Here is a 57671-nt window from a genome sequence, read left to right on the forward strand (position 1 = left end):
ACGGTGAAGGCACCGGCAAAGCTCTGCGTGTCGGTGGTCGAGCCGGCGGGCCCGGTGCCCGAGCCGGCAACGCCGTTGGTCGCCGCCGTCAGGTAACTCTCGTCCACGTTCAGCGTCGGCGCCGCCGTCCCGCTCAGCGTGATCGAGGGAACATCGTCCTGGATATTGATTGAGATGGTCGACGTGGATGTATTGCCAAGACCATCGGTCACCGTGAACGTGAACACGTCCTGCCCGGGTTGCACGTTGGCGCCGTCGTTGCCCGCCGGAACATTCGCCTCCGGCGACGTCAACGTATAGGTGTAGGTGCCATCCGCGTTGACGTGCAGGATGCCGTATGTCCCAGTGATGTTCGTGCCGACATTGCCGCTCACGTCGCTGCCGATATTGCCTGATGCAACGCCGGTCACCGTCGCCCCGTCGGGATCCGAGAATGTCAACGTGCCAGTCTTGGTCTCCGAGCCGTCGCCTGCATGCGAGCCGTCAACCGTCCCGGGACCCAGGTCGCCGGCCGGCGGCGTCGTGTCGAGGCCAGCCTCGTTCACCGTCGCAATCTCTGCCACCACACGCGGCTGGCTGCCGGTCACTTCGATCGTCAGCGTCGCCGGCGAGGTGTCGCCGTCGCCGTCCGTGATCGTGTAATTGAAGACGTCATTGCCAGTCGGCGTATTCGGGGTGGCCTGATAGCTGTAGTCGCCATTGGCGAAGACCGTCAGCACGCCGTGCGCGCCCGCTACCGTCGTCACACCGTTGTTCGTTACCGAACCCGTCCATGCGATCGATGCGATGCCGTCCGCACCCGCAGTGTCAGCCGCGCCGGTCCCGTGAGTGCTTGTGCCGGTCTCGACATTGCCCGTTACCTTCTCACCGGACTGCGCGGCGTCCGTGTCGTTATGCGCCGTCGGCACGTCGTCCTTGATCGAGATCGTGATCGTCGAGGTGCTGGTGTTCCCAAAACTATCTTTCAGCGTATAGGTGAACACGTCCTGTCCGGGCTGCACGTTGGTGCCGTCGTTGCCCGCCGGAACATTCGCTTCCGGATTGGTCAGGGTATAGGTGTAGGTGCCATCCGCATTGACGTGCAGGACGCCGTACGTGCCATTGACGTTCGTGCCGACATTGCCGCTCACGTCGCTGCCGCCACTGCCTGATGCAACGCCGGTCACCGTCGCGCCGTCAGGGTCCGAGAAGGTCAGTGTGCCCGTCGTCGTCTCCGAGCCGTCGCCTGCATGCGAGCCGTCTACCGTCCCTAGGCCCAGGTCGCCGGCCGGCGGCGTCGTGTCGAGGCCCGCCTCGTCGACTGTAGCGGCCGCGGGCGATACCTGCGGCTGGCCGTTGGCCACCGTGATCGTCAGCGTCGCCGGCGAGGTGTCGCCGTCGCCGTCAGTGATCGTGTAATTGAAGACGTCATTGCCCGTCGTCGTATTCGGGTTGGCGTGATAGCTGTAATCGCCGTCGGCGAAGACCGTCAGCACGCCGTGCGCGCCCGTTACCGTCGTCACGCCGTTGCTGGTAACCGAACCCGTCCAGGCGATCGACGCGATCCCATCGGCTCCCGCCGTGTCCGCCGCGCCGGTGCCGTGGGTGCTCGTGCCGGTCTCGACATTGCCCGTCACCGTCTCGCCGGACTGCGCGGCGTCCGTATCGGCTTTCGCCGTCGGCACGTCGTCGATGACATTGATCACCAGGTTCCCGGAGGCGGGCTGGTTGTCCAGGTCGGTCACAACGACCGCGAAGCTGGGTGCCGCTTCCGTATTGGCTCCGTCGCCAGCCGTGGCGCTGTGGTAGTCTGCTGTCAGCGTGTAGCTGTAGTGGATCGTGCCCGTGCCGTTCGCGCTGGTGTACTCGTACCAGGCGCTCACTGTGCCGCCCGTGGTGGCGTCCGTAAACGTCGTCGGATTGCCCGAATCGCTCGACAGCGCGTGGCCGCCCAGCGACACCGAGTTCACCCCATCCTGCGAGGTGAAGCCGATCGTGCCGCTCACCGCGTTCGAGCCGTCATGCTGCGAGCCGCTCGCCAGTCCCGCCTCGTACACGATCGCACCGGCAGCACCCGCGGCCGGGATGCCGCCCAGCGTCGGCGGCTCGTTGCCGATATTGATCGTCAGCGTGGTGTTCGACTGGTCGCCGTCACCATCCGTCAGCGTGTAATGGAACACATCGTTCACGCCGCCCGGCGTGTTCGTCGCACGGTCATAGGTGTAGTGGCCGTCCGAATACAGCGTCAGCGTACCGTACTGCCCCACGATCGTCGTTCCGGTGACTGCGGACGTCACGTCCTGCGCCGCGCCCGTTCCATAGGCCGAGGTCACGCTCGCGCCGTCCGCACCCTTCACGTCCGCGCTGGCGGACGGGTCGGTCTCGCCGACGCCCGTGATCACGTTGCCCGAGATCTGCGTATGGCTGCCCGCTCCGACGTTGTTGGCGTCCGCGTTCGCCGTCGGTACGTCGTCCACAATCTGGACCGACAACGTGCCCGGAAGGGAGACGTCGCCATCGGTGTCGGTGACGGTGACGGTGATGTTGTCGAATATGGAATCGACCCCCGGGCCGGGGTGAGCAGCATTATGGACGAGCGTGTAGCTGTAGCTCACCTGGCCGGTGCTGGCGTCGTAACCACTGATGGTCAGCACGTTGCCGAGCGGCGTGGTGATCTCGATCGGCGTCGATGCGCTGTTGGCAAGCGCGGCACCTGAAATTATCTGGCCGGCGATGGTCAGCGAGCCGACACCGTCGGGCGAGCTGATGGTAAAGGTGCCGGTGTTGGTCTCGGACTGGTCGCTGTTGGGGGCGGGATTCTGCGCCTCGCCGGAGCCTTCCGAGCCGGAGCTTGCCGGCAGGCCTTTTTCATTGACGATGGTGTCACCGCCAGCGACGGAAGGCGTCAGGTCGATGATCGACGGTATGGAATTTGGCTTGAGAATAGACGGGAACAGTTCGCGACGTTCCGGCTGGCCGAATGCCAGATCCGTCGGCGGCAACAGCGCCGACAGGCCGAACCCGTTGCCGATACCGCCAGGGGGAACTGAGAAGTCTCCGCCCGCGCTCGAGGCTGAACCACCGGGGCCCGCCGATATCGACCCGTCGGCGCCGAAGGCGACATCGACATGGCTTGCCTCCAACGCCGCGATCAAGGCCACGCGCGGCACTTCGACGTCGCCGATGACGAAGGTAGGCACGTTGAGGGCGCCGTCCTTGATGACGATTACCGAACCGTCCGCCTGCTCGAGGACGAGGTTGTGGCCGTCGACCTTGATGTTGTCGATCGAGACATTGGCGGGAAGTTTCACCACATTGCTGGCGTCGGCCACATATTCGTGCGGCGCGGCCGCCGCCGGGGCCTTGGCCTCCGCGGGCGCTTCCGGTTTGACGGGCGTGCCGCTGCCGACATCGACGGGAACCGGCTCGGCGGCCGGGGCGGCCTTTGGCGCCGGGCTGGCTTCCGCGACCTGGATCTGCGCCTGCGACGGCAGGCCGTTATGTTCAGAGTGCTCGTCCCAGGAATGAGAGACGGTGTCCAATTCGTTACTGGTGGTCATAGCCAAACCCCTCCGGCATTTACTGGGAACAGACAGTGACCACTTCTACTTTGCAACTATGCCGCAATCCGTTTCATATATTCCGATATGCTGGCTTCGGCATTTTTTATGCGTGGTAAACTCGAAACATATAACCCGATATACATTGGCTGGTATGATGAGGGTTGGCGTCCGCCGCTTGGTAAAGAGAAGTATAAACTTGTATAAAATTTTACACAAAATAGAGGGCATCAAGTACAGGAAACTTATCCACCTTCCTTTTCAATAATTTGAGACGAGATTGGTAGCGTCCACAGTCAAAGGTGGGCGTTATGACAAAAGAAAAATCTGCCCTAGCGGCAACCAGGCTCAAAGCGCTGCTGCTGGCAATCGGCATTATGAGCCTGCCGCAGCCATCGTCCGCGAGCGCTTTGCCGGCACGGATCGATTCGGCCGGCTCGCTGTTGGCGGAGGTCGAAGCGCCTCCCACTCTCGGCGGCATTTCGCTGCTGCGGCCGCAGCCTTGGCAGCCCGCCTCGACCTACCGAATCGGCATGGTTCTGGGCAGCTACGGTCCTGCCTCCATCGATCAGCAAACCGGCTCTTCGACGGCACTGGGCAATGCCGGGATCGATCCCATCCAGACGGCGGCGATCATTCCCGGCGTGTTCGGATCGGTTGCTCTGTCCATGCATAATTTTCCGGTTTCCGCGCGTTGGGCACCGGTCTACAAGGCAATCGTCGACTGTTCCGCTGGCAGTGGGTGTGATGGCAAGAACAGCATCTTCACCGCGATCGTCGATGCTGCCAAGGACAAGCGGTTTATCGACAAGCTGTCCTTCATCAACTCAAGCATAAACCACGCCCTCGCCTACAAGAAGGACAGCGTGGTTTACGGCAAGCTCGACTACTGGGCCAAGCCTTCGGAAATTCTCGAGCATCGGGCGGGCGACTGCGAGGATTTTGCCATTCTCAAGATGGCGGCGCTGCTGCGTGCCGGCATTCCGGCGCAGAGCATGTCGCTCGTTGTTCTGCAGGACCGCAAGCGCGGTTTCTTTCATGCCGTGCTGTCCGTCAGCACCGGCAGCGGGGTCTTCATCTTGGACAGCCTGAGCAACGTCGTCTCGCACGACAGCGATCTTCCCGACTACGTGCCATTGTATTCGTTCAGCACCGACCGCGCGTGGATCCATGGCACCAGGCCCGGCGCGGCCCAGGTCGCCGATGTCAAGGGCGGTCTTGCGACGGTCGCACCCGGCGAGGGCCTGCAGCCGTAGCATTCCCAGGACAAGGCGCCCGTTAAGGGACGCCTCCGTTCTTCGATATCGCCCCCTGAAGCGAGGTCACGTTCGGGCGATATGTGTTAACCGCCAAAAACAAAGGCCATCAGCAGCTCCGGCTCTAGCACCGGCGCCCGCGCAGCATTCAATTGTCCCCGGTAGCGGCGGTCGCCTGCACCGATGACGAAACCGGTGGCGACCGGTGTTTCGCCATTGGCGTCGAGCCGCGCGAATATGTCAGCGACGTTGAGATCCAGGGCAAGCTTCAGGTCGTGGCGCGCATCTTCGCTTGGCGCGACCGGCAATTGACGCCTGACCAGTTGCTGGAATGGCGCGTTGAAAGTCAGGATCCTCTTCGACGACGAGAGCGCAAAAGCCGGTGACGGACAGGCGACCAGAATGGCGTTGATCGTCTTGATCGACGCAAGCCTTCGCAAGGTCTGGTTTTCATCGGCCAATCCGCGCATGCAGGCCACCCGGATTGCCGATGTCAGGTTTCCTGTGTGGGCATGGCTTTCGGCGATCTCGTCGATCAGCATGCCGATCGTGCATTTGCGGCTTTCGGCCATCTGCTTCAGCGCGGTCCAAAACGCCCGCTCCAGACGAATGCCGCGTCGCGTGCCGCCACGCGCCACGACCCGGAACTCCAGGCCGAAATCCTCTGTCGCCATGGGTGGGAGCAGCCGCTCGCGATCGGCAAGTGGGGAGGTCGCGCTATCGTTCACTCATTGCCTCCTCCCGTGCCTTGTTGATAGGCTTCAGCAGATAGGTGAGGATGGTTTTGTGTCCGGTCTTGATGTCGACCGAACAGATCATCCCGGGAATGATCGAATAGGTCTTGCCATCGCGCGTCAGCGTCGACCTCTCGGTTGCGACGCGCACCTGGTAGTAGGGCTCGCCCGTCTTCTGGTCGACCAGGCTGTCGGCGGTGATGTTGGAGACCTTGCCTTCGATACCGCCGAAGATCGAGAAATCATAGGCGGTTATCTTGATCAGCGCGTCCTGGTCCGGCCGGATGAAGGCAACATCGCGTGGTGAAACCCGCGCTTCGACCAGCAGTGTCTCGGAAGTCGGCACGATGCCGGCCACGACCGCGCCGGGCTGCACGAAAGCGCCGACCGTGTTGATATCAAGCGTGTTGACGATCCCGTCGACAGGCGAGCGGATGTCCGTGCGCGCCACCTTGTCGGTGGCGCCGCGGATGGTCTCATCGACCACCGAAAGATCGGCCAGCGCCTGCGTCAGGTCGCTCAGCGCCTCCTGCTGCAGCTGCAGGCCGAGCTCGTTGACTTGAAGCTTGGCTTCGGCGATGGCCGCCTTGGCTTTCTTGATGGTTTCACCGGCGAGGTTCAGCTGCCCATGCAGTTCGGTCTGCTCCCGCTCGACGCGGATCTGCTCGGTCTTGGCCATCAGCCCCTTCTTGACCATGGACTCGACCAGCGCCGTTTCCCGGTCACTGACTTCGAGATTTTTGGTGAGGCGATCAAGGTTGGCGGTGGCTTCGTCCAATTCGTTCTGGCGCTGATCGAGACGCGATTTGAGGACCGACAGCTTGACTTGGAAGTTGTCGCGACGTGCGATCAGCAGCTTCTGCTCGTTGTCGCAGATTTCCGGGGCGACCTTCTGGATTTCGGGCGGACAGGGAAATGGGCCTTCAATATTGCCGCTCTGTTCGAATTTGAGCCGCGCAATGCGCGTCTGAAGCGCCCGTGCCTTGGCTTGCTGCTCGCCAAGGCTGGACGTGTTCATCGTATTGTCGAGGCGGATGATGAGATCGTTCTTCTTGACGACCTGCCCGATCGTCACGGCAATTTCCTGAACGACGCCCGGCTCGCTGGATTGGATGATCTGGGTTTTGGAAGCCGGTATGACCTTGCCGTCGCCGCGCGCAATTTCGTCGACCTCGGCAAAGGACGCCCAGGCGACAGAGGACACAAAAAGTGCCCCTATGATGAACAGAGACGCCGACGCGAAAAGCGGCGGCCGGTCTTCCCTTCCAAGCATGTCCTACAACCCCAACGCATTGAATGCGTTCAATAAGTCTGTTTTTCAGGCGTTTGTTTTCTGCAGCGCCTGTATCACTTGATCCTTCGGTCCATCGGCAACGATCCTGCCTTGCTCGATGACGATAAGACGGTCGGCCAGTTCGAGCATGCTGAAGCGGTGCGTTGAAACGATCAGCGTCGTGTTCCGGTCGAAGGCCACTTTGAGCTGCTTGATCAACTGCCGCTCGGAAGCCAGGTCCATCGATCCCGACGGTTCATCCAGGAAGACGATTTTCGGTCTGGTCAGCAAAAGGCGGGCAATCGCCATCGTCTGCCTCTGGCCGCCCGAGAGATTGGTGCCGCGCTCGCCGACATTCATGTCGTAGCCACGCGGGTGACGGGAGACGAAATCGTCGACGCCAGCCGCCTTGGCCGCTTCGACGATCTGCTCATCGGTCGCCTCCGGACATGCCATCAGGAGGTTCTCCTTGATGGTGCCCGAAAACAAATCGTTGGCCTGCGCGACGATCCCGACCGCGGCGCGAACCTCCGAAGGGTGGTATTGGCGGATGTCGATGCCGTCCAGCAGCAGCTCGCCTGATGTCGGCAGGAAGAGCCTGCCGATCAGCCGGCCCATGGTTGTCTTTCCCGAGCCGATACGGCCGATGATGCCGATGCGCTCACCGGGCTTCACGGAGAAATTCAGACCGGTCAGAACCTCGTTCTCGGAGCCCGGATAGACAAAGCCGACATTCCTGAACATCATCGCGCCATTGCGAATGGGCCGGTTGACGAAACCCACCGTATCCGGGCGATCCTCCGGCTGCGCCATGATCGAGTTCACCATGCGCAAGGAAAGCATGGCCTGGCGAAGTCTGGACAGGGTGATGGCGATCTGGCCGAGTGGAGACACCGCCCGGCTGGCCAGCATGACGGTGCCGATGATGGCTCCGGTGGAGACGTGTCCTTCCGAGAAGGCATAGGCGCCGGCCACGATCAAGGCGACGGTCACCAGCTGCTGGATGGCCTGCGTTATGTTGCCGGCCGCCGCCGAGAGCTGCTTGATCTTCTCGGACGTGTTGGACGCGTTCTTGGAATGCTCCCCCCATTTTCGCAACAGATACGCCTCGGCCCGCAGCGATTTGATCGTCTCCAGCGTGGAGATGGATTCGACCAGCAGGGCCTGCCGTTGCGAGGCCTCGTTCATGGAGGCCGCGACACGCTTGCCGATACGCCGCTGCGTGATCAGTCCGACGATCACGGACGCGACGAAGGCCAGCGCGGGGATGATCACCAGCCAGCCGCCTATCGCATAGATGACCAGGAGAAAAATGAAGACGAAGGCCGTGTCGATGAACACGCTGATGGTGTTCGAGGTGAAGAATTCGCGAACGAATTCATACTGCGTCACCCGATTTGCGTATTCGCCCGTCGAGCCGGGCCGTGCCGACAGGGACGAATTCAGCACTTTCTCGAACAGCAAGTAGGAAATACGCAGATCCGCCTTGCGCCCGGCGTAGTCGATGAGGGACGCCCTGGCGGTCTTCAGCAGCAGGTCGAACAGGATGACCGCGCCGATGCCGATCGACAGCACCCAGAGCGTCGATATCGCCTTGTTCGGCAGGATCCTGTCGTAGACGTTCATGGTGAAGATCGGCGAGGCTATGGCCAGCATGTTGATGAATATTGCCGCCAGGATGACCTTCGAATAGGTGCGCCAGAACGGGCCCATCGTTCCCGTCAGCCAATGTCGCCGCTCGATCTTCGGCGCCGAACCGACGTTCATCCCCTCGGCGGCGTTGGCATAGGTTATCGAGAAGGAGACGCCGCCACTGATGTAGCTGGCGGCCAGCTCGGATCTCGGGATGGTTATACGACCGTCTTCCTGGGGAGCGGTGGTGAATGCGCCGTCCTCGGTTTCGGCCAGAAGGGCAACCGGCAATTGGCTGACGCGAAACACAATAGCGGGGAGGTCGATGCGCCCCCGAAGAAAGTCACGATGGCTGAACTCGGTGATTTCAAGGCCGATGCGCTCGGCAATATGCCGGATGGCATCGATGTCGATACGGGTGTCCGACAGCGGCACGCCGGCGAACAGAACCGTTTGCGCGCTCGGCCTGCCGAGATATCCGGCAATGGCCGAGAAGCAGGCCTTGAACGCCTCCTTGGGGGAGAGGATGTTGGGTTGCTGGTTCACGATCCGCCCACAGGGACTTTCGATCGACCCTTACATCCGCTTACTTTTTCCTGACCGGTGCCAGGATATCGAACGGCAGGTCATTTTTCTGTTCCGAAGGCGTCCGCGCATAAGTTTCGGTGTCGGCCGTTTCCGGTGCCGCGAACTCGGTTCGCGCGTAGGCCGCGGCCTGCTTTGGCGGATGGATATCCATGGTTTTCAGCAATTGCCCGGTCGCCGCCAGAAGCCGATATTGGGCAAAGAGAGAGGCGTAGGATGCGGTGTCCGCCAGGGTCGCCGTGTTGAACCGCGTATTCTGCGCATCCAGCACATCGAGCAGTGAGCGCTGACCGACCTTGAATTGCTCGCGATAGGACGCGACCAGCTTCTCGTTGGAAGCGGCTTGCAGCTTCAGGGTCTTTGCCAGGTCGGCTTGCCGGAAACGGCGATCCCACGATGTGCGAACGGCCTCTTCGATTTCCCGCAGCACCTGATGCATCGCAAGCCGCTGCTCACTCGTGCGACGGATCTGCTCCTGTTCATTGGCCTTGTCGATGCCGCCCCGGTACAGGTTCCACCGCAGCACCAGGCGTGCCTGCAGGTCGGACGTGTCTCCATTGTCGCCGTCGATGTCATACCCAGCCCGAGCGACGCCTTCGGCGACGATCGAGGGGCCGTATTTCGCCCGGGCCGCGTCCACCAGCGAGGCCGCCGCGGCGATATCGCTATCGGCCATATGAACACGCGGATTGCTCTCCCGCGCAAGGCCGATCGCATCGTCCAGCGACCTTGGCAGCGCGCCGGAAACATCGGCCGGCCTCGATGCATTGGTCAGCGGCTTCCCGACGGTCTTGAAGAACCGTATCCTCGAGGCCTCCAACTCCTCCGAGGCTTCCTGCATGCGGGCCTTGGCCGCAAACAGCCGCTCCTCGGCTTGCTGCCGGTCGGCTTCATTCAACCCGCCGCCGGCAATGCCTTCCTGGATGTCGTGGAGGATTGCTTGATGGAAGCCCAGGTTCTTCTTTGCCTCGGCCACGATCGAAGCCTGAAGCATGTATTCGAGGTAGTCCTGGACGACCGAGAGCCCGATGAATTCCGACCGCTCCAGCACACGAAAGGACGCGCCGTCGACGCGCGAGGCCTGGCGATTCAACTCGGCTCGCCTTGCGCCGCTGTCATAGACGGTCTGTGAGACTGTCAGATCGGTTTCTGCCGGATAAAGCGCGTCGTGCTCTATGGAGAGTGCGCGTCGAGACGAGTTGTCGAGACGGCGAGCGCCAGCGGACGCCTCCACGTCGACGCTGGGAAGATAAAGCCCCTTGGCCTGGCGCAGCTCGAACTCGATCGCCTCGCGATTTTCTATGGCCTGGCCGATTTCGGGATTGGATTCGACGGCAACCGTCATTGCTTCCTTGAGCGTAAGTGCACTCGCACTTGCGCAGCTCAGCATCGTAGCCGCCATCAAAAGACCCAGGCGCCTGCCCATGGCTGACATGCTTGTCGTATTCATCTAACCCGCCCCAACGTTTTCCGTGCGCCTTTTCCCACAGCGCTACAACCAAGCCTGAGCTTGCCGTCACACATTATCCGACAGTTTCACGAAATATGTGAGTGATTATTAAATTAGATGGTCCTGAGGGAGCATTTCCGATCATAAGGTTGAGAAATGTAGCAAAAATGGCACAACACCCGGTCCGTTGCGGTTGTATCCAGCCGCTGCCGGGGGCTGAAAAGACAAAGGGGCAATCGCTCCTGCAAGCAGCGTCCTGTGAAGTGCGGTGAACTGGCTGGCATACTGGCAGCGTCGAACGGATCGTCGCCGGAATTTGGCAATTGTTTTTCGACCACTATGGTGCCAGCGGGAGGAACGACGGCTGGACCGAGGCTGAATTGCCGGTCGCTGCCGCTAAATCCAGCGCCCAAGCAGCAGTAACGCTCCTCCGTTAAGCCTTGCGCAATCTCCGCAATCTATGCTGACGCCAGATTGTCGAGGGCAACATGAAGCGCAAGTCGATATTACTCTTCGCTTTTCCCGCATTCATCCTGACGACTATGGCAGGCGAGCGAGCAGCAACGTTCCTGCTCGGAACCTATCCCGCCAGCCCCGCAATGTGGTGGATCTGGCTTGAACTGCGTCCCTTGTCGGCGATGTTCTGGCAACAGGTCGACCTTTATCTGGGCGGTTCGATGGCTCTGGATGCCGTGATCCTGATTGCCGCGGGGATCGCCTGCTGGAGCGCTTGCAGTGTCAGAAGGTCAGCGGCCTTTTTCCTTTCCAATCACTTGGCCCTGCTTTTCGCCGGGTTGATGATCGCGGCCAGCAGCCATTCGGAAACGGCGAGCACGATTGCCGCGTTCACGGCACCCAGCGGGTTCTCGTTTTCGCTGATGGCCGATCTCACCTGGGAGAACAGCCTCGTGCTGGTTCTGGGCTTTGCGGCCTGCGCCTACTGTCACGTCGCGTTCCTTCGCGAAACCCGACAGCATGGCGAAGCATTGGCCGTGCGCCTGATCGCCTTACAGCGTGATTTCTAACTCTGCTGACTGAGCGTTTCGAGAGAGCGCCAGTATCGCCCGCCTTCACGCCAACTTTTTTCAATTGATCTTGCGATAGTAGACCTTGCCGTCCGGCGTTTCCGTTCGCTGGTATCCCGGATTGGGGGCCGGCGGTGCGGTGGCAACCCTTCTCTTGGGTGGCCGCGGCGTATCGGCAATTGCGGGTTCGGCCGCGACTTCGGTGGCAGGAGACGCTTCCGCCACGGTACTCGTCGCGACAACTGGTTCCGGCGCGCTCGAGACGTCGGCGTCGCCGGCCATTGGAAGGTTCTGTTCCAGGCGGGCTATGTTGCCGTTGACCTCGTTGAAACTGCCCTGCAATTGGCTGTCCAGCTTTTCAAATCGGCTTTGAAAGCCGTTGTTGACCGTGTCGAGCCGGGCAACGATCCGCTGCTCGAACGTGCCGAGTTCCTCGAGACGTCCCTCCACGGTGCGCAGGTCGTTGATGCCTCGATAGAGATAGATGGCGGCGGTCGCGTTCAGCACGGCAAATAGCGTCAACCCGACACCGACCACGACGGCCAGCCGCGACCGGCTCGCATCCCTGTCGAGCAGCTGCGGTTCAATGGGCTCGGCGGAGACCGTCGGCACATGCGGGTCGCTGATTGTCGTCATTGAACCACCACCTTGGTGCCAACTGGCACGCGCTTGAAAAGATCGATCACGTCCGTGTTGGTCAGGCGAAAACAGCCCGATGTGCCGTCGAATCCCACGCCCGAGGGATCGTTGGTGCCATGGATACGATAGAGCGTGTCGTGTCCGTCCTGAAGCAGATAAAGCGCCCGCGCGCCGAGCGGGTTGTACGGGCCCGAGGGCACCAGCTCCGGCAGTTCCGGCTGGCGGGCGCGCATTTCCCGGGGCGGACGCCACTGCGGCCATTCCGTCTTGGCTCCGACCTTGACGACCCCGGTCCAGCCAAATCCGTCACGCCCGACGCTGATCTGGTAGCGCAGCGCCTGGCCCTGGCGGGTCACCAGGTAGAGCGCCTTCTCGTTCTTGCGGATGACGATCGTTCCCGGCTGCTCGCTGGTTGTGAAGGCAACCGCCTTGCGCAGGCTTGGCCCCATCGCCGGCAGCGGCGGCCGGTCCGAAAGCCCTGACCGTGCCCGGGCGAAGTCCTGGACCGACAGCGCCAGCACCAGGCTGAGCACGCAGGCCCCGGCCAGCCTGGGGACGATTCCGTGTCTAGCGGGCAGCATCATCGAGCCGCTCTTTGAACATCCGCTTCAGATCCTTGTTGAAGCGCGCGCGCCCATCCACTTCGGAGGGCAGGATCGCCCGGTTCAAGGCATCGCTCAGAAGGGCATTGTCCAGCGCAACCGATTTGATGTGCGGCGCCTTGAATATCTTCTCGAGCTCACTGCGCGAAAAATGGTTCCCGAACCATTTGCGCTTGTGCTTGTTGGCGACGAGCGTGATGCTGACCGCATTGCCGCGCAGCTCGCGGATCTTCTTGTAGAGCCGCTTGCCTTGCCGCAGCGAGGCGACGTTGAGTTCGAAGACGATGAAGATCTCGTCGCTGGTCGAAAGCACCGAATTGTGCCAGGGCGTTTCGATATTGGGCAAATCGATGACGATGTCGTCGAAGCGGTAGGCGACGAGGTCCAGAAGCCGGAAGACGAAATCGCTGCCGTGCGGCTCGAAGGGCAGTTGCGGCCTTTCGAACGCATAGAGGGTTAGACCGGACGGGCGCGTAAGCTTGATGACGTCCATCAGCTCGACATCGAGCCTTTCCGGCTGGCTGATAATGCCCGAGAGATCGAACTGGTTGAACAGATTGAGATAGGCGCCGCAATTGGCGCTCTGGAAGTCGAGATCGACCAGGCAGGTCGAAGCCCCGCGCTCGGCCGATTTCGAGGCCAGGAATTCGGCCGCCGACAAAGCGAGCGTCGTGGCGCCGGCGCCACCGCTGGCGCTGATGAAGGTGATGATCCGGCTTTTCGTGCCCTGGTTGCCGGTATCGTGGAAGGTCACCGCGTTGAGCAACTCCTTGCCGTCGAGCGGCTTGTGCAGCCAGTCCGACGCGTTCATGCGCACCAGCACGCGTGTCTGTTCCGACGTCAGCTCGTTGGAAACCGCGATCAGCGGCACCGTCGCCCACAGCGCACGCGCCTCGACGATGCCGGATCTGCCGAGCAGTTCGCCATTGCCGACATCGAGGATGACGATACCCGGGCGCGTATCGACCGGTGGACCTTTCAGAAAATCATCCGTCTCTGAAATCCGGACGTCATAGATCGCCAGCGCATCGAGCCGCGTCGCCGCCTCGCGCTTGAAATTCGCGTCCGACGAGAACAGCGCCACTTGCTTTCGCTTGGTCGGTGTAACTTTGGTGTTGATGGCGTTCATGGAAAGGTGCTCTTCATATCTTCGCCCGTAGCCGTGCTCCGCATGGAGGGCATGGTGATGTTTCCGAACCCAAGCAGTCCGCCCAGAAAGAAGAATTGGAAGGGATGATTGGTGATACTGACCGTGATGGTCGGCACCGGGCCATTGGGACGCGTCCAGTAGCCGAGGCCGGACGCAGTGTATTGAACTCGAACCTCGGATTTCTTCAGGGTCGGCAGGAAGCTGTGCATGCCGGCGCGGCTACCACTGCCATTATAGATGGCATCGAAGGAAGTCTGGTTCGCGGTGAGATCGATGCAGCTGCCCGTTCCGCAAACACACGATACGGTTCCCGCGGTGTTGGCGGTACAGATGTAATCGTATGTGCCGGCCGGCACCGCATTGCCGACATCCAGAGAGTCGCTCGGTGTTCTTCCTTCAGAAGCCAGCCCGCTGGCGACCGGCGTGGAGATCTGCGCCAGCCTGGCGCCCGTCTGCACAGCCTTGTTGGCCGCATTCCACTGGTAGAAGGCATAGCCGAAATCGACAAAGCCGAGCAGAAGGGTCAGCAGCAGCGGCATCGCGATGGCCATTTCGACCATTGTCGAGCCGGCCTGGCTGATGCCGAACCGTCTGCCAGCCATCACCATCCGAGGACGCGCTCCTGATGGGATGCACCGATACTGAAGGTTCCCAAACCCAGATATCCCCACAGTCCGATGCCGGTATAAGGCAGCGAGGTGCTCACCTGGACGACGTCCACCGTCGCCGTGCTGCTCAGATAGAGTTCAGTGCCTGTGGTGGCATCCACAGCTAAAAGGGAAGTCGGCTTGGTGACCGTCACTTGGTCCGTGGTCCAGCCGGAAACCCTTGGGGTGCCGCCTGTAATCGTGCCGTTCACCGCGAGGTTCTTGCCATACGAAACGCAGTTGGCCCAGTTGCTGTCGTTGCAGCGCGCCAAATAGCGCGCCGCATCGTTGACGCCCGCTTCGAGCAGCAGGCGCGTGTTCAGGATGTTGGAGAATTCGAATATACCGGCAGAGAGCAGCAGGACGAAGGGAACGGCAAGCGCCACCTCAACAAAGGCCGCGCCATCGTTGTCGCGATGGAACCGCTGGATGATTTGGCTGAGCGCGATCAACATGGCTCTACCGGTACAATTGAGCTTCGTTGCGCTGAAGCTTCTTCAGCGTACCCTGGCCGACGGTCGTGCTGATGTCTTGCATCTCGGCATATATGTCGGCGTTGGGCGACCCGCCCGCTGGTTCCGTTACAAACACACTGGCAAAGGCCTGCACCGGCAATGCCTGGCTGCCGCCTTGGACAATGTTGGCCACGCAGTCGATGATCGCGACGTAGAGAAGCCGGCGGTCGGCGGTTTGCGTCGTTGTGTTGCACTGCGGCGGTGTCTTCTCCTGTCCGCTCTTCAAGGAAGGATTGTTGATCTCGTAGTTGTAGACGCAGTAGCGGCTGGGGTTTGCGCCGCAACCTGAGGGTGGGTTTGCCAGCACCCCGGCAGTGCTGGCATTGCCATGGTTGACCGTCCAGTACCCAGCAAAATCCCAGGCGCCGTCGCCGAGCACACCTGCCTGGGCGCAGCCACCCGAGTAAAAGCAATTGTCCCTGGGCAATGCCTTGTAATTGTTGGCCTGTCCGCTGTTGGGCACATCGTAGCTGCAGTTGCCGCCGTTGTTCTTTACCACCATGCCTTTTCGCACGTTCGGTGCAGGCGGAGCGCTTGAGGGGACTAGCTTGCCGCTACTGCCATTCGGATAGATGTCGAAACGTGTGTTGATTCCGTCGTTTACCGGAGGAATGTTGCCTGGGCGGGTCGTGACGCCATTCTGGCTAAAGCAGGCCGCGGGACTGGTCACGGCGAACATCTCTGTCAGTTTTTGCGTCGACTTGTCGCCCTCCGGAGTTGCCAGAAAACCATAGTTGCCCGGACCGTATTGCGCAGTGTTGCCGCCCTGCTGTTCCTTGAGCCAGATCATAGGCTTCTGCGTTCCTGACAGCGCAGTCTGCAATGCGCCCAGACTCGTATACGGGTTGCAGATGAACATCGGCGTGAACTGACACAACGCATTGGTGAATCCCGCCACCGCTTGTGGCCGCAGGTCCATGGTGTTGTTGGCGCCGACAAAACTCGCCGGAAAGATTGTCGCGAACGCACCCGCACCGGCTGTCAAGCCGGAGGCGTTCACGGTCACTTCCGCGAATTTTACGGCTTTGGGATCTGTGCTTGCCCAGTTTACACCATTGGCATCGACACCGGCAGGACTCAGCGCGACGCTGTCGCTGGCAGGTATACCTGTCAGGTACGTGACGGTCAGGTCGGCTGGGGCGAGTTGGTGATTGCCAGCTGTCGAAAACTTTGTGCCGTTGGCCAAGAGGTTGGCTACAGCCCGGTTGGCCCGCGTGATCGCATCGGTATTGCCGTCGAGTTCAGCGGCCGCCGCAAGCGCATACGCATCGACACCTTTCTGCAGATCGTTGTGAAGTCCGTCGGCCCGGCCCATATCGATGGCCAGCAATGCGAACCCGACAAGCACCGGCAGCATGATGGCAACGAGGATCATCGCTATACCGCGCTGATCGTTCCAGAACGCACGAATGGTCCCCAACATGACCTTACTCTCTGCCTTCTTGCGTCAGGGCTCCTCGCATGCCCGGCGCCCTCCGCATCCTTCCGTTCAGCTCACTGCTTTGTCACACCCGACCCGCCGACATTGACCGTGATCGCCGGCGGCGGCGGAGGCGGCGGCGGAAATTTGTAGCTTTGGGCAACGGCGGCGGCACGCGTGCCGTCGCCTTCGATATGCGTGTTCCTCGAAGCCGGATTGAGCGGGTCGACCGTCTGCAGCAACGAATTGTATTTCTGCGTGTCGCCGGCGGCCAAGGTCACCGTGTCGTAGTGGTTCAGATAGTCCGCGGCGCAGCCCGTCAGCGCACCGGCGCACAGAATGAGGATCAAGGCGCTATTTCTTGACATAGAGCATCTTGTCCTTCGATTTGAAGTCCAGCATGTGGCCATAGGGGCCGGTGACGCCGTCGCCTGTTTCATATTTGCGGATCATGTCCTTGTTCACTTCCAGCTGACCGAGGATGAAGAATTCCGGATCGTTGGCCGGCCGCGTCTTGTCGAACGGCGTCGCCAACTGCTCGCCTGGTTTCACCGGCCGCACGATATGCGGCGTGACGATGACGACCAGTTCGGTCTCTTCCTTCTGGTTGCTCGAATTGCGGAACAGCGATCCGATGACTGGAACCTGGCCGAGCCACGGCACCTGATTCTGCAGCTTGGTGGTCTTGCTCGACAGCAGCCCGCCGACAGCGAAGCTCTGGCCATCGCGCAGTTCAACCACGGTCGACAGTTTGCGATTGGTGAATATCGGGTCACCGGCGGTTGTGAAGCTGGTCAGGTCGCTCACTTCCGGCGCCAGCTTCATGTGGATTTTGTTGTCGTCCAGTACGACAGGCGTGAACAGAAGATTGACGCCGAATTGCTTGAACTCGATCTGGACCTGGCCATTGGCATCGACGCTGCGGATAGGGATCTCGCCGCCGGCGTTGAAGCTGGCCGGCTCGCCCGAAAGCGTGGTGAGGTTGGGTTCGGCGAGCGTACGAACCACGCCCTTTGCCTCGAGCGCCTCTATGATGAGGTCGACCTTGATGTTGCTGTCGATAACGCGGGTGATCAGTGCCGCGAAGGGGTTAGCCTTCGAAAGAATACCACTGACAAGGTCTCCCGCTCCGAGCACCGTTCCATCCGCGTCGACGGTGGCGTCGCCGGTTCCGACTTTGGTCGTGCCGCTCCGGTTGGTACTCTTGATAGACACGCCAAGATCCCGGCCTGCATTGCGCTTCGCCTCCAATATACGCACAGCCAAATTGACCTGCTGGCTGTCGTCGACGATGACAGAGTTGATGATGGCGTCGGGACCGTATTGTTGGGCAACTTCGAGGATCGATGCCAACGTCGCGCCGTCCTTGACATGGCCGCCAAGCCTGACCTTGCCGTTGACCGAGCCGATTTCGATGCGTGACTTTGGCGCCACCTGACGGATCGCCTGCGCCATGTCGCTGACGTCGACGCCGACCTCGATCTGGATGACGCCGAGCGAGCGCTTGTCCGGGGAGAACAGATTGACCGTGGTGGTGCCGGCCCCCTTGCCGATGACATAGAGCGTGCGGTCGGTCATCGGCTGGGCATCGGCGATCTTCTCGTCGCCAACGACGATATCACCAAGATTGGCGCTCACCTGGATCGTCACCGATTGCGACACCGGCAGGAAAATACGATGGACGCCGGGATTCGACACGTCGATGAAGCGGTCTGCCGCATCAACTGCAAGGCTCGATAGCAGCAGCGCCGCCATACAGGACAAAGCGGCCGCCACCCTTATCCAAAAACCCTGCATCCCCCGTCTCCCCAATTGCTGCCGATTGAGCCTCAACTCGCCGCACTTATTTTTGTCGCGGCACTTCGTAGGACTCGAGTTTCATGCCCCGAAACACCCCGATCGTCGCCATTGCGGGCGGCTCCGGCTGAACATATTTGACCACTTCCTTGACTATCTGCTGCGGTGCGGGTGCCGCCACCACGACCGGAGCCGGCTTCACCTTGCCCAATTCGTCGAGGCGGTTTCCCACTCTCTCCACGGCTTGGGTCAGCCCGGCGATCTTGTCGTCGGCACGTTTGCGCTCGGCTGCGGCCGCGGCATCAGCCGCTGCCTTCTTGTCGAGTTCGGCCTGCTTGGCGGCGATGTCGGCCGGTGTTTCGCCGGTGAGGTCTGAAAGCGTCACGCGTTCGGTCGTCTCGCCCTTGCTGGCCGCGGCCTGGCGAAGCGCCAGCGACAGCTGGCCGGCGCCTGCCGCCAGGGTCAGCTTCTGAGCATCCTTGGTGCTGGCTTCGAGCGTTACTGCCTTCACCACCGTTGGACTGTCCTTGGTTTCATCGGCGACCTGGTCGACGGCGAGCACCTTCATGCTCTGCAATAGCACATCGACATAACTCTTGTCCGCGCCGCTGTCGTCGCGCACCGTGCGCGTCAGCAGCACATCGACCCGATCGCCCGGGAAAACGAAGCCTGCGACGCCAAGCACGTCATTGACCCTGATGGAAACGGCCTTCATGCCTTCGCCAAGCACCGCCGAAAGCGTGGCGCGCTGGCCAGGGCCGGTGATCTTGGTGGCGAGAACGGGTTCGTTGACGCCGATTGTCTGGAGGGCCTGTCTTGCGCCTTCGCCAGCCAGTGCCTCTTTCGTCGTCTTGAAGGCGCCGGTTGGAACCGCGCCCGCCGGCCATGCGATTTCGCGCAGCTTGTCGGCTGAAAGCGCATCGCCGAATTTCAGCGGCACCGCCGCTACCACGACCGTGTCACGTTGGATCCCGTTCGCCTCCGCCATGGCGCTGCGTTGGCCGGCCAGCCAGATATTGACCAGAACCACGGCCAGGACACCGAACACGCCGGCGAGGACGATCATGATAACTGTATTTGCGCGCATCACCCCTAGCTCCAAGCCCAAGATGCGGAAATTCGGCCACAGCCGTTACTGAATTTCAGGCCCGGACCGGAAGGATCCGGGCCTGACATTGCCCAGCGATCAGGTGCTGGGAGTTCCGGGCACGCAGGTGCCGACGCCCGAGGCGTTTAGTGCGGTGCAAAGGCCGCCAAACCGAGCCGTGACCCAACCGCCGATCGCAATGATTGCGAGAATCGATGCAGCGGCAATGATGCCGATAAGAATTGAGTATTCGACCATGGCAGCGCCGTTTTCGTCATCGCGGAACCGCCGGGCCATCGCCATGATTTTCATGCCAATTTCTCCCTTAATCGAGGTGTTGGTGCGTTTGTACGCACCCTCAAGCCATCCAGAGGGTTCAGGCCCGGACCGGAAGGATCCAGGCCTGAACAAGATCCAGCGATCAGGTGCTCGGAGTTCCAGGCACGCAGGTGCCGACGCCAGAGCTGTTGAGTGCGGAGCAGAGGCCGGTAAACCGATGCGTGACCCAGCCGCCGATCGCGATGATTGCGAGAATGGATGCTGCCGCGATGATTCCGATAAGGATGGAATATTCGACCATGGCAGCGCCGTTTTCGTCGTCGCGGAACTGCCGGGTCATCGTCATGAGCTTCTTCATGTCAATTTCTCCCTTTGGAGGTTGAACCCGACGAGACAGAGCCAAGGATGTACCCCATACCCAAGCATCCCCCGTCATCTCGATCCTAGGTCCCGGGAAAATGCTGAGTCAAACGGGATTAACGGTTCCTTAACTTTCCAATACATGAACTTTCGAGTTCAGAGAGGGCCTAAATTCTAGCAAGAGCTTGATTCGGCTAATTTTTCAAGCGCTCTTAACCATTCGTTCACAATTATGTCGCTTACCTAATTAAGGGATGGCTACTTTAGAGGTATAGCATATTCCTTTATATCTAAGGGGTTATAGCCAATTATGGGGTGCATTCTCAGGGCGCAGGACGCAAGGGCACTCCCGGCCGCAAAGCTTAGTAAGTCACTCATGTTTGATGGCGCAGAGAGGAGAAATAAAAACGATTTTTTTTAGCGTCGCTCCTTAACTATGTTGAAAGTATTGGCCTCAGGTGGTGCGCCTCGCGCTTGTGCGTCGCTTGGTTAATGTTTAGTTTCCGCTAATGTGCGCTGGGCGGGAGTAGGGGCGGGAGTATAAGGGATCATGCTTGGGCGATTCATAAAGGGGGGCGAATCTCGGATCGAGCCGAGGGGGGAGTCGGCGGTCGCCGTCGCCCCGGAACTGCCGCCGGTTGCTGTCGTCGAATCGCATGGCGACGATTTCCTGACGCTCAAGGTCGAGCTGCACCGTCATCTCATCGACCGTTTCAATCTCACAGCCCTTGAGAACGCATCGAAGGGCGAAATCCTCGATGAGATCCGACCGATCGTGCGCGAGTTCGTTCGCAGCTTAAGCGTCCCGCTGAATGCTCGCGAACTCGATCAATTGACCAGCGACACGGCCGACGAGATGCTCGGCCTGGGACCGATAGAGCCGCTGCTCAAGGACGACTCCATCACCGATATCCTGATCAACACCCACAAGCGCGTCTTTATCGAACGGCGTGGCCTGGTTGAAGAGACGGCGATCCGTTTCCGGGATGAAGCGCATCTGCTGCGCGTCATCAACAAGATCGTCTCGGCGATTGGCAGGCGCGTCGATGAATCGTCGCCGATGGTCGATGCGCGATTGGAGGACGGATCGCGCGTCAACATCGCCGTGCGGCCGATCTCTGTGGACGGTCCGCTTGTGTCGATCCGCAAATTCTCCAAGAATCCCTATTCGCTCGAACGTCTGATGGTACTCAATTCGATCCGTCCGCCAATGGTCGAGTTGTTGCGGATCGCCGTGCAGGCGCGCAAGTCGATCCTGGTTTCCGGCGGCACCGGCAGCGGCAAGACCACCTTGCTCAATGCGCTGTCGAGCTACATCCCTTCGAGGGAGCGCCTGATCACCATCGAGGACGCGGCCGAGCTTCAACTGCAACAGCCGCATGTCGGGCGGCTCGAAACGCGCCCGCCCAATGTCGAGGGCAAGGGCGAGGTTCGCCAGCGCGAACTGGTCAAGAACGCGCTGCGCATGCGGCCCGATCGTATCATCGTCGGCGAGGTTCGGGGCGAGGAGGCGTTCGACATGCTGCAAGCCATGAACACCGGCCACGAAGGCTCAATGACCACCATCCATGCCAACACGCCGCGCGACGCGATATCGCGTCTGGAGCAGATGGTCGGCATGGCGGGCATGCCGATGACACACGAATCGATCAGGGCACAGATTGCCTCGGCCATCGACATCATCGTGCAGACGCAGCGCCTCTCTGACGGCGGCAGGCGTGTGGTCTCGATATCGGAAATCACCGGTATGGAAGGCAATATTGTCCAGATGCAGGAAATCTATCATTTCGTCCGGCGCGAGGTGACGAGCGATGGAATGATTGTCGGAGATTTTCGCGCTACCGGCGTTCGCCCGCGCTTCGCTCCCGAAGCCGTGACGCTCGGACTTCATTTCGCCAAGGATGCGTTCAATCCGCAGGTGGCCCTCTGATGCTGACAGGGCAGGCACAGCTTTATTTCATCTACATGCTGGCAGTGGCGTCGCTGATCCTTGCGGGAGAGGCCTTTTATCTTTCCTTCGCCAATCGCCGTTCTCGACGCATCCTGGTCAATCACCGGCTCAGGCGCCTGGCCGACGAGGTTCCGGCGGAACAGACTTTACGGGGTTTGTTGCGTGAACGCGGTCTTACCGAGACGGGGGACTTCATCTTCGGATTTGTCTGGCTGAACAGGCTGTATACCCAGTCCGGCATTACCGGAAACCCATTGACCTTCGTCGCGTCGTTCCTCCTCGCCGGGTTGGCGCTGGCCTTGTTGCTCTCGTTTGTTCTCGGCTTGTCCACGCCGGTAATTTTCATTGTGTTTCTCCTGATCGGGTTTGTGCTGCCGCTCCTCATTCTCAGACGAGCCCGCAACAAGAGAATTCTGAAATTTGCCAAGCAACTTCCAGATGCGCTCGACATGATTGTCCGTTCGTTGCGCGCCGGACATCCGGCTTCGATAGCAATTGGTCTCGTCGCTCGTGAAATGCCAGACCCGCTCGGCACCGAATTCGGCATCGTTTCCGACGAGATCACCTTTGGCCTCAGCATGGAGCAAGCCGTGCGGAAACTGTCTCAGCGCGTTGGCTTCGAGGGCCTTCATCTGCTTTCGGTGTCCCTCTCCATTCAAGCCAGGACCGGCGGCAATTTGACCGAAATCCTTGCCAATCTCTCATCCGTGCTGCGCGAACGACAGAAGCTTCGTATGAAGATCAAAGCGCTTTCCGCGGAGGGCCGTGTTTCGGCCTGGATCATCTCGCTGTTTCCGGTCGTGATGTTCTTGATTCTGCAGCTCATAGCGCCGTCTTACTATGGGACAGTCTGGGGTGATCCGGTGATTTTACCGGTATTCCTGATTTTCGGGGTTTGGGCACTGTTCGGCGATTTCATCATGTATCGAATGGTCACTTTCGATTTTTGACGGGAGGGAAGCTAAACTTGTTGTCGAACATCCAGAACCTCGGCTTTTTGGTTTCGGTCGCGGTGTTCGTGGCGGCGGCGTCGCTTTTCCTGTTCGGCGCTCTGGTGTTCCTGCCTGCGCTGCAGACAAGGAAGCTTGTGTCTCAGAGCCTGATGGGCGAAGGCATTGTCGACCGCAGGTCGATACTTGGTCAGGACCAACTCGCCAAGATTGCCGCGCAAAAACCCGTCGATGCCTACTTCAAGTCGATCGAGAAAGAACGCAACGAGCCGAATGCCCTGGAAGCAAAACTCTTTCGCGCCGGTTTTTATCAGTCAAGCGCCTCGCTGATTTACACGCTCTCCCGGCTCGCCGCCGTCTGTATAGGTTTTCTGGGCATGTATGCGCTGCTGTCATGGGCGCTGCCGCCAGAGCTGCCTGGCTTCATCACTCTTGCCGGCTCAGCCTTGTTCGGGCTGGCCTGCATTGTCATTCCAAGCGTCATGCTTGATCGTTTCGAGAATGGACAAAAGCAGATCTACCGTCGTTCCTTTCCCGATTTCATGGATATGATGATCACCTGCGCCGACGCCGGCATGAGCCTGGAGGCGGCAGTCGAACGCGTGAGCCAGGAATTGGCGGCCACGCACAAATGGCTCGGGATCCAACTCTCGATCATGAATCTGCAACTGCGCGCCGGCAAGCCGTTGCGCGAAGCCCTGCGCGAATTGGCCGATCGCATCGGCCTTGATGAGGCGCGGGCATTGGCTGTTCTGTTCCGCCAGTCGGAAGAACTCGGCACCAGCCTGACGGACGCCCTGCGCGTTTACAGCGCCGAGATGCGCAGCCAGCGAATTCTTCACGCCGAGGAACGCGCCAACTCTTTGCCGGTTAAAATGATGATCCCGCTCGGGCTGTGCATATTCCCGGTCGTGCTGATGGTCATCATGTTGCCGGTGATCATTCGAATGAGGGGCATTTTCTTCTAAATGGTTATATGCTTTGATTCTAACATGGAGTCGGGGGACTCTTGGGAGACAAGATGACAGGGCCAACGCGCCTCTTAGTCGCCGCCGCAGCCAGCCTGCTGATGATAGCGCTTGCCGGCTGTCAGACAAACGGCGCGGACACAACCGGCGGTGTCGTGCGCACCAATGAACCGTCGAAAGGTGATGTCACGTCCTTTGGCGACGCCTTCGACGGGTTGAAGACCGTCAGCGACGTCGAATATTACGCCTCGGACCAGGCCGTGGCCGAAGCCAAGAACCAGTTCCGCGCGGAAAATTACGGCAATGCCGGCGCGCTGTTCTTCAAGGCGACGCAACTGGCACCCAATGACGGCGGCGCCTGGATGGGGCTGGCCGCCTCATGCGACCGCATCCGCCGCTTCGACCTTGCCGACCGGGCCTACGCCCGCGCGTTCAAGCTGGTTGGCGCGTCGCCCGAATATTACAACAATGTCGGCTACTCCTACCTGCTGCGCGGCAAGCTGCAGGATGCACGCAGCAACTTCCTCAAAGCCTATGAACTGGCGCCCAACGATCCGACCGTCGCCAACAATCTGAAGCTGCTGTCATCCAGCGTGCAGAACATCGAGCGCTAGCATGTTGCTTGTCGAAGCGCTGTTGCTCAAGGCGCTCGCCATCCCCCTCCTCGGGTGGATTGCGTGGTTCGACTTCACCACCCAGAAGATAGCCAATCGTGATGTGCTGCTGCTGCTCTGCCTTGGGGCGGGATCGCTGTTGCTGCTGTTGCTCCGGTCCGGATCGTGGTGGGACATGGGGCTGAGCGCCATGGCCGGTCTTCTGTTGTTTGTCGCACTCTTCCCGTTCTGGGCGCTGCGCAAGGTTGGCGCCGGCGATGTCAAGCTGATGGCGGTCGTGCCTTTTCTGATCGGCGGCAGCGGCCTCTTCCTGTTTTCCATGCTGTTGCTGGTCTTTGCCGTCGTCACCGTGTTGGTGGTGAAAGCGCCATTCATGCTGCCTGAAGGTGCGTTCCGGCTCTATGTCCAGCACATGGACCGCAAGGGCGTTGTGCCGTTTGGGGTGCCGATCTCGCTGGCCGCGATCTGCACCATAGCCCTGCAGCTTTACGAAAGTGTGGTGCTGGCGAGCAGTTCTGGAATCCTGGATCAGCTTAACTGAACCTGGCAGTCCGCTTTGCTGAATTCGCCGCGCATCGATGGCTAAATGAACGATCCACAGGAGAAGGCACCATGGCACTTCACCTTTCGGCAGATACCCCGGCCTCTGTCGCGGCCGCGCCGCAAAAATATCTCTTCGGTCCGTTCATCGATTTTTTCATGCTTGGCGGAGGCGCCTGCGTGATCCTGCCGGCCCTGTATTTTCTGCCTCTCAAGTATGAAGGTCTCGTGGCGGCGATAATGCTCCTGCTCACCAATTTGATAAACCATCCGCATTTCGGTCATTCATACCAGATCTTCTACCGCAATTTCGCGCGCAAGGTGCGCGGCGACGGATATGGCCGGAACCTTCAAATCCGTTATATTTTCGCGGGTGTTGTCGTCCCGCTCGCGATGATTGCCTTCTTTGCCTATGGCTCGCTGACGGGCAACACCCGGCTGCTCGGCTATGCGGGCAACGCGATGGGCTTTTTCGTGGGCTGGCACTACGTCAAGCAAGGCTACGGCATGCTGATGGTGGATGCCGTGCTGAAGCGCAAATTCTTCAGCGATCAGGACAAGAAGGTGTTGCTGTTCAACGGCTATGCCGTGTGGCTGTTCGCCTGGCTTCAGACCAATGTGGTGATCACCCAAAGGCAGTTCTGGGGTTTGGACTATTACACCTTCGCGGTCCCGCCATGGCTCATCACCATCGCCATGTCGATCGCCGCCGCCTCCTCGGCGGCCACCGCCGTGATGTTCATCAATCGCTGGCGCAAGCATGGTGGGGCGCTGCCCTACAACGGTGTCGTCGCCTATGTCGTCTCTCTCTATGCCTGGATCCTGTTCGTGACGCTGAATCCGCTCTGGCTGCTCGTGGTGCCGGCGCTCCATTCCTTGCAGTACCTGGCCGTGGTGTGGCGCTACCAGACCAATGTCGAGCGCGACCGAACCGATGCCGTCGAGAAGCTGGAACCGAAGGTCCTGTCCACCCTTGGACCGGTATACAGGCTGCGCGTGCTGGCGTTCATCATTTTCGGCGCACTTCTCGGCGCGCTGGGTTTCTGGCTGGTGCCGATGGCGTTGACCGCCCTGGTTCCCTACAATCAGGCGGTGCTCGGCTCATCGCTTTTCCTCTTCATCGCCTGGATATTCATCAACGTGCACCACTACTTCCTGGACAATGTGATGTGGCGGCGCGGCAATCCGGAAGTTTCGAAATATCTGTTCCGCTGAAGCGATCGGTTGAACGCATTTCAGGCCGGGAAGGCCCATTTCCCGCCCGAACACGATTCGTTAACCAAGATGCTGTTCATCGACAGGACGAGTTTGTGCGACAGATGCCCGTCTGCCTGGTCAAGCCTGCTTGTCCGGTCGAGGCTCGAAAAGAAGGCTCCGCAGCCGGCGAAGACGTCAAATCGCCCGAAACAGAAACAATGTGCAAGGCATGAATGTGATCGAAAGCGAACAGAACGCGCCTGGCGCCTCACAGCGTTGGACATGGCTGCCGGCCATTGTCGTCGCGCTCTTTTGCCTGTGCGTCACCAGCGCGTCCGCCGAGACGCGCGCCTTGAAGATCCAGCACCTGCACACGGGCGAGAAGGCCGAGATCGTTTTCAAGCGCAACGGGCGCTACGATCAGGCGGGACTGAAAAAGATCAATTTCATGCTGCGCGACTGGCGCCGCAACGAGCCGACCAGGATGGATCCGCGCCTGCTCGACCTCGTCTGGCAGGCTTATCGCGCCAGCGGCTCGACGTCCTATATCCATGTGGTCAGCGCCTATCGCTCGCCGGCGACGAACGCCATGCTGCGCAGCCGCTCGAAGGGCGTGGCGCGGGAAAGCCAGCACATGGTTGGCCGTGCCATGGATTTCTTCCTGCCTGACGTGCCGCTGAAGAAGCTGCGCGACATCGGCCTCAGGATGCAGGGCGGCGGCGTCGGCTATTATCCGACCTCCGGTTCGCCTTTCATTCACATGGACGTCGGCAATGTGCGGCACTGGCCGGGCATCAGCCGCCAGGAACTGGCCAGGGTCTTCCCGAACGGCAACACGCTGCATGTGCCGAGCGATGGCCTGCCGCTGCCCGGTTATGACCAGGCGCTTGCCAAGGCAGCCGGCACGCCCAACATCGAGCTGGCAAGCGCCGACAGCGGCCAGCGCAAGTCGCGGGGTCTGCTGGCAACACTTTTGGGCCGCGGCGCGGACGAGGCGGATGATGTCGCGGAAGCGGCCCCGGCGCCGCGCAAACCGGCCAAGTCGGTTGAGACCAAGGCGCCAGGGCAGGGCATCGCCATCGTGCCGCCGGAGGCAACCCGGCGCGCGGACATCCAGATGGCTTCCGCCGGTGCAGCTGAAGAACCGCCAGTTGAGCAAAAGGTGAAGACGCCTGAAGCGATCGTCATGGCGATGGCGCCCAGCGCGGTGCCGTTGCCGGCCTTCGCCCCGCGCGCCGCCCCCGCGGCCAGCACCCCGACCCCGCAAGCCGCACCGTTCGCGATCGCCAGCGCGTCCACGGCGCAAGCCGAACTCTCCGCGACCAAGCCGGCGGTAGCCAATGCCGAAATGGGCAAGACAGACACCGCTGCCGCGAGCGTCGCGCTCGACATGGTGGCGCTGAACATCCCCTTGCCGACGTGGCGGCCTCAGAGCCAGACGAGCCCGTCGCGTCAGCCGGAAGCGGCCAAATCTGCCGATGCCATCGCTGCCTTGCTGACCATGCATCATCCTGATGACGGCCTCGGACTGGCCGGTAAGCGGGTTGCAGTCCCCGCATCGAAACCCGAAGATCGTGTCAGGACCAGCCCCAAGGCCGATCGTGTCCAGCCACGTCTCGATCCCGAAGCCACCGCCGTGGTTGTGCCCGTGGCGTCAACCGGCCGTCCGCTTCAGGCAGGTCGCGGCATCGCCGGCGGAACCGGGTCGACCGCGGCGCCGGTCATTGCCGCCAATTTCATCCGCACGGCGCCGGAGCAGGTCTATCTCGACGGATTCCAGCCACGCGGACAGACGTCAGATCACCGCCGCTTCACCGGCTCCGCGGTGAAATTCCTGCCCATCGCCAGCTTCAAATAGGGGGCGAACGCTCCCGTTCGATCCGCTATAGTGTCGCGCGATGTGGATGGCCTGTGCCGTCACGCCATTGCGCAATCCATGCCGAGGTCGTTCACACGGCTCTGTAAAATATTTTCCAAATTTGACAATCGTGCATGAAATTGTAAGATAATCGTCTTTCTGTCAGCGAGAGGCGATGACCATGTCGATCCGCGAAGAACTGGCCAACACCACCTTGGCGTTCACCTCGGCGGAAGAAAAGATCGTTCAGGTCCTGCTTGCCGATTATCCGATGTCGGGGCTGGGAACAGCAACCCGGCTGGCACGCCGGGCCGGGGTCAGCGACCCCAGCGTGACACGGCTGATGACCAAGCTCGGCTATGTCGGCTTTGCCGATTTCCAGGCGCGCCTTCTCACCGAAGTGGAGTCCAGGCTGCATTCGCCGCTGCTGATGATGGAGGCCAAACGTCCGGGCGGCTCGAGCGAAGGCACGGCGCTCGCCTATTTCCACTCGGTTTCCGACAGCCTGGAGCGCACGCGCACGGCGGTGCCGCTGCAGGCCTATACGCGCGCGGTCAATTTGCTGCTCGAGACCAAGGGCCAGGTCGTGCTGCTGGGCGGCCGTTTCAGCCGGCATATCGCCTCCATGCTTGCCGGCTATCTCCTGCAATTCCGCTCCGGCGTGCGCGACATCGGCTCGCTCAGCCCCGCCGATTTCGATCTTCTGATCGACCTCGGCAAGCGCGACCTTCTCGTCGTCTTCGACTACCGGCGCTACCAGTCGGACGTGGTGCGCTTTGCGCAACAGGCGCATGAACGCGGCGTCTCCATCCTGTTGTTCACCGATGTGTGGCTGTCGCCGATATCAGAGATTGCCGACCTGACCATGGTCGCGGCGATCGATGCCAATTCGCCGTTCGACACGCTGGCCACCGCCGTCGCCCAGATGGAGACGGTCTTTGCCCATGCGCTGGAAGGCCATGGCGCAGGCGTGCGCAAGCGTATCGAGGACATTGAGAAGATCCGCAGCGCCAATGCCGTCACGCTCGATGCCGCCCTGTCGCCGGACAGCGAGACCGCCAAACCCAAAGCCCCAAGGAAATAGCGTCGATACGCCCGATGCGGCGATGCGAGGAAGGAACAATCATGCCTGATATCAAGACCATCATCGACGCCGTGCAGGCCGGGGTCGAGGCCGACCGCGACTGGCTGATCGGCTTGACCCGCGACATGGTCCGTATCCCTTCGGTCAATCCCAAATTCGAGCCCAAACCGGCGATCAACCGCGAGGCGGATGTCCAGGCGCTGCTCGAACCGATCCTCAAGCAGGATGGCTTCCGCACCGAACAGTGGGATGCCTTGCCCGGCCGGCCCAATCTGGTCGGCGAATGGGCCGGAAATGAAGACCGCAGCCTGATCCTGTGCGGGCATATCGATGTCGTACCAGTCGGCGAGATGAAGGACTGGTCGGTCGATCCGTTCGGCGGCGAGATCACCAATGGCCGGCTCTATGGCCGCGGCGCGGTCGACATGAAGGGCGGCGTCGCGGCTTGCGTTGCCGCCGCGCGTGCGATCAAAAAGGCCGGCATCACGCTGCAAGGCCGGCTGGCGATCCACTCTGTCGTCGACGAGGAGGCCGGCGGCTTCGGCGCCATAGATGCGGTGAAGAGGGGCAAGCTCGCCAAGGCGGTGCTTGTCGCCGAGCCGACCTGGGGCGATGTCCTGCCGGTCGAGGGCGGGCTTGAATGGGCGCGGGTGACGATCCGTGGCCGCAACGCGCATTCGGCGCTACGCTACAACGAGATCTATCCGCAGCGCCACGACAAGGACCGGCTGAAGCCGGGCGTCAACGCGATCGAGATCGCCGCCCGCTTCATCGCCGCCGTGCGCCAGTACGAACTCGACCGGACGCGGGCAAAGTCGCATCCGCTGCTGCCGATCGGCATGAACACCATCAACATCGGTGTCATGCATGGCGGCACCGGTCTTGGCGAGCACGGCCTGCCGACGGTGATGACCAACCCGGCCATCATCCCCGATGTCGCCGTGCTCGACCTCGACATGAAATTCCTGCCGGATGAGAATTCGGCCGACTATCGCCGCGACTTCGAGGCGTTTGTCCATCATTTCGCGCAGACCGACGCCTGGCTGCGCGACAACCCGCCGACCATTCAGTGGGAACTCGGCGGGCTGCATTTCCCGCCGATGAACACCCCTGTCGACCACCCGCTGGTGACGTCGCTGATGAAACGCAAGGCCACGATTGGCAAGGCGCCGCAGGCACGCGGTTTCGTCGCCGTCTGCGATGCCGCGCACTATGCCGGCGCGGGTGTCGACGGCGTCATCTTCGGCCCGTCGGGCGACGGTTTTCATGGCGCCAACGAATATGTCGAGGTCGAGTCCGTCGTCGAGACCGCCAAGGTGATCGCCGCTTCGGTGATCGACTGGTGCGGCGTGCGCTGAGGCTGCGTTTCGAAAACAGTCAGGCCGGGCGTTTGATCCGGCCGGCGACAGCGCCCCATGCGGCCTTGATCATGCCGGCCAATCCACTGGGATAGGCCAGCATCACGCCGATGATCAGCACTGCCGTGATCATCGGCCGCCAGGCGCCGAAATCGGCCATCCACTCGGCGAAGATCGTCAGCACGAAAGAGGCGACGATGGCGCCATAGATGGTGCTGGTGCCGCCGAGCAGCACCATCGACAGGATGATGGTAGCGAGGCTCATGCCGAAGACGTCGATCGAAGCATTGCGCTGGTAGGCGGCGTAGAAGGCGCCGGCAACGCCGGTGAAGAAGGCGCTTGCCGCCAGCGTCAGCATGCGCTGGCGCACGATCGAAACGCCGCGGCTGATGGCGTATTCCTCATTGTCGCGCAACGCCACGATGCTGGCGCCGGCGCGTGAGCGCACAAAGACGCGCAGGAACAAGGTGCTTGCCACCAGCAGCGCCAGCGCGATGTAGAAATAGGCGAACTTGGCGTCGCGGACCATGTTGTGGTCGAACCAGTAGAGGCCGGGGATGCGCACGATGCCTTGCGTGCCGCCGGTGATGTCGGACTGGCTGAGGATTACCTGCATCACCAGCTGCGCGAAGCCGAATGTCACCAAGATGATGTAGATGCCTTTCAGCCGCAGGATCGGGATGGTCACCAGGATCGCCGCCAGCGTGGCGATGGCGCCGCTGGCAAACAGCGCGACCCAGGGGTCGAGCTCGGCGAGCTTGGTCAGCAGGCTGTAGGCATAGACGCCGATGCCGAACAGCGCCAGATGGCCGAAATTGAAGACGCCGCCATAGCCTAGGCTGAGGTCCCAGTTCGAGGCGACGATGGCATAGATGAAGGCCATGATCAGGATGTGGCGGGCATAGGTATCGCCGAAGACCAACGGCAGCAGCGCCAGCAAGGCGAAGCCGAGCACGAAGCCGACGGCCTCATGCTTCCACGGCGTGCGGCCGGGCGCGATCGGAATTGCCGCCGCTATACGGATTGGTGCCATCGTCGAGGTCGTGTCGGTCATGCGAGGCCTCGTGAGCGGCTGGCGAAAATGCCCTCGGGGCGCACCATCAGGGTCAGGATCAGCACGCCGAACAGCAGCGCCGGCGTCCAGTAGAGGCCGAAATAATAGCTGCAGGCGGCCTCGAAGAAGCCGATCAGATAGGCGGCGAAGATCGGTCCAGATATGCTCGATATGCCGCCGAAGACGACGACGATCAGCGCCTTGAGCAGCGGGTCGCTGCCCATGACAGGCGACATGAAGCGATAGCCGCCCATGAAGATGCCGGCGAGCCCCGCCAGCGAGGCGGCGATGGCAAAGGCCAGCCCATAGAGCGCGGTGACGTTGAGGCCGACCAGATGGCTGGCATCCTCGTTCTGCGCCACGGCGCGCAGCGCCAGCCCGAGCCGGGTGCGGTTGAGGAACATCCACAGCGCCGCCAGGATCAGCGGTGTGATGACGATGATGGCGATCTGGTGCAGCGAGACGCCGACGCCGCCTATGGTGGCGTTGCCGTCGATCAGCGCCGGGATCTGCTTCGAACGCGGCCCCCAGATGGTCAGGGCACCGTTCTCGATCAGCGATCCGGCGGCAAGCGTGGTGATGACGACGACCAGCACGATGTTGGGCCGGCCGATCAGCGGCCGCACGACGCTCGCCTGCAGGATCCAGCCGACGCCGGCCATGACGACGACAGCGATTGGAAAGGCGACCGCTGCCGGCAGGCCGAGTTCAACCAGTTGCCAGGCGATGTAGGCGCCCAGCATCATGAACACGCCATGGCTGAAGTTGAACACGCCGATCGTCGTCCAGACCAGGGCCAGTCCGACCGCCATCATAGCGTAGAGCGAGCCCTGGAACAGGCCGCCGAACAGGATTTCCGCCAATGCGCTCATGTCCTGATTCCTAATGGCCAAAATACATTGACATGATCTCGCCGTGGTCGAGGCTTTCGCCCGGCTTGATCTCGGTCGCCACCGCGCCGTGATTGACGAGGTAGAGTTGCTGCGTCAGCTCGAGCAGGAATTCGATATCCTGTTCGACGACGATGAGGGGCACGCCGCCGCGCGAAATGTCCATGACCGAGGCGCAGAGCTCGTCCTTGATCTTCGGCGCCAGCCCCAGTGTCGGCTCGTCGAGGATCAGCAGGCGCGGATGGCTCATCAGCGCCGTGCCGATCGACACCATCTGGCGCTCGCCGCCTGACAGCGTGCGCACGCGCTGGCGCCAACGTTCCGCCAGTTTCGGGAATAGCTTCACCACCTTCTCGCGGTTTTCCGCCTCATGCGGGCGGGCACGCGGCGAATAGGCGCCCAGCGCCATGCAGTCGGCGATGGAGAGATCGGGAAACAGCCGGTTGCCCTGCGGCACATGGATCAGCCCGGTGCCGACAATGGCGCGGGCGCTGCGGCCGGCGATGTCCTGCCCATCGAAAAGGATGCGGCCGCTCTTCGGCTGCAGCAGCCCGGAGATTGCCCGCAGCAGCGTCGTCTTGCCATGGCCGTTGGGTCCGAACAGGCCGACATTGCCGAAGCGGCCGGCTTCCAGCGAAATGTCGTTCAGTACGGTAACGCGGCCATAGCCGGCGGTGACGCCTTCGACGGTGAGGATGGGATTCACGCCACCACCCTTCTGGTTCCGAGATAGGCCTCGATGACGCGCTGGTCGGCGATCACATCGGCCGGTTTGCCGGCGGCAAGCACGCGGCCATTGTTGAGCACCAGAAGATGCTGCGACAGGCTCATCAGGAAGGTCAGCACATGCTCGATCAGAAGGATCGTGATGCCGCGTTCGGCGGTGCGGCGGATCAGCCCGATCGACGTCTCGATTTCGGGCTTGGTCAGGCTCGACGCCGGTTCGTCGAGCAGCAGCATGCGCGGCTGCATGGCGATCGCGGTGGCCAGCATCAGGCATTTGCGCTCGAAGACGGACAACTCGCCGGCCAGCCGCCCGAACGACGCGGATCCCAGCCCGACGAATTCAAGCGCCTCGGCGGCGGCTTCGCGGGCCGTCGCTGCCGCTTTCTCCTGCTTGCCATAGCTGGCGCCGATCAAGGCGTTCTCGAACACGGTCAGCCCGTCGAAGCTGGTCTCGCGCTGAAAGGTGCGGGCAAGGCCGAGGCGCGCGATGGCATGCCCTGACTTGCCGTTGATCGCGGTTCCGTCGAAGCGGATGCGGCCCCGGTCGGGCCCGAACGGGATGCCGGTGATGATGTTGAACAGCGTGCTCTTGCCGCTGCCGTTCGGGCCGGCGATGCCAAAGATCTCGCCGGCCTCGACCTTGAACGACACGCCGTCGACGGCCTTCAGCGAACCGAAGGCCTTCGACACGTCGTCCAGTTCAAGCAGGGCCATTCCTCACTGCATCCAAGGCTGGAGCTTGAAGGCGCCGGTGGCGTATTTCTCCGGCGAGATCAGCGTGCGCTGGCCGTCCCAGATCTGGAAGAAGGTGATCGGGATATAGTCGTCGCCTTGTGTGGCAAGGTGCGTCGCGGGATCGAACTTCAGCCGGCCCTCCGCCACTTGCTTGTCGGTTTCCGACAGTGCTTTCATGATCGCTGCGTGGTCGGATGCGCCGCCGACCTTCTTGACCGCATCGAAATAGACATTCGTCATTTCGTAGAGGCCGACGCCATAGGTGCCGCTCTCGACGCCGTACTTGGCCTTGAACTTGGCCGCCACCTCGTCGGCGCGCGGGTTCTTCGGCGTCGTGAGCGCCCCGCCCAGAAGATTGTAGATGACGCCGTTCGATTTCTTGCCGGTCAGTTCAACGAATTCCGGCACGCTCGGCGCATATTGCAGGAAGACCAAGCTCTTGGTCGGCTGTTCGAGGAACTGGTTCAGGAAGGATGCCGAATTACCCGGCAGATAGTCGGTGTTGATGACGACATCAGGCACATTCTCGCGCACCTTGGCCAGGATCGAGCGCCAGTCGGTCACTTCGCCGAAGGGGACGATCTCATCGACGCTGATGGTCCATCCCTTCTCCTTGAAGGTCTTCTTCATGCCTTCCGAGATGGTTTTCGAATAGGCGTTGTCGGAGGAGATGATGGCGACCTTCTTGGTCGGCAAGGTGATCTTGCCGTCGGCCGCGAGCTTCTCGACGAACAGGGTGACGTCGGTGTTGTAGGCGTCGAAGGACGGCGTCAGCGACCAGCAGCACATGTATTTGTCCGGGTGCGGCGCGATGATGTCCCTGGTCTGCTGCGAGGTGGCCGCCAGCATGTAGGGCATCTCCGCCTCGGCCATGTTGTCGATCTCGAAATTCGTCAGGCTGGCGTAGCCGGTGAGCATGAACTGCACGCCGGGATCGCCAAGCAGGCGCTCGACCGCGCTGGTGACGTTGCCGGCGGACTGATCCTTGACGTCACCGACCACCAGTTCGAACGTGTTGCCGGCAACGCCGCCGGCGGCGTTCGCCTCGTCGATCGCCATCTGCACGCCGCGCTGGAATTCCTGGCCGTCGGCCGCGGCAGGCCCGGTGATCGGCGCCAGCAGGCCGATCTTGACGACATCGGCGAAGGCGGGAACGGCGGATACGGCAAACGCGCCGATCAGCGCGGTGCTCATCAGCATATGGCGGAGTCTGGTGGCGGCGGATTTGGATTTCATCGTGCTGTTCCCTGTTTTCCTCCCGTTCATCGGGAGTTGGATAATTGACAATCTACGCATAATTGTTCTTATTTGAAAAGGATTTTTCAACGCAGCCTGATCGGGAAGACGATTCCCGCAAAGGTATGGAAGCCGTGGCGCTTTGCTGCGCAACTGCACTGAAACAAGGCAATTCCAGACGGAGCGAACCATGACGATCGCGCAGAAGACCCTTGAAACCAGCCACGGCAAGATCGCCATCCGCGAGACCGGCGGCAAAGGTACCGCCGTGCTGCTGATCCACGGCAATTCGTCCTCAAGTGCTGTTTTCCGCAACCAGTTCGAGAGCCCGCTGGGCGAGCGCTACCACCTCATCGCTGCCGATCTGCCGGGGCACGGGGCATCAGGCGATGCGATCGATGCGGACCGTTCCTACAGCATGGAGGGCTATGCCGATGCGATGACCGAAGTGCTAGGCCTGCTCGGTATCGACAGGGCAATCGTCTTCGGCTGGTCGCTCGGCGGCCACATCGGGCTGGAGATGATCGACCGCTTTCCAGGCCTGCTCGGCCTGATGATAACGGGCACCCCGCCAGTGGCGCCCGAGGAGGTCTCCAACGGCTTCAAACCGAGTCCGCACATGCACCTTGCCGGACAGGAAACTTTCACTGCCGCCGATGTCGATGCCTATGCGCGCAGCACCTGCGGCGAGCCGTTCGAACCGTTCCTCATCGACATGGTCGCGCGCACCGATGGGCGGGCGCGGCGCCTGATGTTCGAGAAGTTTTCGGCCGGCACCGGCCGCAACCAGCGCGAGATCGTCGCCGGCAAGACGCCGCCGATCGCCGTGCTGAACGGCATCGACGAACCCTTCGTCAACACCGACTTCGTCTCGGCGGTGAAGTTTTCCAACTTGTGGGAAGGCAAGGCGCATCTGCTCGACAGATCGGGCCATGCGCCGTTCTGGGATTCACCCGACCGCTTCGATCCGATCTTCGCGCGGTTCCTGGCAAGCGTGGATAAGAACTAGACGCAGCCTGCCGTCACGATCTTGCCGGGCTCTCCGACGGCATGGAGCACTGCTCGGCGGCATGCCTCCACAGCGTCGCATCGCCCTCTCTCAGAACGTCGAGCAGCCGGATCTTTTCGACGCGGTAGACGCGCCAGAAGCCGGGATCGAGCCGTTCGATGGTGCGCGTGTTGTCGATGAGATCGGCGAGCTTGATCGTCTTGGCTTGCGCCGACGCGGCTGCGGTATGTTCCAGATCCCTGGCCTTGCGCGCAGCACGGTTGCCGTCGGAAGGCACGGACACATCGGTCAGCCACCCGACGAGTTCGGCGACCGCGCGGCCGAACCCTTCTTCAATCTCGGCAATCGTGACGGGCGTGTCTTCCACCACATCGTGCAGATAGGCCGCGGCGATCATTTCAACCGTATGCGGCACGCCACGCACGATTTCGGCGACCGCGGTGGGGTGCACGATATAGGGTTCGTTGGTGTATTTTCGCCGCTGGTCGATCGACTCGTGCGCCCGAGTGGCAAACTCGCGGGCACGGCGCTCCAAATCGCTAGGCAAGACTCCCCTCCCGAAAATATCTTTCCAAAATTGGCGGCAGGGCTTACGCCACCGACCAGCCACCATCGACCAGTATATTCGTTCCAGTAATCAGCGACGCTGCCGGCGAGGCGAGGAACACCACGGTTCCCGCCACATCGATCGGGTCGCCGATGCGGCCGAGCGGGATGTGGCCGAGCACATGCGCATGGAAATCCGGTTCGGCGAGCGAGGGGCGTGTGCCATCTGTCCAGATGAAGGTCGGCGCCACGCTGTTGACGGCGATCCTGTGCTGCGCCCACTCGGCCGCCAGGCAGCGCGTCAGATGGTTGATCGCCGCCTTGGTCATGCAGTAGATCGCCTCGCCCTTCAGCGTGACCGTGCCGGCCTGCGAACTGATGTTGATGATGCGCCCACCTTTCTGCGCGATCATCAGCTTTCCGACCGCCTGCGTGGTGAAGAACGTGCCCTTGAGGTTGACGTTCACGGTGAGGTCGAAATCCTCCTCGGTGACGTTCTCCGCCAGGTTTTCCGGGCCGAGCCCGACATTGTTGACCAGCACGTCGATGCGGCCGAAGGCGGCATGCCCGTCGGCGACACCCTTGCGCACCGTGGCGAGATCGGTCGCATCCATCTGCACGGCAAGCGCCCGCCGGCCCATGCGTTCGATCTCGGCGACAAGCTCCGCGCCGTCGGCCTTGTTGCGCACGCCGACGATCACGTCGGCGCCGGAGCCGGCGCAGGCGAGCGCGCAAGCGCGGCCAATACCGCGCGAGGCGCCGGTGGCCAGCACCACCTTGCCGGCCAGATCGAATTTTGGTGTGAAGTCCGTCATAGCAACCTCCCCTGAGAGCTTTTCGGGCCGAGCCTGTGGACAGTCCGCGCATTGGAACGGCCGCTTTGGTTGAAGACTACCTGCTCACGGCGTGAAAGCCAGCTGGCATCGGTGCCTCACGACAAGAACACCGTTCGTCCCGGGACTTGCCACGCGCCGGCCGTCATGATGCCATCTCGCAAGGTAAGATCGCGCGTTGCGGGTTCCGGGGGGTGGGCGATGCAGCTTACCGAGGACAGCCTCTGCGACGTGCTGACCGACCTGGGTGCTGCCCGCAAGGACAAGGCGCTGGCTGAGGAAGCGATCGCCGCTTGCCAGGAGGCGCTCGTCATCTTCAGGGACCGCAAGATGGACGATCTCACCGCCGGTTCCGAGAAGAACCTTGCCGAGGCGCAAGCCTTGCTGGCTGATTTGAACTGAGACGCGATGTGCCAATATCGGCATTTGCGCTGGCGGCTCGCCTGTGATCCAAGGCGACGATAAATCCTTGGCACTCGTCTTTGCAGCTGGAGCGCTGAATGACCGGATTGACACGCCGCAGGCTCTTGAAAACGGCAGCGATCGCCGGCGCAAGCGGGCTCGGGCTCTCGGCCATCGGCAGGCTTGGCAGCTGGGCTGCTGCCAGCCCCGAACCGGTGGTGCTGCAGACGGCGAAAATCCAGGCGAAGCTGATGGATGTCGGCCCGACCAACAATGTGCTGACCTATGGCAATGCCGGGATGCCGCCGGTGCTGAGGATGAAGAAGGGCGAGCCGTTCGCCGCGCGCCTGATCAACGCCATCGACGATCCGACGACCATCCACTGGCACGGCATTCGCGTGCCGAACAAGATGGATGGCGTGCCTTTCCTGGTCCAGCCTTACGTCTACACCGGCGACCATTTCGACTACGCCTTCACGCCGCCCGACGCCGGCACCTTCTGGTATCACCCGCATTGCAACACGCTGGAGCAGATGGGCCACGGCCTGACCGGCGTGATCGTGGTCGAGAATCCGAACGATCCGAAATTCGACGCCGAATTCGTCCTCAATCTGCGTGACTGGCGCCTTGGCGACGACGGTCAGTTCATCGACCAGTTCCGCCCGCGCGATGCCGCGAGAACCGGCACCTACGGCACGGTGCGCACCGCCAACTGGCTCGACCAGCCGCAATATGACGCACCGGCCGGCGGACTGGTGCGGTTGCGGGTGGCGATCACCGACGTCACCCGCATCTATGCCTTTCGCGTCGACGGCGCCGAGGCGACCGTGATGGCGCTCGATGGCAATCCGGTGCCTGAGCGTTTTTCACCCGATGCGTTGCTGCTCGGGCCGGGACAACGCATGGAACTCGCCATCCGCATGCCTGACCAGGAGGGAACGGTGGTGAGCCTGCGCGACGTCAGGGGCACCAAGCCCAAAATCCTGGCGACCTTGCGTGCGACCGGCAGTTCTCTGAAGCGCGACATCCGCGATGTTGCATCGCTGGAGGTCAATCCGGTGGCGGAGGTCGACCTCACCGCCGCCCAACATATTTCGCTGGCGCTCAGCGCAACGGCGGAAAACGTCCCGAGCGACGGCATCTGCGGTTCGCTAGGCTACAGTTTCTGGGCCATCAACAAGGTGCCGTGGCCAGGCGATACATCCGATCCGACCGCGCCGCTGGCCGAATTGAAGCTCGGCAAGAGCTATGTCATCGACATGGAGAACTTGACGCCGCAATCGCATCCGATGCATTTGCACGGCATGAGCTTCAAGGTTCTGTCGTCCTCGACGCGGCAGGTTGAGCCGCTGATTTCAGACACCTATCTCATCCAGCCCAACGAGAAGGTTCAGCTCGGCTTCGTCGCCGACAATCCCGGCGACTGGCTGCTGCACTGCCACATCATCGAGCACCAGAAATCGGGCATGACGAGCTACGTCAGGGTGGTCTGAAGCCACGTTTAAGCGGTTTCGGTGGCAAAAGCGGGTGGTTCCCTGCTATGCCGCCTCCAAATCAGGAACCATGGACATCCCTGCATGACCAATGTCGCCTTGACAGGCCTTGCCCGCGATCTTGCCAGCCGTGCCGCCGAAGGCCGACCGGTGCGCATCGGCGTCATCGGTTCGGGCGAAATGGGCACTGACCTCGTCACGCAAGGCATGCTGATGCCTGGCATTTCGGTTTGCGCCGTTTCTACCCGACGTCCGCACACCGCACGTGACGCCATTCGTATTGCCTATGGCGATGAAGCGATGGCGGTCGAAGCCGACACCGCGTCGAAAGTCACCGCGGCCATAGAGGCCGGAAAAATCGCCATCACTTCCAACGAGATGCTGGTCACCAATCCGCTGATCGACGTCGTCATCGACGCCACCGGAAAACCGGGCGTCGCCGCCGATTTCGACTTGATGGCGATGGAGCATGGCAAGCATCTGGTGATGATGAATGTCGAGGCCGACGTCACCATCGGCTGCTATCTGAAGCAGCAGGCCGAGCGGCTCGGCGTTGTCTATTCGGTCGGCGCCGGTGACGAACCGTCGAGTTGCATGGAGCTGATCGAGTTCGCCTCCGCGCTCGGCCTGACCATCGTCTCAGCCGGCAAGGGCAAGAACAACCCGCTCAACCACGACGCCATGCCCGACGACTATCGCGAGGAAGCGATCCGCCGCAACATGAACCCGCGCATGCTGGTCGAGTTCGTCGATGGCTCCAAGACGATGGTCGAGATGTGCGCCATCGCCAACGCCACGGGCCTGGTGCCCGACGTGCCCGGTATGCACGGCCCGAAGGCCGACCGCGACGACCTCGTCAAGGTGCTGATCCCGCGCGAGGATGGCGGGCTGCTGTTGAAAAAGGGCGTTGTCGACTACACCATCGGCAAGGGCGTGGCGCCCGGCGTCTTCGTCATCGTCGAGGCGACACATCCGCGCATCATCGAGCGCATGGACGATCTGCATATCGGCCACGGCCCCTATTACAGCCTGTTCCGGCCCTATCATCTGACGTCGCTGGAAGTGCCGCTGACCGCTGCCCGAATCGTGCTGTTCGGCAAGCCCGACATGGTGCCGCTGCCACGGCCGGTCGCTGAGGTCTGCGCGGTCGCCAAGCGCGATCTGGCGGCTGGCGAGACCTTCGATGCGATCGGCGAGACCTGCTACCGCTCCTGGACCATGACCGTCGGCGAAGCCCGTGCCCAGCGCGCCTTGCCGGTCGGCCTGCTCGAGGGCGGCAAGGTGCTGAGGCCAGTGAGGAAAGGCGATTTGCTGACCGCCGACAACGCCGCGCCCGACCAGACGACCAGGCTGTTCGCCTTGCGCAGGCTGCAGGATGAGATGCTGTACGGGGCGAACTGAGGTCTTACTTCCCCAGCTCGATCGATCGCAGCCGCGCCGCTTCTACCGCTTCAGTCAGAAGCTTTGTCAGCCGGTCCTCGCCCATCAGCACGCCAAGGGCTGCCGCCGTCGTGCCGTTGGGGCTGGTCACCTGCTGGCGCAGCACGCCCGGGTCCTCGTGGCTCTCGGCAGCGAGCGAGGCAGCGCCATAGACGGTCTGCATGGCGAGCAGCCTGGCGGTCGCCGCCGGCAAGCCCGCTTTCTCGGCGGCCACGGTCAGCGCTTCGATGAAGTGGAAGATATAGGCCGGCCCCGATCCCGACACGGCGGTCACCGCATCCATCAGGCCTTCGTCGTCGATCGTGGCCACTTCACCGCTGGCCGACAGCAGGTCGGCGACGAAACGCTTTGTATCGTCGGAAACCAGCGGGTTGGAAAACACCACCATCATGCCCTTGCCGATGGCAGCGGGCGTGTTGGGCATGCAGCGCACGATCGGCGCGCTGTTGCCAAGAATCTGCTCGAAGGTCGCTACGGGCGTTCCGGCGGCGACGCTGACAAATGTGGTGCGCCCGTCGCCGAAACGCTTGTAGGCGGCGGTGACGTCGCGGATCACCTGCGGCTTCACCGCGATGACGATGAGGTCGGGCACCGCATCGGCGGGAATCTCACTGGCTTCCGCGGCCGTGCCGCAGCCAAGCGTTGCAGCGCGCTGGCGCAGATCGGCATTGGGCTCGACCACGAAAACCGCCGACGGTGCCAGCTTGCCGGATTTCAGCCAGCCCGAGAGCATGGCGTAACCCATATTGCCGCAGCCGGCGAGAACAAGCCTGATCGTCATTGAAAGCCCTCCGAAAGATGGCCCTGACATAGACGCTCGCGGTTCGGTGGGGAAGCCCCTGTCAGGCCGGGCGTGAAGGGCTGCGCACCGCGATCGGCCGCAGCGACACTTGCCTCAGGCCAAGCACGCCGAGCACGAAGAACAGCCAGACCGGGTCGCCGCGATGGAAGAAGAAGCTTTCGAGGAAAGCGTTGAGCGCGGTGAACAGCACCACCATCATGAAGAAGTCGCCGAGAAAGATGTTTTCTCTGCGCAGCGGGATGCGCATGTAGTCGCGCAGCGGCGCGATGAGGAAGGTGTAGACTGCCACGCAAAGGGCCGGAATGCCCATCAGCACGGCGATGTCGAGATAGCCGTCATGGCCGTGGACGATGGTCCTGATGTCCCAGGGCCGGTCGAAGGGCTGGTCCTGGTTGAGCAGCAGCGGCGTGCCCCAGAAGCTTTCATAGCCGTAGCCGGTCCACGGCTTCTTCGCCAGCATCGAGCCGGCGAACTCCCACAGCGTCGTGCGGCCGGTATAGGTCATGTCGGGGAAATAGATCGCCGCCAGATGTTTCACCGGCGGCAGGAAGACGATGCCCAGCGTGCCGACCGCCGTGGCGATGATCGCCAGCGCAAACAGGATCGGTGTGACGAGGCGCATGCCCATCAGGCTCGGCAGCACCACGATCAGGATCGAGAACGGCACCAGGCCGGCAGTGGTCTTGGACCCGGTGTGCAGCATGAAGATCATCGCCGCGCAAAAGATCCCCGCGCCCCACCAGCGTTGCCCGCGCCGGTAGAGATAGAGGCCGGCGAAGCTGAGGCAGGCCATGATTGGGCCGGCGATGTTCTTGTGGGTGAACACGCCGCGCCACAGGCCCGCATGCTCGGGTTCCTGGGAATCGGCCGTGTGCATCGCCTCGTGCGGAAAGACGATGAGGCCGACATAGGAAAGTCCCATCACCACCACGGCGGTGAAGATGATGACTTTCGAGAAGGACTCGGCATCGCGCGGCAGCGCCAGGATCGTCGCCATCGTCAGGATACCGATCATGGTGAAGGACGCGGCGCGCATCGCCGAGGGCGGATCGGTCGCCAGCACCACCGACAGGAAGAAGAAGCCCAGCATCAGCACCCAGGACGGGCTGAGCAGCGAGCGCACGATGCGCGGATCGGCGAAGGCCATCAGCGAGAAGATCGAAACGGCGCCGAGCGAGCTGAAGCCAAGCTGGTTGACGATATCGCCGCCGTCGCCGGTGAGTTCGGCGCCGGCCGGCTGGAACGGACGGAAGGACACCATGATGACGGTGAACAGCAGTGCGGCGATCGCGGTCGCCACGCCGTCGCGCGTGAACGCGACGCTGAGCGGGGCGCGCTCAGTTTTTCTCGGGCAGGCGATACTGCTCATTGGCATATCCAAATTCGGCCAGCACGCGGCCCAAGGCCACATGGACGGGATAGACGGCGATCGCCGGGGATCCGGTCCGCGCCAGCCGCATCAGGCTGCGAAAAGGCGCGGCGGCAAGCAGCGCCAGGCTCTTCGCGAACACTCTGGCGCCGGCCAGCGGCGTGCCCGCACGCTTCTTCTTTTCGACCAGTGTCGAGATGACGCCGTTGCGCAGGCTGCGGGCCCGGATCCAGTCGGCCTCGACACGCCGCGCCGGGACGGTCTCGCGAACCTTGGCCTCCGCGCACCAGCCGAGCACAAAGCCCCTTTGCGCCGACCGGCTGAGAAAGTCGGAATCGCCGCCGCCCATGAAATTGAATTTCAGGTCGAGGAAGGGCGGCCCCATGGCGACCAGCACGTCGCGCCCGACCAGAAGATTGCCGGACGAATAGAGCGCGGGCACGCGCCCGGTTTCCCGGTAGGGTGGCGCGAACACCGGATGCTCGGCCCATCTCACATGGGCAGCGTCTGCGAAGACAGGCACCTGCGGGCCGCCGACGATATCGGCGCCGAGCGTCTCGGCAGCCGTGCACATGCGTTCCAGCCAGTGCGGATCGGCGATCTCGTCATCGTCGATGACCAGCAGATGCCTGAAGTTCGGAAAGTGCAGGATCGCCGTTTGCCAGCCGGCATTGTAGGCGCTGCAATTGCCGCGCTCATGCGCGATGATGACCATGCCGGGCATCTCGCCGCGCTCGAACATCGGCAGCACCGCCTTGGCGCCTTCCTGCGCCTGGGCTTCGTTCTCCATGACGATGACGGCAAAGCGCCTGCCGGTCCGCTGCGCACGCAGCGACGCCAGCGTTTCCAGCACCTGTTCGGGCCGCTTGAAGGTCGGCAAGGTGACGATCGCTTCGACAGCCTCCACGTTAAGCCGGGGAGAGCGTCCAGCGATCGATACCGAACCATCCGATGGCAAAGGGATCATCCGTGTCCAGCCACATGGTGAGTCGCGTTCTGGTAGCACCACGATGATAAGGTTTCGTTAATCACCTTGCGCGGAGAGGCCCGCCAGGCAGGGGCTTTCGGGCGCTGACTGTGCTCGCTTAATCAAGGGTTCACCGCGCTTTGCTACCGGCTACACCACAGGATAGGTGAGATGCATCTGCTGTTCGCCACATCGATCGTGCCCGATGGCGCTCTCGCCTCGGGCTACGAGATCGCCAATGCTGCGATCATCGCTGCCTTGCGGCGCGCCGGCGCGCGCGTCACGGTCATCGGTTTCGCCTGGCCCGGGAAGGCCGCGGCCGACCTGGAAAACACCGTGGTGCTGGGTGCGATCGACGTACGCACCGAAAGCGCCTCAACGCTGCAAAAGCTAGCCTGGGTCGGCAAGGCGATGCTGTCGGGCCTCACCTTCGCGTCGGTCAAGCTGTGTGCGGTGTCTGACCGCGATGTCCAGGCCGCTCTCGAACGAGCCGGTCCGTTCGATGGCTATGTGCTGAATTCCGTGCAGTTCGCCGGCGCCTTCGAAAAGCTCTTCGAAGACAAGCCTTCCATCTTCGTCGCCCACAATGTCGAGCATCTCTCGGCGCGGGAGAACGCGGCTGCCGCCGGCGGCCTCTTCCAGCGCCTGCTGTTCCGCCGCGAAGCAAGGTTGCTCGAGATCGTGGAAGAGCGTCTCTGCCGCCGGGCGCGCTTCGTCTTCACGCTGGCCGAGGAAGACCGGGCGGCACTCGGCGTTGCCTCCGACGACCGCTCGGCGGTGCTGCCGCTGGTGACCGGCGCCAAAGCGCCAACCCGGAACGGCCCGCGCCGGATCGACTGTGACGCCGCGTTGATCGGCACCTGGACCTGGCAGCCGAACCGCATCGGCCTCGACTGGTTCCTGGGCAAGGTGGTGCCGCATCTGCGGCCCGGTTTCCGCATCCGCATCGCCGGCCACATGCCGTCCGGCGTCACCTCGACACATCCGGGTGTCGAGTTTGTCGGCCGTGTCCCGGATGCCAGGGCTTTTGTGTGCGGCGCGGCCGTGATTCCGCTGATCAGCACCGCCGGTAGCGGCGTGCAGCTGAAGACCATCGAGACCTTCGAACTCGGCCTGCCGTCGGTCGCCACCAGCCGCTCGCTGCGCGGCATCGACCATCGCCCCGACAATTGCGTCGTCACCGACGATCCGGCCGGTTTCGCCAGGGCCCTGGAGGCTGCAGCAGTCAATATCCGGGACGTCGATGGCCGTGCGTTCCATCGCCAGCAGGTTAAGGCGCTCGATGCCGCCATCCGGCTCGGCCTCGAAAAACTTGGGGGCGTCAGGCAAGAGGTGTTTGCATGAATATGCACGCCGCCCGCGCCGCGTTCGGGTTCGACAGCCTGAAGACGATCCTCGGCATCTCGGTGCTCGCCATCCGCTGGGACGATGCGATCGCCCTGCTGAACCGGCTGGTCGCCGAACGGCGGTTCACCAAGGTCAGTTTTCTCAACGCCCACAACGCCAACATCGCCCGGATCGATCCGGTCTTTGCCGAGGCGCTCGACGACTTCCTCATCCTGCCGGACGGCATCGGCGTCGATCTCGCCGCCAAGATTCTCTACGGCGCGCCGTTTCCGGACAATCTCAACGGCACCGATTTCGTGCCGGCCTTCCTGCAGGCCTCGACGCGACCGCTGACCGTCGGGCTGCTCGGCGCGACGCGTGTCAACGCCGAGGCGGCGTCGGTCAAGCTGGCGGCCCTTGCCGTGCAGCACAATTTCGTGGTCATTCATGACGGTTATTTCTCCGCCGAACAGGAGCCGGAGATCATCGGCCGGATCGCGGCGCTGCGGCCGGATATGCTGCTGGTCGCCATGGGCGTGCCGCGCCAGGAACTTTGGATCGCGCGCCATATCGACGAACGCCACTGCACCATGCCGGTCGCGGTCGGCGCGCTGCTCGATTTCCTGAGCGGCTCGGTGCCGCGCGCGCCGCTGTGGATGCGCCGCCTGCGCCTGGAATGGCTGTTCCGGTTGGCGGTCGAGCCGGGCCGGCTCTGGCGCCGCTACGTCCTCGGCAATCCGGTGTTCCTGTGGCGGGTCTTCAAGCAGCGATGGTCGCATGGAGCTGACACGGCCGGAGAGTTCCGTTGAACAAGCGGTTCGTTCCAGACGCCCGTGCCGGCCAGGGCCTGTTGCCGAAGACGCCGACGGCGGCGGTGGTGACGGCAAGCTACGCGCCGGATTTCGAGCGCTGCCGGCTATTGTGCGAGACCCTGGACCGGCATGTTTCCGGTGCCGCGCACCATTACATCCTGGTCGAACATCGCGATATCAAGCTTTTCCGCCAGCTGGAGACAGACCGGCGCACCGTTGTCGATGAGCGTGACCTGCTGCCGCGCTGGCTGCGCGCTTTCGACGATCCACTCAGCCTGTTTCGCCGGCGCGTCTGGCTCAGCCTGAAGACGCAGCCGCTGCGCGGCTGGCACGTGCAGCAGCTGCGCCGCATCGCCATCGCGGCGCATGCCAGGGAAGACATTCTGGTCTTCTGCGATTCCGACGTCGCTTTCCTCAGGTCTTTCGACTGCGCCGCCTTCTGGCGCGACGGCAAGGCGCGGCTGTTTCGCCGCGACGGCGTGCTTGCGGATCACGGCCACGACGAGCATCGCATCTGGTCGCGCAATGCCGGTTCCGCGCTCGGCATCGACCCGACCCGGACGTCGGTCCACGATTACATCTCGACGCTGATCGCCTGGCGCCGCGACACCGTGCTTGCCATGTGCGGTCAGATCGAGAAGGTGCATGGCCGCGACTGGGTCGAGGTGGTCGGCCAGGCGCGCAGATTCTCCGAATGCATGATCTATGGCCGCTATGTCGATGATCTGCTGGACGGCGCCGGTCACTTCCACGGTTCGGAAGAATTCTGCCGCGTCCACTGGACGGGCGAAGCGCTGTCGGACGACGAGTTTCGCCGCTTCGTTGCCGGCATGGCGCCGGAGCAGGTGGCGATCGGCATGCAATCTTTCATCGGCACCGATATCGGCCGCATCCGCCGCTTGATCGGATTGGCTGGCTGAATTCAGATCGCCTTCGCCGGCCTGCGCAGCGCCGAATAGGTCAGCAGCATCGAGGCGAGATAGAGCAGCAGGAAGACGATGTTGAGCGACAGCACCAGCTTCGACGTGTCGGCGATGGTGGTCAGCACATAGGTCAAAAGCAGCGCCTTGAGCCCGGCAAGCAGGCCCAGGTTGATCGCCCGCACCAGGGTCTGGCCGCGCGCGAAGAGAAGCTCGGCCTGGTATTCGACAAGATTGCGCAGCCCCGGAACGCAGATCGCCAACACCACCAGCGGCGCTGCCTCGGAGACATTCCTGCCAAGCGCGTTGGGGAAGAAATGGAGCACGGTGCCGAGCGCCAGCAGCGCCAGCGTCGAAACGAGGAAGACGCCGCCCTCGATGCCGCTCTTGACCGCCAGCCGCGACAACAGGTCCGGGGCGCGCATCATGCGCTGCACCAGCATCATAGAGAAGGTGCGGATCGGGATCGCGGTCAGGTCGACCAGCCGCATGATGATGGCATAGATGCCGGCCAGATGCGGGCCGCCGATCGCCAACACCAGCAGCTTGTCGAATTCCGATTGCAGATAGAACAGCACCTCGGCGCCGGCGACGTAGATGGAATCGGCAAGCCGCCGCAGATACAGCTCGATGCGCAGCCGCAGCCTTTGGCGCGGATAGAACCAGCCGAAAGCCAGAAGCAGCGAGGCGGCGTTGGCGCCGATATAGAACCACGACCATACCCATATGCTGTGCTGCGCCGAGACCATGAACAACACCGCGCCAAGCGCCCGCAGCGCTGTCGCCAGGATCGCCAGGATCGCGGCACGGCCGAATTTGCCCAGCCCGTTGTTGACGATCAGCGCCACCTCGACCGGCCGCCATAGTAGCGCTTCGGCGAATACAATCGCCGAAAACACCGACAGCGGCACGGTGCCGGCAAAGAAGAGCAGGTAGACGCCGAACGAGGCCGCGGCCAGGAGCGGCAGCGAGACGACGCCGAGCAGCAGGAAGCCTGCGGTGAAGGTGCCGATCAAATTGGGGCGGATGGTGGCGGTGCGATAGAGCGCCGAAATGAAACCGAAGGCCAGGATCCGCGACAGCATCACGCCGGCCGCCGATGCGGTGGCGAACATGCCGAATTCGGAAATGGACAGTGTGTTGGCGAGCGCGATGAAATAGGCCAGCGAAAACACCAATCGCCCGCCGGCGCCGCTGATCGCCGAAAAATAGTCGCGCACCAGTCCCCGTCGCGCGGCCACGAAAGTGCCGATCCGGGCGAAACTGCGCCTTTGCGGTATGCCGCGAGCTTCGGTCATGTCTGGGAAGCCATAGGCGGGAAAACTTAACGTGCCGTTCTGAGGCCCGAAAGCGCTGAAATTCCGGCACTTGGGGTTATGACAAGCTTAGATACCGGCCTGCCGAAATTAACCTTTTGTTTCCTATGCTTGTTTAGCGTGACTTAAGGAATAGCCGACCGCCGCCGCCCAGCGGCCAAAGAGTGAAGCTCCAAGACATGGTCGACAGGGAAAACCGTGAAGACTGGAGGCGCGAGCGTTCCTTGCTGGCGCTCGGCCAGGCCATGCGCGGTGAGGATGACGCATCCCTGGTCTCGATAGGCGATCGCGCGGATTCGGCATGGCGCGAGGATGCCGCCACGCGCCACCGCCTTGCCCGTTCGCAGCGTGAGGCGCGGGCGAACCCAAATCCGTCCGCCGCCGCCGGAACAGAGCACATCCGATCAGAGCCGGAAGCGGCTGCACAGGACGACGCCTGGCGCTTGCAGGAAGAAGACGACACCCGTGATCCGCCGCCGGCCGTGCCGTACTCAAGGCAGTCCCCGGAAGAACCTTCCGGCAGCGCCCGCTCTGATGACACGTCCGGATCCCGACGGGCGGGTGAAGCGGATGCTTCCCTTGGCGATCGCCGAGATGACCAGCAATGGAAGCCGCTGATCGATCCGATGCAGGTGGTGCGCGGCATTGCCAAGTCGAAGCTGCTGATCATCACCACCACCCTGATAGGTGCCGGACTCGGCATAGCGATCGCGCTGTCGACGCCGAAGAAATATGAAGCCACCGCGGAATTGATCGTCGATCCGCGCGACCTCAAGCTCACCGACCGCGACCTCACCCAGAATGTCGTCGCTTCCGACGCCACGCTCGCCATCGTTGAAAACCAGGTCCGGGTGCTGACCTCGGGCACGGTTTTGAACAAGGTCGTCGACAAGCTTAACCTCACCAACGATCCGGAGTTCAATGGCCAGGGGTCCGGCGGTCTTGGCATCAGGTCTCTCATTCGCTCTTTACTTCCGCACCAGGACGGCCGGAGCGGCGCCGACGAGGTCCGCCGGCGTGCGCTTGCCGTCGGCAATCTGGCCGAAAGCCTCTCGGTCGAGCGCGGCGGCAAGACCTTCGTCATCACCGTCAGCGCGATCACGCGGAACGGCGAGAAATCGGCGCTCATCGCCAACACGATGACGGATGTGTTCCTGCAGACCTTCGGTCAGATCCAGTCCGATACGGCGGGTCGTGCGACCGACGAGCTGACGGCAAGGCTCGATGAACTGCGCAAGGGCGTCGAGGCGGCCGAACGCAAGGTCGAGGATTTCAGGGCGTCGCATGATCTTGTCGACGCACAGGGTCATCTGATCAGCGACGACGAGATGCTCAAGCTCAACGAGCAGCTCTCGGTCGCCCGCGCCCGCACGCTCGAGCTCAATGCAAGGGCGGCTTCGGCGCGCTCGGTCGACGTCAACTCGGTTCTCTCCGGCACCTTGCCGGAAGAGATCAACTCCAACACGATGAGCGATCTGCGTTCGCAATATGCGACGCTCAAGCAGGAGGCTGACCGTGCCGCCATCCGGCTCGGTCCGCGCCATCCCGAACTCCAGGCGCTCAACGCGCAGATCGCCGGCGCGCGCGATCGCATCGCGGGTGAGTTGCGCCGCATCGCGTCCTCTCTGCAGGTCGACCTGAAACGCGCCGTCCAGCTCGAACAGGATCTCTCCTCCCGCCTGGCGCAACTCAAGGTGCGCAGCGGCGACGTCAACAACGATTTGGTGTCGATGCGTGAACTCGAGCGCGAGGCGGCCGCCAAGCGATCCGTCTACGAACAGTACCTTCTGCGCGCCAAGGAGACCGGCGAGCAGAAGGACATCAACACCGCCAATATGAATGTGATCTCCAAGGCTTTTGCGCCGCTCGAGGCGAAGGGGCCGTCGCGAGCCTTGATGGCACTTGCCGGCCTGTTGCTCGGCTTTGCCTCTGGTGTCGGCCTTGGCGCCATGCGTGGTGCCTATGAAAGCCTGCGTGAGACCGCGACATCACGTTCGCGCCGCCACCGCAAGGCGCCTCTCGAAGAGCAGGCATTCCGGGCAGCGCCGCCGCCCGCGCCGCCAATGCCGGCCGCACCGGTACCTCCGGCGCCGCCACCCCCACCGCCTGCACCACCACCGCCCGTGGTAGAGGCCGAGGCCGCTCCCGTCGAACGGCCCGGGCGCATCGCCGCGCTCATGGCAAAGCTGCGCAATGCTGTGTCCCGCAAGCCATCCACAGAGGCGGACGACGCCAGCGAGTTTGCCGCCTTTGGCGACACTGCGCGGCCGGCGGGTACTGGCCTGCCTTCCGGCGTCCCGAATCCGGATTCCGGCTTCATGCCGCGGTCGTCGGACTATGCGCGGCCGCCTTTCCCGCCAGGCTTCGATGCCGCCTATTCCCAGCCGATGGGGCCGCCGTCGCGGTCGCCGATAATGCCGCTGCAGCCGCTCTATCCGGCGCCGCCGCCCTATCCCCCTGCGCAGCAGGCCGGCTATCCGCAGATGCAGCCATGGCAGGCGCCGCCGGCAGGCAGCCCTCGCGCCCAAGGCATGGCGCCCTATGCCGGGCATATGCCGTATCCGCCGCAGCCCGCGCCGCCGCAGCCACCGGCCCATTCAGCCCAGCCGCCGGTGGAGCCATCGCGGGCCGAGGAAAGCGCCGAACAGGCGCCGATCGAGGAAATCCGCGCCAGCCTGCGCGAATTTCGCGAGGCGGTCCGCGAACTCACCGAGAGCCGTGCGCGCCACCGCTACTTCTGAGCCACAAGATACATCGCCGAGGCCGAACAAAACCATCCCGGTTTTCGCGTAAACGGCATGGGACGGCGCTTTGACGGGATTGCGTGCCGGAATTTTCGTGACAATGCCGCGCTGCATGTTGCCGCCGCCGTGGCATCTTGTTCCCGAAAAGCGGCGTTGGGCGAAACAGGGTTGAGGATGGTTCATGGCCGAAGTGATTGACGGAAAGAGCGTTGCCGAGGATGTCGTGCGGACGGTCAAGACGCTGACCGCCGAGCTGGTTGCCAAGGGCAAGGCCAAGCCTGGTCTTGCCGTGGTCATCGTCGGCGAGGATCCGGCAAGCCAGGTCTATGTCGCTTCTAAGTCTCGCACCGCCAAGGAATGCGGCTTTCATTCGCTGCAGCACACGCTGCCGGCCGAGACCTCAGAGGAGGCGCTGCTCAAGATCATCGGCGACCTCAATGCCGATCCGGCGATCAACGGCATTCTGGTGCAGTTGCCGCTGCCCGCCCATATCGATGCCGGCAAGATCATCCAGACGATCGCGCCGGAGAAGGATGTCGACGGCTTCCATTTCATCAATGTCGGCAAGCTCGGCACCGGCGAACTCGACACGGCATTCGTTCCCTGCACGCCTGCCGGCTCGATGCTTTTGATCGAACGCGTGCGCGGCAAGGATCTGTCCGGCCTCAACGCCGTCGTCGTCGGCCGCTCGAACATCGTCGGGAAGCCGATGGCCAACCTGCTGCTTGCCGCCAACTGCACCGTCACGATCGCCCACAGCCGCACCAAGGATCTGCCGGCACTTGCCCGCACGGCCGACATTCTTGTCGCCGCTGTCGGCCGGCCGGAAATGATCAAGGGGGATTGGGTGAAGCCGGGCGCCACCGTCATCGATGTCGGCATCAACCGCATTCCCGCACCCGAGAAGGGCGAGGGCAAGTCGCGCCTCGTCGGCGATGTCGCCTATGCCGAGGCGGCTAGGCAAGCCGGCGCCATCACGCCGGTGCCCGGCGGTGTCGGGCCGATGACCATTGCCATGCTGATGGCCAATACGTTAGCTTCTGCCTACCTTGCGGCCGGACTGAAGCGGCCCTCCTTCTGAGCCCGGGTTGACCCTGAAAGCGCCAGTTTTGCCGAACCCCACCATTTCCCCGGAACGGCCGGTCGTGAGTGATCCCGTTCAAGGTGGCCGGCAGTTCGCCTTCCTGCTGGTCGACAAGTTTTCCATGTTCTCGCTGGCCGCGGCGATCGATACGTTCCGTTCGGCGAACCGTCTGCTCGGCCGCGATTTCTATGGCTGGACCACGGTTTCGGCCGATGGCGATCCGGTGATGGCGTCCAACGGCCTGCCGCTCAAGATCGACTATGCCGTCGCCGACCTGCCGCCGGTCGACATCCTCTTCGTCTCGGTCGGCTTGACGACCGAATTTCCCGGCAAGAGCAAGGTTCTGGCGGCCCTGCGCAGCTGGGGCCGGCGCGGCAACGCGCTTGGCGCGCTGTCGGTCGGGTCCTACCTGCTGGCCGAGGCCGGACAGCTCGACGGGTACCGCTGCACCATCCATTGGGAAAACCGCGCCGGCTTCATGGAGCGCTTCCCCGACATCAATTGCACCGGCAATGTCTTCGAGATCGACCGCAAGCGCTACACCTGCGCCGGCGGCACCACTTCGATCGACCTGATGCTGGAGATCGTGCGCAGCGATTTCGGCTCGAACCTCGCCAATGGCGTCGCCAACCAGTTCCAGCACGAGCGCATCCGCTCGGCCGGCGACCGCCAGCGCGTCGGCCCGGAGCGGGATCTCACCGGCAAGTCAGAAAAGCTCAGGCGCATAGTCGAACTGATGGCCGACCATCTCGACGAGCCGCTCTCGGCGGTGCAGCTCGCCAAGTCGGCCGGTCTTTCGGTGCGCCAGGTGGAGCGCCTGTTCCTGCGCCACCTCAACGTCACGCCGGGCCGCTATTACATGCGGTTGCGGCTGGAGCGGGCACGCGAATTGCTGCGCCAGACCAACATGCCGATCCTCGACGTGGCGATTGCGACCGGCTTCACCTCGCATTCCTATTTTGCCCAGAGCTACCGGCTGCAGTTCGGCAGGCCGCCCTCGGAAGAGCGCCGCACCACTTACTGAGCCGCCTGGAAGGCAGCCCGATTTCCCCCACCTTTTCGCCGGGTTGAAAACGGCGATAGACCAAGCAATGCTTGCCGCCGGCAGCGCCGTCGGGCGGCATCGAAACTTTGATGTCGATGGCGATGCTAGCTCAGCCTGGTGTTGGAGAGCATCAGACGAATGCGGGCAGATACGGGCGTTAGGGGACAATGGCCTTGACGAGCAAGCACGACCGTCGCCTTCGCGACTGGAAGGAAATCGCAGCGTTCTTCGGACGCGACGGGGGCACGGTGCGGCGTTAGGAGCAACAACGCGGCCTGCCCGTGCGCCGCATTTCCGGCGGCGCCAGGAGCCTGGTGTTTGCCTATACGGATGAGCTCGAAGCGTGGCTGCGTGGCGGTGAGCCGGCCGCATCCGACGATGTCGAGCCCTTGGCCGAAGAACCGGCCGTGCCGCCTTTGGCTGTGGTTGCGCAAACAACCGCCCCAGCCGCTTCGGCCAGATCTTCGAAATGGCCCGTAATCTCGCTGCTGGCCTTCGGTGCGGTTGGATTGGTGTCGCTTGCGATTGCCGGCACACTGGCCATGCAGCATGTCGATGCGCCGCCGGCACGGGTCGTCTATCGCCCAGATTCCCGAGTCCAGGACCTCTACCTCGACGCCGTCTATCATCTCGGCACCCGACAGGCCGACGGCTTCACGCACGCGATCCAACTGCTGACCGAGGCAACGACGCTCGACCCGAATTATGCCGATGCCTATGTCAAACTGGCCGAGGCCTACAACACGGTCAGCCAGTTCACGCTGATGCCGGCCAATGAGGCCTATCCGCGCGCCGTCGCCGCCGCGGAACGGGCAATCGCGCTCGAACCCGACAATGCCGGCGCCTATGCCGCTCTTGGCTTCACCACCTTCTACTGGACGAAGGATTTTCCGCGATCGAGGGAGCTGTTCGAACGTGCCATCCGGCTCGATCCGAATGCCGCGCAGACCCATCATTGGTACGCCTTGACCCTGATGGTGACAGGGGAGACCGCCATCCCCTTGGCTGAGATAGGCAAGGCGCAGGCGTTGGATCCGGAATCGCGGGCCATCATCGCCAACAAGGCGCTCATCCTGTTTTATACCGGCCGTGTCGACGATGCCGTGATGATCCTGCAGCAACTGGCCAAGGCCGAACCGAATTTGCGGTCCCCGCCCGAATATCTGGCCACCATCTATCTCGATCAGGGCCGCTTCACCGATTTCCTGCGGGAATACCGGCGCGCCGCCGAGATCGCCAACAACAGCGCCCGCCTGGCTATTGCCGAGGCCGCCGAGAAAGGTTTGCGCGAAGGTGGCGCAGAGGGCCTGTTGTCGGCCATGTATGCCGAGCAGATTCGTCAGTACGAAAGGAACCTCGAACCCGCCTACAAGGTGGCGTGCACGGCAGCGATGCTGGGGCGCGATGACGAAGCGATCCGCTATCTCGAAGAGGCGATGCGGCGCAAGGAGGACGATATGATGGGCATCCGCATCGAGCCTCCGTTCAAGGGCTTGCGGTCCGATGCGCGATACCGCGCCATCGTCGAACACTTAGGCTTCAGGCCGGCTCCGCCGGTTGGCGCCTGAGCGAGATGGCCGCGTCCGGGCTTGTGTCCAGAGGCGCGCTCAAATAGTTTCGAGCCGCAGGCGGGGCGGCTACTCAGGAGATTTCGATGGTGGGACTTGCGCGGAGCATCGCTGCGGCGATCCTCCTTTTGTCGATGACGACGTTCGGCTTTGCCGCAAACAAGGTCATCATCATTCTCGACGCTTCCGGCTCGATGTGGGCGCAGATCGACGGCAAGCCGAAGCTCGAAATCGCCCGGGAGTCGCTGAGGACCGTGCTTCAATCGGTTCCCGCCGACGATGAGATCGGCTTCATGGCCTATGGCCATCGCGAAAAAGGCAGCTGCGACGACATCCAGCTGATCGTGCCGCCTCAGGCGGGCTCAGCAAGCGCCATCACGGATGCCGCCGACAGTCTGAAATTTCTCGGCAAGACGCCGTTGACGGCGGCCGTCAAGCAGGCGGCCGAAGCGCTGAAATACACCGAGGACAAGGCAACCGTCGTCCTCATCACCGATGGGCTCGAGACCTGCGGCGGCGACCCGTGCGCGCTGGGCAAGGAACTCGAGGCATCCGGCGTCGACTTCACCGCCGACGTCGTCGGCTTTGGATTGACGGCCGACGAGGGCAAGCAGATCGCGTGCCTGGCTGAAAACACCGGCGGCAAGTACATCCAGGCCTCCGACGAGAAGGCGCTGCAGGAAGCGCTGGTCGAGACCGTGGCTGCGCCCGCACCAGCCCCTGCACCAGCCCCGGCTCCCGAACCAGCACCGGCGCCGAAAGCGGCAGAGGTCGACTACAACCTCATCCCGCAAGCGTTCTTGAAAGAGGGCGGCGAGGTGCCGAAGATCGACGTCTACTATGAAGTCTTTCCGGACGATGCCAAAGGTGTCGGTGGAGACCATGTCAACGACGGCTACAACGCTGTCAAATTCCACGTTCCCGCTGGCAACTACATCGTTGTCGCCTCAAGTGGTGCTGCCAAGGCGCAGCAGAAGGTCACGCTGACGGCAGACAAGGCAACCGAACTCGCACTCAATTTGAACGCCGCGGAACTCTCGATCCACGCCCGACCGGCGCCTGGAGCCGATGTTGACCGCAATGCACAGATCAGCATCGCCTATCCCGGCGGCACCTCGGACAGCAACTACGGCGAGGTCAAGTACGTCGTTCCGGCTGGCGAGACCAAGGTCACCGTGAAGCTGGGAGCCGGCGAGGCGAGCGAGACCATGCAGCTTGCCGCCGGCCAGGTCGTCGACAAGGACATCATCGTCGGTGTCGGCAAGGCCAAGGCCAACGCCTTCTACACCCAGGGCGGTGAGAAGGCCGAAACCGATGTGGGTTGGAAGGTGTACAAGGCTGCCAAGAAGCTTGATGGCACCCGTGATCAGGTGACCTATGCCTATGGCCCCGACAGCCAGTTCGATCTGCCTCCGGGCGACTATGTGATGGGCGTCGATGTGCAGGCCGTGTCCACGGAACAGCCCTTCAGCGTCACGGTCGGGCAGATGACCGATGTCAACGTGACGCTGAACGCGGGTGTCCTGGCCGTCGACGCGCCAGGCGCGGACGGCTTCAAGATCTTTGAAGCCAAGAAGAACATCCAGGGCGAGCGCAAGCAGGTGACCTACGCCTATGGAGAGAAGATGCAGACCACGCTGGCGGCGGGCGACTACGTGCTCGTGACCAACTTCACCACCGACAAGGCCGACAAGGAAACGCCCTTTACGGTCAAGGCCGGCGAGCGGAGTGAACTCAAAGTCGAGTAACATCCAGCCGGGCAAGCAAAAAAGGGCAGCTCAGGTGCCGCCCTTTTCATTTGAACATCAGAAAGCTCAAGCTGTTCCGAAGGCGCTGGCACCGTGGTCGGCACGGCCCACCAGCTGCCGGAAGCCGGCGAAAAGCTCGCGGCCGAAGCCGAACTCATTGCCGATGAGATCGGCTTCGGCGGTGCGGCGCAGCGCGAACTCGGTTCCCGGCACCAGCACCTCCAGCGTGCCTGCATCGGCGTCGAGGCGGATGATGTCGCCGTCATGGATCCGGGCGATCGGCCCGTCCTCGACGGCTTCCGGCGTCACATGGATCGCCGCCGGTACCTTGCCCGATGCGCCAGACATGCGCCCATCGGTGACCAGCGCCACGCGCTGGCCGCGATCCTGCAGAATGCCGAGCACGGTGGTCAGCTTGTGCAGTTCCGGCATGCCGTTGGCCTTCGGCCCCTGGAAGCGGATGACGGCGATGAAGTCGCCGGTCAGCGTGCCCGCCTTGAACGCGTCGTTCAGGCCCTGCTGGCTGTCGAACACCTTGGCCGGCGCCTCGATGATACGCCGTTCCGGCTTGACCGCGGAGGTCTTGATGACGGCGTGGCCGAGATTGCCCGCCAGCACTTTCAGGCCACCCGTCGGCTGGAACGCCTTGTTGAACGGCGCCAGCACCTTTTCGTCGCCGCTGGCCTGCGGCGATGCCTCGCGCACCACGGAGCCGTCGGCGCCGAGCTTTGCCTCGACCGCATAGGGCCGCAGGCCTTCGCCCCACACCGTCTGCACATCCTCGTGCAGGACGCCTTCGTCGAGCAGCTCGCGGATCAGGAAGCCGAGCCCGCCGGCGGCATGGAAATGGTTCACGTCGGCGAGGCCGTTCGGATAGACGCGGGCCAAGAGCGGCACAGCTTCCGAGAGGTCGGAAATGTCCTGCCAGGTCAGCGAGATACCGGCGGCCGCCGCCATGGCGATCAGGTGGATGGTGTGGTTGGTCGAGCCGCCGGTGGCGTGCAGGCCGACGACGCCGTTGACGATTGAACGCTCGTCGATCATCCGCCCGACCGGCGTATAGGCATTGCCGAGTGCGGTGATCGCCAGCGCCTGC

Annotated in this window: 51 protein-coding genes (1 of these 51 running past the window's edge); 23 read left to right on the top strand and 28 right to left on the bottom strand. The window is 62.6% G+C overall.

Going from position 1 to position 57671, the window contains the following annotated elements:
- Positions 1-3539, bottom strand: a 3539-nt coding sequence (locus AC04SF_RS25240; RefSeq protein WP_488479977.1) for a beta strand repeat-containing protein, incomplete at its 3' end; no start/stop codon positions are given.
- A gap of 377 nt (positions 3540-3916) precedes the next feature.
- On the opposite strand from AC04SF_RS25240, the gene AC04SF_RS25245 reads away from it, so the two are divergent.
- Entirely contained in the window at positions 3917-4795 is an 879-nt protein-coding gene (locus tag AC04SF_RS25245; protein WP_488479978.1) for a transglutaminase-like cysteine peptidase, read from the top strand.
- 86 nt (positions 4796-4881) lie between these two features.
- Here the strand turns inward: AC04SF_RS25245 and AC04SF_RS25250 are convergent, their stop codons facing one another.
- The 4 genes from AC04SF_RS25250 to AC04SF_RS25265 are packed head-to-tail and all read right to left on the bottom strand — an operon-like array spanning position 4882 to position 10469.
- Positions 4882-5523: a ribbon-helix-helix domain-containing protein gene (locus AC04SF_RS25250; RefSeq protein WP_096454085.1), complete on the bottom strand. Its 642-nt coding sequence runs from the start codon at positions 5521-5523 to the stop codon at positions 4882-4884.
- The gene (locus tag AC04SF_RS25255) at positions 5513-6802 is read right to left on the bottom strand and encodes an HlyD family type I secretion periplasmic adaptor subunit (protein ID WP_488479979.1); all 1290 of its coding nucleotides are present in this window, start codon (positions 6800-6802) and stop codon (positions 5513-5515) included. Before AC04SF_RS25255 ends, AC04SF_RS25250 begins: the two co-directional genes overlap by 11 nt.
- Positions 6803-6847: 45 nt before the next feature.
- Positions 6848-8980, bottom strand: a complete 2133-nt coding sequence (locus tag AC04SF_RS25260) for a type I secretion system permease/ATPase (RefSeq protein ID WP_488479980.1) — start codon at positions 8978-8980, stop codon at positions 6848-6850.
- A 40-nt stretch (positions 8981-9020) separates the two neighbouring features.
- On the bottom strand, positions 9021-10469 hold the full coding sequence (locus AC04SF_RS25265) for a TolC family protein (RefSeq protein WP_488479981.1): 1449 nt from the start codon (positions 10467-10469) through the stop codon (positions 9021-9023).
- A 488-nt stretch (positions 10470-10957) separates the two neighbouring features.
- Here AC04SF_RS25265 and AC04SF_RS25270 point away from each other — a divergent pair, with 488 nt between their 5' ends.
- Positions 10958-11494, top strand: coding sequence for a hypothetical protein (locus AC04SF_RS25270; RefSeq protein ID WP_488479982.1), 537 nt, complete (start codon positions 10958-10960; stop codon positions 11492-11494).
- Positions 11495-11554: 60 nt separating this feature from the next.
- Here AC04SF_RS25270 and AC04SF_RS25275 read toward each other — a convergent pair whose 3' ends face one another.
- The 11 genes from AC04SF_RS25275 to AC04SF_RS25325 all read right to left on the bottom strand — a co-directional run bounded on the left by AC04SF_RS25275 (position 11555) and on the right by AC04SF_RS25325 (position 19988).
- Positions 11555-12130 (bottom strand): hypothetical protein, encoded by a 576-nt coding sequence (locus AC04SF_RS25275; RefSeq protein WP_488479983.1) that lies wholly within the window; start codon positions 12128-12130, stop codon positions 11555-11557.
- Positions 12127-12717 (bottom strand): L,D-transpeptidase, encoded by a 591-nt coding sequence (locus AC04SF_RS25280; protein WP_488479984.1) that lies wholly within the window; start codon positions 12715-12717, stop codon positions 12127-12129. Before AC04SF_RS25280 ends, AC04SF_RS25275 begins: the two co-directional genes overlap by 4 nt.
- Positions 12701-13864 (bottom strand): CpaE/TadZ family protein, encoded by a 1164-nt coding sequence (locus AC04SF_RS25285; protein WP_488479985.1) that lies wholly within the window; start codon positions 13862-13864, stop codon positions 12701-12703. Before AC04SF_RS25285 ends, AC04SF_RS25280 begins: the two co-directional genes overlap by 17 nt.
- Positions 13861-14493, bottom strand: a complete 633-nt coding sequence (locus tag AC04SF_RS25290; protein WP_488479986.1) for a TadE/TadG family type IV pilus assembly protein — start codon at positions 14491-14493, stop codon at positions 13861-13863. The genes AC04SF_RS25285 and AC04SF_RS25290 overlap by 4 nt, the downstream gene beginning before the upstream one ends.
- Positions 14487-14987, bottom strand: a complete 501-nt coding sequence (locus AC04SF_RS25295; protein WP_488479987.1) for a TadE/TadG family type IV pilus assembly protein — start codon at positions 14985-14987, stop codon at positions 14487-14489. The genes AC04SF_RS25290 and AC04SF_RS25295 overlap by 7 nt, the downstream gene beginning before the upstream one ends.
- 4 nt (positions 14988-14991) lie before the next feature.
- On the bottom strand, positions 14992-16470 hold the full coding sequence (locus AC04SF_RS25300) for a TadE/TadG family type IV pilus assembly protein (protein WP_488479988.1): 1479 nt from the start codon (positions 16468-16470) through the stop codon (positions 14992-14994).
- A 71-nt stretch (positions 16471-16541) separates the two neighbouring features.
- A complete protein-coding gene (locus AC04SF_RS25305) occupies positions 16542-16817 on the bottom strand; it encodes a hypothetical protein (protein ID WP_488479989.1) in 276 nt (91 codons plus the stop codon).
- A 4-nt stretch (positions 16818-16821) separates the two neighbouring features.
- Positions 16822-18264 carry a type II and III secretion system protein family protein gene (locus AC04SF_RS25310; protein ID WP_488479990.1) on the bottom strand — a complete coding sequence of 481 codons (1443 nt, stop codon included), beginning with the start codon at positions 18262-18264 and terminating at the stop codon, positions 16822-16824.
- Between the two features lie 46 nt (positions 18265-18310).
- Positions 18311-19351, bottom strand: a complete 1041-nt coding sequence (cpaB, locus tag AC04SF_RS25315) for a Flp pilus assembly protein CpaB (RefSeq protein ID WP_488479991.1) — start codon at positions 19349-19351, stop codon at positions 18311-18313.
- Between the two features lie 99 nt (positions 19352-19450).
- On the bottom strand, positions 19451-19663 hold the full coding sequence (locus AC04SF_RS25320) for a Flp family type IVb pilin (protein ID WP_488479992.1): 213 nt from the start codon (positions 19661-19663) through the stop codon (positions 19451-19453).
- Positions 19664-19772: 109 nt separating this feature from the next.
- Positions 19773-19988 carry a Flp family type IVb pilin gene (locus tag AC04SF_RS25325; RefSeq protein WP_488479993.1) on the bottom strand — a complete coding sequence of 72 codons (216 nt, stop codon included), beginning with the start codon at positions 19986-19988 and terminating at the stop codon, positions 19773-19775.
- A gap of 552 nt (positions 19989-20540) precedes the next feature.
- Between AC04SF_RS25325 and AC04SF_RS25330 the strand changes: the two genes are divergently transcribed.
- From AC04SF_RS25330 to AC04SF_RS25370, 9 genes are all read left to right on the top strand, one after another.
- Positions 20541-21920: a TadA family conjugal transfer-associated ATPase gene (locus AC04SF_RS25330; protein ID WP_488479994.1), complete on the top strand. Its 1380-nt coding sequence runs from the start codon at positions 20541-20543 to the stop codon at positions 21918-21920.
- The gene (locus tag AC04SF_RS25335) at positions 21920-22891 is read left to right on the top strand and encodes a type II secretion system F family protein (protein ID WP_488479995.1); all 972 of its coding nucleotides are present in this window, start codon (positions 21920-21922) and stop codon (positions 22889-22891) included. The genes AC04SF_RS25330 and AC04SF_RS25335 overlap by 1 nt, the downstream gene beginning before the upstream one ends.
- Positions 22892-22908: 17 nt before the next feature.
- Positions 22909-23859 (top strand): type II secretion system F family protein, encoded by a 951-nt coding sequence (locus tag AC04SF_RS25340; RefSeq protein WP_488479996.1) that lies wholly within the window; start codon positions 22909-22911, stop codon positions 23857-23859.
- A 53-nt stretch (positions 23860-23912) separates the two neighbouring features.
- Positions 23913-24473: a tetratricopeptide repeat protein gene (locus AC04SF_RS25345; protein WP_488479997.1), complete on the top strand. Its 561-nt coding sequence runs from the start codon at positions 23913-23915 to the stop codon at positions 24471-24473.
- 1 nt (position 24474) lies between these two features.
- Positions 24475-25014: a prepilin peptidase gene (locus AC04SF_RS25350; RefSeq protein ID WP_488479998.1), complete on the top strand. Its 540-nt coding sequence runs from the start codon at positions 24475-24477 to the stop codon at positions 25012-25014.
- Positions 25015-25085: 71 nt separating this feature from the next.
- Positions 25086-26228 carry a hypothetical protein gene (locus AC04SF_RS25355; RefSeq protein ID WP_488479999.1) on the top strand — a complete coding sequence of 381 codons (1143 nt, stop codon included), beginning with the start codon at positions 25086-25088 and terminating at the stop codon, positions 26226-26228.
- A gap of 211 nt (positions 26229-26439) precedes the next feature.
- Positions 26440-28068, top strand: a complete 1629-nt coding sequence (locus AC04SF_RS25360; RefSeq protein WP_488480000.1) for a peptidoglycan L,D-endopeptidase MepK — start codon at positions 26440-26442, stop codon at positions 28066-28068.
- A gap of 181 nt (positions 28069-28249) precedes the next feature.
- Positions 28250-29152, top strand: a complete 903-nt coding sequence (locus tag AC04SF_RS25365) for a MurR/RpiR family transcriptional regulator (RefSeq protein WP_202351423.1) — start codon at positions 28250-28252, stop codon at positions 29150-29152.
- Positions 29153-29193: 41 nt separating this feature from the next.
- Positions 29194-30510 carry a M20 family metallopeptidase gene (locus tag AC04SF_RS25370; RefSeq protein WP_488480001.1) on the top strand — a complete coding sequence of 439 codons (1317 nt, stop codon included), beginning with the start codon at positions 29194-29196 and terminating at the stop codon, positions 30508-30510.
- Positions 30511-30529: 19 nt separating this feature from the next.
- On the opposite strand, the gene AC04SF_RS25375 is transcribed toward AC04SF_RS25370, so the two are convergent.
- From AC04SF_RS25375 to AC04SF_RS25395, 5 genes are read right to left on the bottom strand one after another with little or no spacing between them, the layout of a single operon-like run.
- A complete protein-coding gene (locus AC04SF_RS25375; protein ID WP_488480002.1) occupies positions 30530-31564 on the bottom strand; it encodes a branched-chain amino acid ABC transporter permease in 1035 nt (344 codons plus the stop codon).
- Positions 31561-32436, bottom strand: coding sequence for a branched-chain amino acid ABC transporter permease (locus AC04SF_RS25380; RefSeq protein ID WP_027045159.1), 876 nt, complete (start codon positions 32434-32436; stop codon positions 31561-31563). Before AC04SF_RS25380 ends, AC04SF_RS25375 begins: the two co-directional genes overlap by 4 nt.
- A gap of 10 nt (positions 32437-32446) precedes the next feature.
- On the bottom strand, positions 32447-33160 hold the full coding sequence (locus AC04SF_RS25385) for an ABC transporter ATP-binding protein (RefSeq protein ID WP_488480003.1): 714 nt from the start codon (positions 33158-33160) through the stop codon (positions 32447-32449).
- The gene (locus tag AC04SF_RS25390) at positions 33157-33894 is read right to left on the bottom strand and encodes an ABC transporter ATP-binding protein (RefSeq protein ID WP_488480004.1); all 738 of its coding nucleotides are present in this window, start codon (positions 33892-33894) and stop codon (positions 33157-33159) included. The genes AC04SF_RS25385 and AC04SF_RS25390 overlap by 4 nt, the downstream gene beginning before the upstream one ends.
- Before the next feature lie 3 nt (positions 33895-33897).
- Positions 33898-35151 (bottom strand): ABC transporter substrate-binding protein, encoded by a 1254-nt coding sequence (locus AC04SF_RS25395; protein WP_488480005.1) that lies wholly within the window; start codon positions 35149-35151, stop codon positions 33898-33900.
- 190 nt (positions 35152-35341) lie between these two features.
- Between AC04SF_RS25395 and AC04SF_RS25400 the strand changes: the two genes are divergently transcribed.
- Positions 35342-36160 (top strand): alpha/beta fold hydrolase, encoded by an 819-nt coding sequence (locus AC04SF_RS25400; protein ID WP_488480006.1) that lies wholly within the window; start codon positions 35342-35344, stop codon positions 36158-36160.
- 13 nt (positions 36161-36173) lie between these two features.
- Here the strand turns inward: AC04SF_RS25400 and AC04SF_RS25405 are convergent, their stop codons facing one another.
- Positions 36174-36707, bottom strand: a complete 534-nt coding sequence (locus AC04SF_RS25405) for an HD domain-containing protein (protein WP_488480007.1) — start codon at positions 36705-36707, stop codon at positions 36174-36176.
- Positions 36708-36750: 43 nt separating this feature from the next.
- The gene (locus AC04SF_RS25410) at positions 36751-37521 is read right to left on the bottom strand and encodes an SDR family NAD(P)-dependent oxidoreductase (RefSeq protein WP_488480008.1); all 771 of its coding nucleotides are present in this window, start codon (positions 37519-37521) and stop codon (positions 36751-36753) included.
- 219 nt (positions 37522-37740) lie between these two features.
- Here AC04SF_RS25410 and AC04SF_RS25415 point away from each other — a divergent pair, with 219 nt between their 5' ends.
- The 3 genes from AC04SF_RS25415 to AC04SF_RS25425 all read left to right on the top strand — a co-directional run bounded on the left by AC04SF_RS25415 (position 37741) and on the right by AC04SF_RS25425 (position 40835).
- A complete protein-coding gene (locus AC04SF_RS25415) occupies positions 37741-37941 on the top strand; it encodes a hypothetical protein (protein WP_488480009.1) in 201 nt (66 codons plus the stop codon).
- A 98-nt stretch (positions 37942-38039) separates the two neighbouring features.
- Positions 38040-39434 carry a multicopper oxidase family protein gene (locus AC04SF_RS25420; RefSeq protein ID WP_488480010.1) on the top strand — a complete coding sequence of 465 codons (1395 nt, stop codon included), beginning with the start codon at positions 38040-38042 and terminating at the stop codon, positions 39432-39434.
- An 84-nt stretch (positions 39435-39518) separates the two neighbouring features.
- Positions 39519-40835 carry an NAD(P)H-dependent oxidoreductase gene (locus AC04SF_RS25425; RefSeq protein ID WP_488480011.1) on the top strand — a complete coding sequence of 439 codons (1317 nt, stop codon included), beginning with the start codon at positions 39519-39521 and terminating at the stop codon, positions 40833-40835.
- A gap of 4 nt (positions 40836-40839) precedes the next feature.
- On the opposite strand, the gene proC is transcribed toward AC04SF_RS25425, so the two are convergent.
- The 3 genes from proC to AC04SF_RS25440 form a co-directional block, all read right to left on the bottom strand.
- The gene (gene proC, locus AC04SF_RS25430) at positions 40840-41655 is read right to left on the bottom strand and encodes a pyrroline-5-carboxylate reductase (protein ID WP_488480012.1); all 816 of its coding nucleotides are present in this window, start codon (positions 41653-41655) and stop codon (positions 40840-40842) included.
- Positions 41656-41716: 61 nt separating this feature from the next.
- Positions 41717-43045: an O-antigen ligase family protein gene (locus tag AC04SF_RS25435; RefSeq protein ID WP_488480013.1), complete on the bottom strand. Its 1329-nt coding sequence runs from the start codon at positions 43043-43045 to the stop codon at positions 41717-41719.
- The gene (locus AC04SF_RS25440; protein WP_488480014.1) at positions 43014-44012 is read right to left on the bottom strand and encodes a glycosyltransferase family 2 protein; all 999 of its coding nucleotides are present in this window, start codon (positions 44010-44012) and stop codon (positions 43014-43016) included. Before AC04SF_RS25440 ends, AC04SF_RS25435 begins: the two co-directional genes overlap by 32 nt.
- A gap of 171 nt (positions 44013-44183) precedes the next feature.
- Here AC04SF_RS25440 and AC04SF_RS25445 point away from each other — a divergent pair, with 171 nt between their 5' ends.
- From AC04SF_RS25445 to AC04SF_RS25455, 3 genes are read left to right on the top strand one after another with little or no spacing between them, the layout of a single operon-like run.
- Positions 44184-45356: a glycosyltransferase gene (locus AC04SF_RS25445; protein WP_488480015.1), complete on the top strand. Its 1173-nt coding sequence runs from the start codon at positions 44184-44186 to the stop codon at positions 45354-45356.
- A complete protein-coding gene (locus AC04SF_RS25450) occupies positions 45353-46147 on the top strand; it encodes a WecB/TagA/CpsF family glycosyltransferase (RefSeq protein ID WP_488480016.1) in 795 nt (264 codons plus the stop codon). The genes AC04SF_RS25445 and AC04SF_RS25450 overlap by 4 nt, the downstream gene beginning before the upstream one ends.
- Positions 46144-47070, top strand: a complete 927-nt coding sequence (locus AC04SF_RS25455; protein WP_488480017.1) for a DUF6492 family protein — start codon at positions 46144-46146, stop codon at positions 47068-47070. The genes AC04SF_RS25450 and AC04SF_RS25455 overlap by 4 nt, the downstream gene beginning before the upstream one ends.
- A gap of 2 nt (positions 47071-47072) precedes the next feature.
- Here AC04SF_RS25455 and AC04SF_RS25460 read toward each other — a convergent pair whose 3' ends face one another.
- On the bottom strand, positions 47073-48368 hold the full coding sequence (locus tag AC04SF_RS25460; RefSeq protein WP_488480018.1) for a lipopolysaccharide biosynthesis protein: 1296 nt from the start codon (positions 48366-48368) through the stop codon (positions 47073-47075).
- A 197-nt stretch (positions 48369-48565) separates the two neighbouring features.
- On the opposite strand from AC04SF_RS25460, the gene AC04SF_RS25465 reads away from it, so the two are divergent.
- From AC04SF_RS25465 to AC04SF_RS25485, 5 genes are all read left to right on the top strand, one after another.
- Positions 48566-51127: a GumC family protein gene (locus AC04SF_RS25465; RefSeq protein ID WP_488480019.1), complete on the top strand. Its 2562-nt coding sequence runs from the start codon at positions 48566-48568 to the stop codon at positions 51125-51127.
- 184 nt (positions 51128-51311) lie between these two features.
- Positions 51312-52211 (top strand): bifunctional methylenetetrahydrofolate dehydrogenase/methenyltetrahydrofolate cyclohydrolase FolD, encoded by a 900-nt coding sequence (folD, locus tag AC04SF_RS25470; RefSeq protein WP_115144893.1) that lies wholly within the window; start codon positions 51312-51314, stop codon positions 52209-52211.
- 28 nt (positions 52212-52239) lie between these two features.
- Positions 52240-53238, top strand: coding sequence for a GlxA family transcriptional regulator (locus AC04SF_RS25475; RefSeq protein WP_488480196.1), 999 nt, complete (start codon positions 52240-52242; stop codon positions 53236-53238).
- A 302-nt stretch (positions 53239-53540) separates the two neighbouring features.
- The gene (locus tag AC04SF_RS25480) at positions 53541-54827 is read left to right on the top strand and encodes a tetratricopeptide repeat protein (RefSeq protein WP_488480020.1); all 1287 of its coding nucleotides are present in this window, start codon (positions 53541-53543) and stop codon (positions 54825-54827) included.
- Positions 54828-54913: 86 nt separating this feature from the next.
- Positions 54914-56575 carry a vWA domain-containing protein gene (locus AC04SF_RS25485; protein WP_488480021.1) on the top strand — a complete coding sequence of 554 codons (1662 nt, stop codon included), beginning with the start codon at positions 54914-54916 and terminating at the stop codon, positions 56573-56575.
- A 66-nt stretch (positions 56576-56641) separates the two neighbouring features.
- Here AC04SF_RS25485 and edd read toward each other — a convergent pair whose 3' ends face one another.
- Positions 56642-57671, bottom strand: partial view of a phosphogluconate dehydratase gene (edd, locus tag AC04SF_RS25490; RefSeq protein WP_488480022.1) — the 3' portion only. 794 nt of this gene lie beyond the right edge of the window; 1030 of the gene's 1824 nt are visible here — the last part of the coding sequence; its start codon lies beyond the right edge, outside the window — the gene reads right to left on this strand; its stop codon occupies positions 56642-56644.

It is taken from the genome of Mesorhizobium sp. CNPSo 4671 (genome assembly GCF_057784245.1).

Excerpts from the sequence above, each read along its gene's own strand:
- AC04SF_RS25245 (WP_488479978.1), top strand. The coding sequence starts at position 3,917 with ATGAGCCTGCCGCAGCCATCGTCCGCGAGCGCTTTGCCGGCACGGATC.
- AC04SF_RS25255 (WP_488479979.1), bottom strand. The coding sequence starts at position 6,802 with ATGCTTGGAAGGGAAGACCGGCCGCCGCTTTTCGCGTCGGCGTCTCTG.
- AC04SF_RS25265 (WP_488479981.1), bottom strand. The coding sequence starts at position 10,469 with ATGAATACGACAAGCATGTCAGCCATGGGCAGGCGCCTGGGTCTTTTG.
- AC04SF_RS25270 (WP_488479982.1), top strand. The coding sequence starts at position 10,958 with ATGAAGCGCAAGTCGATATTACTCTTCGCTTTTCCCGCATTCATCCTG.
- AC04SF_RS25275 (WP_488479983.1), bottom strand. The coding sequence starts at position 12,130 with ATGACGACAATCAGCGACCCGCATGTGCCGACGGTCTCCGCCGAGCCC.
- AC04SF_RS25280 (WP_488479984.1), bottom strand. The coding sequence starts at position 12,717 with ATGATGCTGCCCGCTAGACACGGAATCGTCCCCAGGCTGGCCGGGGCC.
- AC04SF_RS25285 (WP_488479985.1), bottom strand. The coding sequence starts at position 13,864 with ATGAACGCCATCAACACCAAAGTTACACCGACCAAGCGAAAGCAAGTG.
- AC04SF_RS25290 (WP_488479986.1), bottom strand. The coding sequence starts at position 14,493 with ATGGTGATGGCTGGCAGACGGTTCGGCATCAGCCAGGCCGGCTCGACA.
- AC04SF_RS25295 (WP_488479987.1), bottom strand. The coding sequence starts at position 14,987 with ATGTTGATCGCGCTCAGCCAAATCATCCAGCGGTTCCATCGCGACAAC.
- AC04SF_RS25300 (WP_488479988.1), bottom strand. The coding sequence starts at position 16,470 with ATGTTGGGGACCATTCGTGCGTTCTGGAACGATCAGCGCGGTATAGCG.
- AC04SF_RS25310 (WP_488479990.1), bottom strand. The coding sequence starts at position 18,264 with ATGCAGGGTTTTTGGATAAGGGTGGCGGCCGCTTTGTCCTGTATGGCG.
- cpaB (WP_488479991.1), bottom strand. The coding sequence starts at position 19,351 with ATGCGCGCAAATACAGTTATCATGATCGTCCTCGCCGGCGTGTTCGGT.
- AC04SF_RS25320 (WP_488479992.1), bottom strand. The coding sequence starts at position 19,663 with ATGAAAATCATGGCGATGGCCCGGCGGTTCCGCGATGACGAAAACGGC.
- AC04SF_RS25325 (WP_488479993.1), bottom strand. The coding sequence starts at position 19,988 with ATGAAGAAGCTCATGACGATGACCCGGCAGTTCCGCGACGACGAAAAC.
- AC04SF_RS25330 (WP_488479994.1), top strand. The coding sequence starts at position 20,541 with ATGCTTGGGCGATTCATAAAGGGGGGCGAATCTCGGATCGAGCCGAGG.
- AC04SF_RS25335 (WP_488479995.1), top strand. The coding sequence starts at position 21,920 with ATGCTGACAGGGCAGGCACAGCTTTATTTCATCTACATGCTGGCAGTG.
- AC04SF_RS25345 (WP_488479997.1), top strand. The coding sequence starts at position 23,913 with ATGACAGGGCCAACGCGCCTCTTAGTCGCCGCCGCAGCCAGCCTGCTG.
- AC04SF_RS25350 (WP_488479998.1), top strand. The coding sequence starts at position 24,475 with ATGTTGCTTGTCGAAGCGCTGTTGCTCAAGGCGCTCGCCATCCCCCTC.
- AC04SF_RS25355 (WP_488479999.1), top strand. The coding sequence starts at position 25,086 with ATGGCACTTCACCTTTCGGCAGATACCCCGGCCTCTGTCGCGGCCGCG.
- AC04SF_RS25360 (WP_488480000.1), top strand. The coding sequence starts at position 26,440 with ATGAATGTGATCGAAAGCGAACAGAACGCGCCTGGCGCCTCACAGCGT.
- AC04SF_RS25365 (WP_202351423.1), top strand. The coding sequence starts at position 28,250 with ATGTCGATCCGCGAAGAACTGGCCAACACCACCTTGGCGTTCACCTCG.
- AC04SF_RS25370 (WP_488480001.1), top strand. The coding sequence starts at position 29,194 with ATGCCTGATATCAAGACCATCATCGACGCCGTGCAGGCCGGGGTCGAG.
- AC04SF_RS25375 (WP_488480002.1), bottom strand. The coding sequence starts at position 31,564 with ATGACCGACACGACCTCGACGATGGCACCAATCCGTATAGCGGCGGCA.
- AC04SF_RS25380 (WP_027045159.1), bottom strand. The coding sequence starts at position 32,436 with ATGAGCGCATTGGCGGAAATCCTGTTCGGCGGCCTGTTCCAGGGCTCG.
- AC04SF_RS25390 (WP_488480004.1), bottom strand. The coding sequence starts at position 33,894 with ATGGCCCTGCTTGAACTGGACGACGTGTCGAAGGCCTTCGGTTCGCTG.
- AC04SF_RS25395 (WP_488480005.1), bottom strand. The coding sequence starts at position 35,151 with ATGAAATCCAAATCCGCCGCCACCAGACTCCGCCATATGCTGATGAGC.
- AC04SF_RS25400 (WP_488480006.1), top strand. The coding sequence starts at position 35,342 with ATGACGATCGCGCAGAAGACCCTTGAAACCAGCCACGGCAAGATCGCC.
- AC04SF_RS25410 (WP_488480008.1), bottom strand. The coding sequence starts at position 37,521 with ATGACGGACTTCACACCAAAATTCGATCTGGCCGGCAAGGTGGTGCTG.
- AC04SF_RS25415 (WP_488480009.1), top strand. The coding sequence starts at position 37,741 with ATGCAGCTTACCGAGGACAGCCTCTGCGACGTGCTGACCGACCTGGGT.
- AC04SF_RS25420 (WP_488480010.1), top strand. The coding sequence starts at position 38,040 with ATGACCGGATTGACACGCCGCAGGCTCTTGAAAACGGCAGCGATCGCC.
- AC04SF_RS25425 (WP_488480011.1), top strand. The coding sequence starts at position 39,519 with ATGACCAATGTCGCCTTGACAGGCCTTGCCCGCGATCTTGCCAGCCGT.
- proC (WP_488480012.1), bottom strand. The coding sequence starts at position 41,655 with ATGACGATCAGGCTTGTTCTCGCCGGCTGCGGCAATATGGGTTACGCC.
- AC04SF_RS25435 (WP_488480013.1), bottom strand. The coding sequence starts at position 43,045 with ATGAGCAGTATCGCCTGCCCGAGAAAAACTGAGCGCGCCCCGCTCAGC.
- AC04SF_RS25440 (WP_488480014.1), bottom strand. The coding sequence starts at position 44,012 with ATGATCCCTTTGCCATCGGATGGTTCGGTATCGATCGCTGGACGCTCT.
- AC04SF_RS25445 (WP_488480015.1), top strand. The coding sequence starts at position 44,184 with ATGCATCTGCTGTTCGCCACATCGATCGTGCCCGATGGCGCTCTCGCC.
- AC04SF_RS25450 (WP_488480016.1), top strand. The coding sequence starts at position 45,353 with ATGAATATGCACGCCGCCCGCGCCGCGTTCGGGTTCGACAGCCTGAAG.
- AC04SF_RS25460 (WP_488480018.1), bottom strand. The coding sequence starts at position 48,368 with ATGACCGAAGCTCGCGGCATACCGCAAAGGCGCAGTTTCGCCCGGATC.
- AC04SF_RS25465 (WP_488480019.1), top strand. The coding sequence starts at position 48,566 with ATGGTCGACAGGGAAAACCGTGAAGACTGGAGGCGCGAGCGTTCCTTG.
- folD (WP_115144893.1), top strand. The coding sequence starts at position 51,312 with ATGGCCGAAGTGATTGACGGAAAGAGCGTTGCCGAGGATGTCGTGCGG.
- AC04SF_RS25485 (WP_488480021.1), top strand. The coding sequence starts at position 54,914 with ATGGTGGGACTTGCGCGGAGCATCGCTGCGGCGATCCTCCTTTTGTCG.